48 protein-coding genes (1 of these 48 running past the window's edge) are annotated in these 57,671 nt (G+C 49.0%); 30 read left to right on the top strand and 18 right to left on the bottom strand.

All coding sequences use genetic code 11. The features are described from left to right. Nucleotides 1-340: the end of a helicase HerA-like C-terminal domain-containing protein gene (locus tag ACO0K3_RS19075; RefSeq protein ID WP_422987367.1), read on the top strand. The gene continues 1,319 nt to the left of window position 1, outside the view; the window shows 340 of its 1,659 coding nt (coding positions 1,320-1,659); its start codon lies off the left edge, out of view; it ends in the stop codon at nt 338-340. A 160-nt stretch (nt 341-500) separates the two neighbouring features. Here ACO0K3_RS19075 and fghA read toward each other — a convergent pair whose 3' ends face one another. The 3 genes from fghA to ACO0K3_RS19060 all read right to left on the bottom strand — a co-directional run bounded on the left by fghA (nt 501) and on the right by ACO0K3_RS19060 (nt 3,291). After that, nucleotides 501-1,361 (bottom strand): S-formylglutathione hydrolase, encoded by an 861-nt coding sequence (fghA, locus tag ACO0K3_RS19070; protein ID WP_422987365.1) that lies wholly within the window; start codon nt 1,359-1,361, stop codon nt 501-503. 37 nt (nt 1,362-1,398) lie between these two features. Then, nucleotides 1,399-2,505 (bottom strand): S-(hydroxymethyl)glutathione dehydrogenase/class III alcohol dehydrogenase, encoded by a 1,107-nt coding sequence (locus ACO0K3_RS19065; protein WP_422987363.1) that lies wholly within the window; start codon nt 2,503-2,505, stop codon nt 1,399-1,401. A gap of 72 nt (nt 2,506-2,577) precedes the next feature. Continuing rightward, on the bottom strand, nt 2,578-3,291 hold the full coding sequence (locus tag ACO0K3_RS19060) for a GAF domain-containing protein (protein WP_422987361.1): 714 nt from the start codon (nt 3,289-3,291) through the stop codon (nt 2,578-2,580). 278 nt (nt 3,292-3,569) lie between these two features. On the opposite strand from ACO0K3_RS19060, the gene ACO0K3_RS19055 reads away from it, so the two are divergent. From ACO0K3_RS19055 to ACO0K3_RS19040, 4 genes are all read left to right on the top strand, one after another. After that, nucleotides 3,570-4,487, top strand: a complete 918-nt coding sequence (locus ACO0K3_RS19055) for a DMT family transporter (RefSeq protein ID WP_422987359.1) — start codon at nt 3,570-3,572, stop codon at nt 4,485-4,487. A gap of 68 nt (nt 4,488-4,555) precedes the next feature. After that, nucleotides 4,556-5,530: a quinone oxidoreductase family protein gene (locus ACO0K3_RS19050; protein WP_422987404.1), complete on the top strand. Its 975-nt coding sequence runs from the start codon at nt 4,556-4,558 to the stop codon at nt 5,528-5,530. A gap of 72 nt (nt 5,531-5,602) precedes the next feature. Then, nucleotides 5,603-5,758: a hypothetical protein gene (locus ACO0K3_RS19045; RefSeq protein WP_422987357.1), complete on the top strand. Its 156-nt coding sequence runs from the start codon at nt 5,603-5,605 to the stop codon at nt 5,756-5,758. Nucleotides 5,759-5,851: 93 nt separating this feature from the next. Next, on the top strand, nt 5,852-8,008 hold the full coding sequence (locus tag ACO0K3_RS19040; protein ID WP_422987355.1) for a DUF1631 family protein: 2,157 nt from the start codon (nt 5,852-5,854) through the stop codon (nt 8,006-8,008). Nucleotides 8,009-8,061: 53 nt separating this feature from the next. Here the strand turns inward: ACO0K3_RS19040 and ACO0K3_RS19035 are convergent, their stop codons facing one another. Further along, nucleotides 8,062-8,718: a DUF4136 domain-containing protein gene (locus tag ACO0K3_RS19035; RefSeq protein WP_422987353.1), complete on the bottom strand. Its 657-nt coding sequence runs from the start codon at nt 8,716-8,718 to the stop codon at nt 8,062-8,064. A gap of 373 nt (nt 8,719-9,091) precedes the next feature. Between ACO0K3_RS19035 and pepN the strand changes: the two genes are divergently transcribed. The 3 genes from pepN (at nt 9,092) to ribA (ending at nt 13,797) form a co-directional block, all read left to right on the top strand. After that, the gene (gene pepN / locus ACO0K3_RS19030; protein ID WP_422987351.1) at nt 9,092-11,770 is read left to right on the top strand and encodes an aminopeptidase N; all 2,679 of its coding nucleotides are present in this window, start codon (nt 9,092-9,094) and stop codon (nt 11,768-11,770) included. Nucleotides 11,771-11,849: 79 nt separating this feature from the next. Then, a complete protein-coding gene (locus tag ACO0K3_RS19025; RefSeq protein WP_422987349.1) occupies nt 11,850-12,851 on the top strand; it encodes a class 1 fructose-bisphosphatase in 1,002 nt (333 codons plus the stop codon). A gap of 313 nt (nt 12,852-13,164) precedes the next feature. Further along, nucleotides 13,165-13,797 carry a GTP cyclohydrolase II gene (gene ribA / locus ACO0K3_RS19020; RefSeq protein ID WP_422987347.1) on the top strand — a complete coding sequence of 211 codons (633 nt, stop codon included), beginning with the start codon at nt 13,165-13,167 and terminating at the stop codon, nt 13,795-13,797. Nucleotides 13,798-13,930: 133 nt separating this feature from the next. Here ribA and ACO0K3_RS19015 read toward each other — a convergent pair whose 3' ends face one another. From ACO0K3_RS19015 to zwf, 4 genes are all read right to left on the bottom strand, one after another. Beyond that, the gene (locus ACO0K3_RS19015; RefSeq protein WP_422987345.1) at nt 13,931-14,872 is read right to left on the bottom strand and encodes a DedA family protein/thiosulfate sulfurtransferase GlpE; all 942 of its coding nucleotides are present in this window, start codon (nt 14,870-14,872) and stop codon (nt 13,931-13,933) included. 97 nt (nt 14,873-14,969) lie between these two features. Continuing rightward, nucleotides 14,970-15,866 carry an SIS domain-containing protein gene (locus ACO0K3_RS19010; protein WP_422987343.1) on the bottom strand — a complete coding sequence of 299 codons (897 nt, stop codon included), beginning with the start codon at nt 15,864-15,866 and terminating at the stop codon, nt 14,970-14,972. 211 nt (nt 15,867-16,077) lie between these two features. Further along, nucleotides 16,078-16,749, bottom strand: coding sequence for a 6-phosphogluconolactonase (pgl, locus tag ACO0K3_RS19005; RefSeq protein ID WP_422987341.1), 672 nt, complete (start codon nt 16,747-16,749; stop codon nt 16,078-16,080). Nucleotides 16,750-16,753: 4 nt separating this feature from the next. Further along, nucleotides 16,754-18,223: a glucose-6-phosphate dehydrogenase gene (zwf, locus tag ACO0K3_RS19000; RefSeq protein ID WP_422961450.1), complete on the bottom strand. Its 1,470-nt coding sequence runs from the start codon at nt 18,221-18,223 to the stop codon at nt 16,754-16,756. Nucleotides 18,224-18,629: 406 nt separating this feature from the next. Between zwf and edd the strand changes: the two genes are divergently transcribed. The 7 genes from edd to ACO0K3_RS18965 all read left to right on the top strand — a co-directional run bounded on the left by edd (nt 18,630) and on the right by ACO0K3_RS18965 (nt 27,740). Continuing rightward, entirely contained in the window at nt 18,630-20,492 is a 1,863-nt protein-coding gene (gene edd, locus ACO0K3_RS18995; RefSeq protein WP_422987339.1) for a phosphogluconate dehydratase, read from the top strand. A 68-nt stretch (nt 20,493-20,560) separates the two neighbouring features. Continuing rightward, nucleotides 20,561-21,199 carry a bifunctional 4-hydroxy-2-oxoglutarate aldolase/2-dehydro-3-deoxy-phosphogluconate aldolase gene (gene eda, locus ACO0K3_RS18990; RefSeq protein WP_422987337.1) on the top strand — a complete coding sequence of 213 codons (639 nt, stop codon included), beginning with the start codon at nt 20,561-20,563 and terminating at the stop codon, nt 21,197-21,199. A 177-nt stretch (nt 21,200-21,376) separates the two neighbouring features. Then, nucleotides 21,377-23,023, top strand: a complete 1,647-nt coding sequence (gene pgi, locus ACO0K3_RS18985) for a glucose-6-phosphate isomerase (RefSeq protein WP_422987335.1) — start codon at nt 21,377-21,379, stop codon at nt 23,021-23,023. 267 nt (nt 23,024-23,290) lie between these two features. Beyond that, nucleotides 23,291-26,071 carry a phosphoenolpyruvate carboxylase gene (ppc, locus tag ACO0K3_RS18980; protein ID WP_422987333.1) on the top strand — a complete coding sequence of 927 codons (2,781 nt, stop codon included), beginning with the start codon at nt 23,291-23,293 and terminating at the stop codon, nt 26,069-26,071. 145 nt (nt 26,072-26,216) lie between these two features. After that, nucleotides 26,217-26,771 (top strand): molybdopterin-guanine dinucleotide biosynthesis protein B, encoded by a 555-nt coding sequence (gene mobB, locus ACO0K3_RS18975; RefSeq protein ID WP_422987331.1) that lies wholly within the window; start codon nt 26,217-26,219, stop codon nt 26,769-26,771. 27 nt (nt 26,772-26,798) lie between these two features. Continuing rightward, a complete protein-coding gene (locus ACO0K3_RS18970; RefSeq protein ID WP_422961443.1) occupies nt 26,799-26,999 on the top strand; it encodes a YjfB family protein in 201 nt (66 codons plus the stop codon). 324 nt (nt 27,000-27,323) lie between these two features. Next, a complete protein-coding gene (locus ACO0K3_RS18965) occupies nt 27,324-27,740 on the top strand; it encodes a hemerythrin domain-containing protein (protein ID WP_422987329.1) in 417 nt (138 codons plus the stop codon). Between the two features lie 93 nt (nt 27,741-27,833). Here ACO0K3_RS18965 and ACO0K3_RS18960 read toward each other — a convergent pair whose 3' ends face one another. Continuing rightward, nucleotides 27,834-28,049, bottom strand: a complete 216-nt coding sequence (locus tag ACO0K3_RS18960) for an RNA-binding S4 domain-containing protein (protein WP_422987327.1) — start codon at nt 28,047-28,049, stop codon at nt 27,834-27,836. Between the two features lie 131 nt (nt 28,050-28,180). Continuing rightward, nucleotides 28,181-28,459 (bottom strand): hypothetical protein, encoded by a 279-nt coding sequence (locus tag ACO0K3_RS18955; RefSeq protein ID WP_422987325.1) that lies wholly within the window; start codon nt 28,457-28,459, stop codon nt 28,181-28,183. Nucleotides 28,460-28,713: 254 nt separating this feature from the next. Here ACO0K3_RS18955 and ACO0K3_RS18950 point away from each other — a divergent pair, with 254 nt between their 5' ends. The 8 genes from ACO0K3_RS18950 to ACO0K3_RS18915 all read left to right on the top strand — a co-directional run bounded on the left by ACO0K3_RS18950 (nt 28,714) and on the right by ACO0K3_RS18915 (nt 38,320). Further along, complete coding sequence (locus ACO0K3_RS18950) at nt 28,714-28,965, top strand: DUF2282 domain-containing protein (RefSeq protein ID WP_422987323.1); 252 nt, start codon at nt 28,714-28,716, stop codon at nt 28,963-28,965. 16 nt (nt 28,966-28,981) lie between these two features. Then, nucleotides 28,982-29,848 (top strand): DUF692 domain-containing protein, encoded by an 867-nt coding sequence (locus tag ACO0K3_RS18945; protein WP_422987321.1) that lies wholly within the window; start codon nt 28,982-28,984, stop codon nt 29,846-29,848. Further along, nucleotides 29,845-30,678 carry a putative DNA-binding domain-containing protein gene (locus tag ACO0K3_RS18940; RefSeq protein WP_422987319.1) on the top strand — a complete coding sequence of 278 codons (834 nt, stop codon included), beginning with the start codon at nt 29,845-29,847 and terminating at the stop codon, nt 30,676-30,678. The genes ACO0K3_RS18945 and ACO0K3_RS18940 overlap by 4 nt, the downstream gene beginning before the upstream one ends. Before the next feature lie 89 nt (nt 30,679-30,767). Further along, a complete protein-coding gene (locus ACO0K3_RS18935) occupies nt 30,768-31,232 on the top strand; it encodes a DoxX family protein (protein WP_422987317.1) in 465 nt (154 codons plus the stop codon). A 410-nt stretch (nt 31,233-31,642) separates the two neighbouring features. Beyond that, nucleotides 31,643-32,857, top strand: coding sequence for an efflux RND transporter periplasmic adaptor subunit (locus ACO0K3_RS18930; protein ID WP_422987315.1), 1,215 nt, complete (start codon nt 31,643-31,645; stop codon nt 32,855-32,857). A 3-nt stretch (nt 32,858-32,860) separates the two neighbouring features. Next, nucleotides 32,861-35,977, top strand: coding sequence for an efflux RND transporter permease subunit (locus ACO0K3_RS18925; RefSeq protein ID WP_422987313.1), 3,117 nt, complete (start codon nt 32,861-32,863; stop codon nt 35,975-35,977). Nucleotides 35,978-36,226: 249 nt separating this feature from the next. Further along, a complete protein-coding gene (locus ACO0K3_RS18920) occupies nt 36,227-37,474 on the top strand; it encodes an SGNH/GDSL hydrolase family protein (RefSeq protein ID WP_422987311.1) in 1,248 nt (415 codons plus the stop codon). Nucleotides 37,475-37,636: 162 nt separating this feature from the next. Beyond that, nucleotides 37,637-38,320, top strand: coding sequence for an OmpW/AlkL family protein (locus ACO0K3_RS18915; RefSeq protein WP_422987309.1), 684 nt, complete (start codon nt 37,637-37,639; stop codon nt 38,318-38,320). Between the two features lie 112 nt (nt 38,321-38,432). Here ACO0K3_RS18915 and ACO0K3_RS18910 read toward each other — a convergent pair whose 3' ends face one another. Genes ACO0K3_RS18910 through ACO0K3_RS18900 form a run of 3 tightly spaced genes read right to left on the bottom strand, consistent with a single transcriptional unit; the run spans nt 38,433 to nt 40,650 of the window. Next, a complete protein-coding gene (locus ACO0K3_RS18910; protein ID WP_422987307.1) occupies nt 38,433-39,431 on the bottom strand; it encodes a GGDEF domain-containing protein in 999 nt (332 codons plus the stop codon). A gap of 23 nt (nt 39,432-39,454) precedes the next feature. Further along, nucleotides 39,455-40,321, bottom strand: coding sequence for an HDOD domain-containing protein (locus ACO0K3_RS18905; RefSeq protein ID WP_422987305.1), 867 nt, complete (start codon nt 40,319-40,321; stop codon nt 39,455-39,457). Continuing rightward, nucleotides 40,318-40,650 (bottom strand): hypothetical protein, encoded by a 333-nt coding sequence (locus tag ACO0K3_RS18900; RefSeq protein WP_422987303.1) that lies wholly within the window; start codon nt 40,648-40,650, stop codon nt 40,318-40,320. Before ACO0K3_RS18900 ends, ACO0K3_RS18905 begins: the two co-directional genes overlap by 4 nt. Nucleotides 40,651-40,824: 174 nt before the next feature. Here ACO0K3_RS18900 and ACO0K3_RS18895 point away from each other — a divergent pair, with 174 nt between their 5' ends. Beyond that, on the top strand, nt 40,825-41,481 hold the full coding sequence (locus ACO0K3_RS18895; protein WP_422987301.1) for a DUF1345 domain-containing protein: 657 nt from the start codon (nt 40,825-40,827) through the stop codon (nt 41,479-41,481). Between the two features lie 50 nt (nt 41,482-41,531). On the opposite strand, the gene ACO0K3_RS18890 is transcribed toward ACO0K3_RS18895, so the two are convergent. Next, complete coding sequence (locus ACO0K3_RS18890) at nt 41,532-42,044, bottom strand: hypothetical protein (RefSeq protein ID WP_422987299.1); 513 nt, start codon at nt 42,042-42,044, stop codon at nt 41,532-41,534. Between the two features lie 451 nt (nt 42,045-42,495). Here ACO0K3_RS18890 and ACO0K3_RS18885 point away from each other — a divergent pair, with 451 nt between their 5' ends. Beyond that, nucleotides 42,496-42,927, top strand: coding sequence for a hypothetical protein (locus tag ACO0K3_RS18885; RefSeq protein ID WP_422987297.1), 432 nt, complete (start codon nt 42,496-42,498; stop codon nt 42,925-42,927). A 25-nt stretch (nt 42,928-42,952) separates the two neighbouring features. Here ACO0K3_RS18885 and ACO0K3_RS18880 read toward each other — a convergent pair whose 3' ends face one another. Together ACO0K3_RS18880 and ACO0K3_RS18875 are read right to left on the bottom strand one after the other, a co-directional pair. Next, entirely contained in the window at nt 42,953-44,779 is a 1,827-nt protein-coding gene (locus ACO0K3_RS18880; RefSeq protein ID WP_422987402.1) for a M14 family zinc carboxypeptidase, read from the bottom strand. A gap of 59 nt (nt 44,780-44,838) precedes the next feature. Beyond that, entirely contained in the window at nt 44,839-46,158 is a 1,320-nt protein-coding gene (locus ACO0K3_RS18875; protein WP_422987295.1) for a TRZ/ATZ family hydrolase, read from the bottom strand. A gap of 297 nt (nt 46,159-46,455) precedes the next feature. Between ACO0K3_RS18875 and ACO0K3_RS18870 the strand changes: the two genes are divergently transcribed. The 3 genes from ACO0K3_RS18870 to maiA all read left to right on the top strand — a co-directional run bounded on the left by ACO0K3_RS18870 (nt 46,456) and on the right by maiA (nt 50,436). Next, nucleotides 46,456-48,999 (top strand): DUF349 domain-containing protein, encoded by a 2,544-nt coding sequence (locus ACO0K3_RS18870; RefSeq protein WP_422987293.1) that lies wholly within the window; start codon nt 46,456-46,458, stop codon nt 48,997-48,999. A 68-nt stretch (nt 49,000-49,067) separates the two neighbouring features. After that, nucleotides 49,068-49,760, top strand: a complete 693-nt coding sequence (locus ACO0K3_RS18865) for a fumarylacetoacetate hydrolase family protein (RefSeq protein WP_422987291.1) — start codon at nt 49,068-49,070, stop codon at nt 49,758-49,760. A 19-nt stretch (nt 49,761-49,779) separates the two neighbouring features. Next, nucleotides 49,780-50,436 carry a maleylacetoacetate isomerase gene (maiA, locus tag ACO0K3_RS18860; protein WP_422987289.1) on the top strand — a complete coding sequence of 219 codons (657 nt, stop codon included), beginning with the start codon at nt 49,780-49,782 and terminating at the stop codon, nt 50,434-50,436. Nucleotides 50,437-50,521: 85 nt separating this feature from the next. Here the strand turns inward: maiA and ACO0K3_RS18855 are convergent, their stop codons facing one another. Then, nucleotides 50,522-51,181, bottom strand: coding sequence for a hypothetical protein (locus tag ACO0K3_RS18855; RefSeq protein WP_422987287.1), 660 nt, complete (start codon nt 51,179-51,181; stop codon nt 50,522-50,524). A gap of 211 nt (nt 51,182-51,392) precedes the next feature. Between ACO0K3_RS18855 and ACO0K3_RS18850 the strand changes: the two genes are divergently transcribed. Both ACO0K3_RS18850 and ACO0K3_RS18845 read left to right on the top strand, forming a co-directional pair. Further along, entirely contained in the window at nt 51,393-54,557 is a 3,165-nt protein-coding gene (locus tag ACO0K3_RS18850; protein ID WP_422987285.1) for a PAS domain-containing sensor histidine kinase, read from the top strand. 57 nt (nt 54,558-54,614) lie between these two features. Further along, nucleotides 54,615-56,369 carry a DUF885 domain-containing protein gene (locus ACO0K3_RS18845; protein WP_422987283.1) on the top strand — a complete coding sequence of 585 codons (1,755 nt, stop codon included), beginning with the start codon at nt 54,615-54,617 and terminating at the stop codon, nt 56,367-56,369. 10 nt (nt 56,370-56,379) lie between these two features. On the opposite strand, the gene ACO0K3_RS18840 is transcribed toward ACO0K3_RS18845, so the two are convergent. Further along, the gene (locus ACO0K3_RS18840; RefSeq protein ID WP_422987281.1) at nt 56,380-57,435 is read right to left on the bottom strand and encodes an acyltransferase family protein; all 1,056 of its coding nucleotides are present in this window, start codon (nt 57,433-57,435) and stop codon (nt 56,380-56,382) included. Nucleotides 57,436-57,671 lie beyond the last annotated feature (236 nt).

Genomic DNA, 57,671 nt, shown 5'->3' with positions numbered 1-57,671 from the left:
CGATCACTCTGGTGGTATCGGCGATGGCTGGGGTAATTCTGGCGGGACTACTGTATCAAGCCACACGCCCACGGAGTCAGTGCCAACGATCCCCTCGCAGCGACAAGCGCAAACGCAGGAGCAGTCTCAACAGCAATCTCAACAGCAATCTCAGGAAGAGGGCGGTATCAGCGATACGCTGAAAAGCGTATTCGGCAATTTGCTCGGTGGTAGCGGAGGCATACGTCGTCGCGATAACGTCGCAGAGACTATGGTTAAATCGGCAGTGCGAACCATCGGATCACAGGTTGGCCGTGAGATTATTCGCGGTGTGCTCGGGTCTATTTTGAAGAAAAAATAAAATGATTTCCAAGTGGCAGGATGTACCGCTATAAAATTTTCTGCACATTAATCCATGCAATCCGCAATGCTGACGCGCCTTCTGGACGTATTTGGTCCTAAAAGGCGCACCAGTATTGCGGATTCAATTTTAAAATCAAGAAAAAAACATGCCTTGGTTTTTATGCCGTATTCAAGATCGCCGCATGAAACCGTAAATGGTCCTCGATAAAACTTGTGATGAAGTAGTAGCCGTGATCGTAGCCCTCATGACGTCGCAAAGTTAGGGGCTGGTTGACTGTTGCACAGGCGACTTCGAATTCGTGAGGCAGTAATTGCTCAGCTAAAAATTTATCGCCGAGTCCCTGGTCAATCAAAATCCCGTGAGGAAAAGGCGTGCTGGTGTTTGCCATCAGGATCGATGCATCATAATCGAGCCAGGTGCTTTGATCAGCTCCCAGATAGCCGTTGAATGCCTTCTGTCCCCAGGGACATTTGGTCGGCGCTGCAATCGGTGCAAAGGCAGAGACTGAGCGGTAAATGTCCCGGTTGCGCAGTGCCAGTGTGAGGGCGCCATGGCCACCCATGGAGTGACCAAAGATCCCGATCTGGTCTGCCTGTGCCGAGAAATTTTTCAGGATTTTGTGGCGCAATTCATGCACCACATAGGAATACATGCGGTAATGTTTTTCCCATGGTGCTTGCGTCGCATCGAGATAAAAACCGGCAGCGACACCGAAATCCCAGCTATCGCTGTCGCCTGAGATACCCGCGCCGCGTGGGCTGGTATCTGGTGCGACTAACATGATGCCGAGTTCTGCCGCCAGTCTTTGCGCACCGGCTTTGATCATGAAGGTTTCTTCATTACAGGTGAGCCCCGCCAGATAGAACAAGACGGGGACTGCACGCTCTTTGGCTTGTGGTGGCTGGAACACCGAAAACCGCATCGGCAATCCGATCTCGCTAGACTCGTGACGATAAAAACCTTGCACGCCGCCGTAGCAGGCGTGCTCGCTGATTATTTCTAAAGCGGCGGCGGTCATCTTGGCTCCAGTTTTGGTTGACTTAAAATGAGTTAGCTTAGAATTCAACAACGGAGCGAATCGATTCTCCGCTCTTCATCAAGTCAAAGCCTTCGTTGATGCGTTCTAATGGCAGCTTGTGTGTAATCAGATCGTCGATGTTGAGTTTGCCTTCCATGTACCAGTCAACGATTTTTGGTACGTCAGTACGGCCGCGTGCACCGCCGAATGCAGAGCCTTTCCAGACACGACCGGTGACCAGCTGGAATGGGCGTGTACTAATTTCCTGTCCCGCTGCGGCGACTCCAATAATGATCGACTGGCCCCAGCCTTTGTGACTAGATTCCAGTGACTGACGCATCGTCGTAGTGTTGCCGATACATTCGAAGCTATAGTCTGAGCCGCCATCGGTCAGGCCGATAATCGCATCGACGACGTTACCGACTTCGGTCGGATTGACGAAGTGTGTCATACCGAATTTACGCGCCATGGCTTCACGAGCCGGATTGATATCGACACCGATAATTTTATTTGCGCCGACCATGCGCGCCGCCTGGATCACATTGAGTCCGATGCCGCCTAGACCAAATACGACCACGTTGGCACCGGCTTCGACTTTAGCCGTGAACAATACAGCGCCGACGCCGGTAGTGACGCCGCAACCGATGTAGCAGACTTTGTCGAAAGGGGCATCTTCGCGGATTTTTGCCAGAGCGATTTCTGGTACTACGATGTAATTAGAAAAGGTCGATGTCCCCATATAGTGATACAGCGGCTTGCCATCTAATGAGAAGCGGCTAGTCGCATCTGGCATCAGACCGCGACCTTGGGTGCTGCGGATTGCCTGACAGAGATTGGTTTTTTGTGAGAGGCAAAATTTGCATTCACGGCATTCCGGCGTATAGAGCGGGATCACATGATCATCTTTTTTCAAACTCTTAACACCGGGGCCGACATCGACCACGATGCCGGCACCTTCATGTCCTAGAATCGCCGGGAAAATACCTTCAGGATCAGCGCCAGACAAAGTGTAGTAATCGGTGTGGCAAATGCCGGTAGCCTTGATTTCGACTAGGACTTCACCTGCTCTTGGGCCACCTAATTCAACTTCTTCAATTGTTAGCGGTTTGCCAGCTTGCCATGCGACTGCTGCTTTGGTTTTCATGTCTGTCCTTTGTCGTGATAGGAGGTAGGGTGAACTGTAATAGGTTAGAACGGCTACAAGTTGGCTGTAATGTTAGCTGAGGATAGTAGACAAACTGGTAGCTACTGCAACGAGCAAGGCGAGCTCTGCGCCGGTAAAAATATTCTGTGTGAATGCTTCTGAATCGATAATCCCCAGCACGCGACCATCTGCTGCCAATATCGGCAAGCAAGCTTCTGCCTGCACTTTTGGATCGCAGGTGTAATACTCGCCGCCAGTCGCAAGATAGGCACTGACGTTATTGATAATCCTACCTTTGCCGCTGATGCCGACGGTGCTGTTATTACTGATGGCAGCAAATTCGGGCGTGAGCGGAAATTCGGCACGTGATGCGGCACCAAAGTAGGCCAGTTTCACCAACACAGCATTACCGTCTAACCCTGTATCTGTTTGGTCGATTTTTTGATCAATTTTTTTATAAACGCCAAACCACTGACTGCCACTATGTTGCTGATAAAACTTGACCAGCGCCGTCACCTGTTGCAGTAGTTGCAGATTGCCAGCCGTTGGTCCACCGAGGCGGGCTGCCAGGTCATACGGCGTTGCCGACAACTGATCGAACAAAGAGCATGATCCGCCTTCACCTAGTTCTGGCACCTGATATTGCCATTGGACTTGCGTGTCTTTTTCAGTTGATTCGATGAATTGCTGCAGTTGTTCTTGGTAGTTGGAAACTTGCGTCACAAAATCAGGCGGTAATTGTGCTTGATCGATGCCGCTGTGTGCCATAAAAAATGCGATTGACATTGGTCTGCCCGAGTATCTGAAGAGCACCCGAGTTTATCAGATGTCTCATATCAACGTGCTGGCAGGCTGACCGCTGAAAAATCAGAGACGCTAAAGCCCAGCATTTACCGGACGGGGTGCTGTTTGCTCAGCACAGCTTTGCGAAGGCGATATTCCCCAGCACATAGTGAGCGCGATCTTTTCTTACCTTGATTGAGTCTGCCACCAATTCATCGCTAGCTGGCAAGGCGCATTTGCCCTAAGTACGCGTAATCGCATATGCCTTTACAATATTTGGCATGACGACCTCGCTTACTCCCCAACGCAGTGCCCATGATCGACGCCAATATCTGATCGGCTTAACCATTGCCATCACTGGCGCCGTTTTATTTTCCACGAAGGCGATTGTCGCAAAACTGATCTATCGATATCACGTTGATGCGGTGACCTTGATTACATTTCGCATGCTGTTTTCATTGCCGGTATTTGCAGCAATTGCGGTCTGGCAGGCGCATAAGGGCGGCGCCCTGACGGTGGCAGATCGCTGGCGCTTAGTTGGCCTTGGTCTGATCGGCTATTACTTATCAAGCTTTCTGGATTTTTTAGGCTTGCAATACATTACGGCGGGGCTGGAGCGGCTAATTTTGTTTTTGACGCCGTCATTTGTTTTGCTCATCTCCGTATTTTTTTTAAAGCGGAAAGTCAGCCATATCGAGTGGGCGGCCCTAGGCGTATCGTATCTGGGAATCGTGCTGGTATTTTTACATGATCTGCAATTTGGCGGTGCTGATGTGATGCTGGGAGCGGCCCTGGTTCTTGGTGCGGCGATTTCTTATGCCTTATACCTGATACAGTCGGGCCAGCTAGTGGTGCGACTTGGGACTTTACGGTTGGTGTCGTATGCGATGTGTGTGTCTAGCGTTGCCTGCATCGGTCAGTTTTTTGTATTGCGTCCGGTTAGCATGCTGGTGCAGCCTTCTGCGGTATATTGGCTATCGCTGGTAAATGCGATTTTTTGTACCGTGTTACCGGTGTTTCTAACGATGATCGCAGTGCAGCGGATCGGCGCACCGACCGCGTCCCAAGCGGGCATGATAGGACCGGTATCTACCTTATTCCTCGGTGCGTTTTTTTTAAATGAACCGATCACTAGCTGGCAACTGGCGGGGACGGTATTAGTTATTGGCGGGATGTATCTGCTATCGATTAAAAAATAGCGTAAGCAGTCTATCCTTCATCCATTCTTCATTCATTTTAACCAGCGGAAGCGACCATGAGCACATCGATAAGCAAGGCAATCAGAATTCAGCAAACCGGCGGACCAGAGGTCATGGAATTTGTTGACGTGCCACTGGGCCAACCCGGTCCCGGCGAAGCACTGGTTCGACATGCCGCTTGTGGCCTGAACTTTATTGATGTGTACTTCCGTACAGGCTTGTATCCTCAGCCTCTGCCTGCCGGGTTGGGGATGGAGGCGTCGGGTGTTGTCGAGGCGGTCGGCGAGGGGGTGACTTATGTGAAGCCGGGCGACCGAGTGGCCTATGCAGGGCGTCCGAACGGCGCCTATGCCCAGGCGCGGATAATGCCGGCGGATAACCTGGTGCGACTGCCGGACAGTATCGACTTTGAGACTGCGGCAGGCATGATGTTGCAAGGCTTAACCGTGCAATACTTGTTCCACCGGACTTTTCCGCTCAAGGGCGGCGAGACGATTTTGTTCCATGCCGCGGCCGGCGGCGTCGGCCTGATTGCCAGTCAATGGGCGCGGGCGATCGGTGTCAACATGATTGGCACGGTCGGTTCCGATGAAAAGGCTGAGCTGGCAAAGGCGCACGGTTGTACGCATGTGATCAATTACAACAAAGAGAATTTTGTCGAGCGGGTCAAGGAAATCACTGAGGGCAAAGGTGTGCCGGTAGTATACGACTCCATCGGCAAAGATACATTTACCGGTTCGCTAGACTGTTTATCACCTCTGGGCATGATGGTGAGTTTTGGTAGCGCGTCCGGACCCGTTCCGGCATTTGGCTTACAAGAGCTGGCATCGCGGGGTTCCCTGTTCATTACACGCCCGAGTCTGATGAGCTACACCGCCAAACGCGCCGATCTGGAGCAAATGGCGGCGCATTTGTTCTCTATGGTAGAAAGCGGTAAAGTGAAAATTGACATACGGCAACGTTATGCCCTGAGCGATGCTGCACAGGCACATCGCGATCTGGAAGCGCGAAAAACAACAGGTTCGACTATCCTGATTCCATAACGCAATACTTCTCCACCATATTGATCCGTGTCTGTTAACATCCTGAATCTTAGATATTACTGACGAGATACGATGAGCACGCCAGAGCAACAGGAACAACATGAGCAAATCAGCAATGATTCCTCCGACGGTAGCCCGAAATTCGGGCGTTTATTGATTGTTCTTGTCTTGGCGGTCATGTTGATCGTCGTTATTACCTTTGCATCGGAAGCGATTTACTCTAATTAAAAAGACGTAAACGTATATTGCCTTCAGTCAATGATGGCTGACACGATGAAAAATCGTGGCAGTCATCATTGAAACTAGTAACGGACCCACGCGATGGACACCATTCCACTTCACAATACAACAAAAAAAAGTGAGTTCTCCAGCTCAAGCCGTTTATTAATTTTACAAAGTCTGGTGCCGGTCGCAACCAACCGAGTGTCATCCCAGCTGGAAGCATTTTCCACGCGACTAAGCGAAGCCTTGTTCAAAATCTCGGATCAGACCGTGCGCCCTGAAGAGGCGAGCACCAGCTTTCAGTCATATCAGTTACTGAAAAGAAATGGTACAAGCTTTTATCGTCTGGTCGCCGGTCAGATTAACGCGGCACTGGCAAAAGAAGTCAGTACCGTTAATACCCGCAAAAAAACGAAAAAAGATGACGAGAAGCAAGATTTTTCTCTCGTGACTTTTGAGGAAATGGAAAGTAAAGTCTTGATGCGCAATCTGTGTCAGGCTCTCGAAGTCAGTAATGCGGAGCAATTAGTTGCGCTGAATATCCGTATTGGCCATGTCCTGCGCCGCACGCCGATCAGCGTATCGCAGAATCCTTTTCGACCAGAAATATTTGTTCATGCGGTATATCAGGCGTGGATAGAATTCGATCCCACTCCCGAATCGCATCATCTGGTGTTACGCTTGATGCAACCGCAATTATTTTTACAATTGCAGCCAATTCTGACCGAAGTTAACGACGCATTGATTGCGCGGGGTATCTTGCCAGACATTACTGACTCATTCAAAAAAAATCAGCGAAAAAACGAATCTACACGTTCGGATGACATCGCTGATCGTGATCCGTATCTGCACAATAAGCTCAGGAATATATTCTCCGGTCAGCCTGTTAACGCCGAGGCGACGGGGAAGGATCATGCGCTGGCATGGACCGGCAACCAGAGCAATGCAGGTCATTACGGTGAAAAAGCCGATACCGTTACCATCGACAGGCAATTCTTTGATTACCTGACCAGCATTCAAAGGAACGACAACCTTGGATCGATTGCCGGCGGCATGAGCGCTTCGCCGCTGCGCCAGTTATCGCAGCAGGCGCCGACCGACAATCTCACCCACATTGATCAGAATACGATAGAGCTGCTGGCACGGATTTTTGATTTCGTATTCAATGATCCGAGCATTCCTGAGGATATCAAGGGTCTAATCGGTCAGCTGCAAATCCCGACGCTCAAAGTCGCCTTGATGGATAAGGATTTCTTTTTTAAAGATTCTCATCCGGCTCGTGTGTTGATTGATACGCTGGCAAAATCCAGTGTTTTGTTGAACACCGATAGCAGTAACGAAGATCCCTTATACCAGATGATCGAGGGTATTGTTGAGCGGGTTCAGCAAGAGTTTGATCAGCAAATTGATTTGTTTTCTGATGTTGTATCGGATTTGGAAAACTTCCTGAAGGAAGAAGAGCAAAAAACCGAAGAAGCGATTACCCAGCCGGTCGCAGAAGCGCTCAAACAAGAGAAGATGCGTCTGGCGCGGGAGTTCGCCGAGAATGATGTGTCTTTGCGGGTTGAGACGGGCGAAGTGGCCGGTTTTCTGGAAACCTTCCTGCAAGAACAGTGGATACGGATTCTGACGATTGCGCATAGCGTCAAGGATCAAAAGCCGAACGCCCTGGAAAACGCACTCAAAACTATGGACGACCTGATCTGGAGCCTGAAGCCGAAGAACAGCGCCGAAGAACGCAAAGAATTAGTCAGCAAATTACCCGCCATGCTGACCCTGCTGAATGCCTGGTTGAATGCGATTAAATGGGATGAGCCGGACCGGGTTATTTTCTTTTCTAAACTGGCTGAACGCCATGCCGCGATTGCACGTGCGCCATTAGAATTATCGCCGCGCCGGCAATTAGAAATCGCTGTGAACATCGCGCAACGTGCGAGCGAGCGTCGTCTTAATCGTCATGTGCAAGATCAGAACGAGCAACCGGCAGATGAATGGACGCTGATGCTGGAGACGATGGAGCGTGGTGTCTGGATTGATTTTACCCGTACCAATGGCTCTACTGCCCGCTTTAAACTCGCCTGGGTTAGTCCTAAGCGGACGCGTTATATTTTTACGAACCGTCAGGGACATGACTCGTTTTCAATTTCCAGCGAAGAGCTGGCGCATAAATTTCGTGATGGTGAAGCCGTACAGATTGTCGCGGATTCGGTGGTGGATAGGGCGTTGTTGGAGGCTTTACGGGACCCTCCGGACTAGTATGGTTAACAAAAAAGCGACTCAGATAAGTCGCTTTTTTTGCTTGAAATGTCTTATTTTTCTGCTGGCAATTCAACCTCAACCGTCGAGCCACTCACGCCCGGAAAGTGCAAGAACGCGCTATCCATCAGGTAATGCATGCTGGTATTGATCTCGGGATTCAATTGCTCCGTGCTGGCTTTGATTTCACTCAATTTTTTACCGCTCGCTTTATCCGTGATAGTCACTTCAAGCTGATGTAGATAATACCGGCGCACACTGATGTCCTGCATCAGCAGGCTATCGGTGTAATACCGTGGGTAAAAGAAAGGGCGCCGGTAAAAAACCACCCCTCGATTGAAATGCAGGCGCCAGAACGGATCATATAGCGCCAAATCCCAAGGAGAGGACAACTGGATCTCACTCAGGTTGCTGGCGTAATTCATCGTTACGGAGAGTGCTACACTGGTGGTACTGGCTGCATCTGCTGAATTTGCCTCGATCAGACCAATTTGTTTCAGCTTCTCACGTAGTAGTTGCTCATAAGCTTTAAATTCCGGGCTATTAGCTTGCTTCTCCGATTTATCAACGACGAAACTCTTATTCTTTAGTTCCGCAGGCCATTCGTGAAAAACGCTGACCCGGCTACTCACCGTCGTAGCACATCCCGTCGTGAAGAGAACGGCGCACAGGGATACAGCAGCCAGGCAGTAGTGACGTGTAATTTTCATCGCAAATCTCCTTTCGTTTTAATTTTAGATGATATAAGCCGCAGTAAGTTCGTCTCGTTACGTTTTGTCACTCGAGCTGGTCGCAAGCAAGATGAAAAAGAGAGTGACATACTTGGCAAATAGTCGAATTAGTCTGATTTTTTACCGAATTTTCTATGGTAATGCTTAAAGCAGATGAAGACTGACTGTACAGCTTGGTAAAATACTGGTCTTTGCGCTATGTTGACTACTTATGTGCATAAAACTGTTTTGACTTAGTTGTCTCTGCTTGCGGTACACCTGTATTGTCTTTGCAGGTACCTCTTGCCAGAATAATTTTGAGCTAGTCCAGCGCTCCCTTTTTCGCTTTTATTTTTACAAGGCATTCGAACTCATGCGTACAGACACTGCTGATACACCTGTCACTATCTTCCGCAAAGATTACATCGCCCCCGGTTATTGGGTTGATACTGTTGAAATGGGTTTTGATCTCGACCCGGACGCGACACATGTCGCCACCCGAATGGTCATGCGCCGTAATCACGATAGCAGCGAAAAAGATATTGTTCTGTTCGGTGAATCACTTAAATTGCTGCAATTGCGCTTGAACGGCGTCAATCTGAAAAAATCGGCCTACAAAATCGAGGGTGAGATACTACGTATCGCGAATGCGCCTGATGAAGTCACGCTGGAAATTGAAACACTGATCAAGCCGGTCAAGAACACCTCTTTGTCCGGACTGTACACATCGAATCACAATTTTATTACCCAATGCGAGGCAGAGGGTTTCCGCAAAATCACCTGGTTCCCGGATCGCCCTGACGTCATGGCGAAATACACCGTGATGCTGCGTGCAGATAAAAAGAAATATCCAGTCTTGCTGTCCAACGGCAATTTGATTGAAGAAGGTGATCTCGGCGATGGCCGTCATTATGCGAAATGGGAAGATCCTTTCAAAAAACCGTCCTATCTGTTCGCACTGGTTGCCGGAAAACTGGTTTGTCAGGAAGAAAAATTCAAGCTCAAATCCGGCCGGAAAGCTTTGTTACAAGTCTGGGTAGAGGACGGCAATCTGGATAAGACCCAGCATGCCATGGATTCTCTGAAAAACAGCATACGCTGGGACGAAGAACGCTTCGGCCTTGAGCTGGATCTCGATCGTTTTATGATTGTCGCGACTGGCGATTTCAATATGGGGGCGATGGAAAACAAGGGCTTGAATATTTTCAATACCAAGTTTGTCCTGGCGAATCCGCGCATTGCTACTGACGTTGATTACGCCGGTATTGAATCCGTAGTCGGTCACGAATATTTCCATAACTGGACCGGTAATCGCGTGACGTGCCGCGACTGGTTTCAGTTGTCCCTGAAAGAAGGATTAACCGTCTTCCGTGATCAGGAATTTTCTGCCGATCTGGTTGGCACCGCCACTGGCCGTGCTGTCAAGCGTATCGAAGATGTGCGTTTGCTGCGTCAGGTGCAATTCTCTGAAGATGCCGGCCCGATGGCACATCCGGTACGTCCTGATTCCTTTGTCGAAATCAATAATTTTTATACTGTCACGATTTATGAAAAAGGTGCAGAAGTTGTGCGCATGTATTACACCTTGCTGGGACATGACGGTTTCCGTAAAGGCATGGATTTATACTTCCAGCGGCATGATGGCCAAGCGGTGGAATGTGATGATTTTCGCGCTGCGATGGCCGATTCATCCGGCCGTGATCTGACACAATTTGAACGCTGGTATAGCCAGTCAGGTACGCCACGTGTGAAGGTCGAGACCCGATTTGATGCAGAAGCCAAGACCTATGACATCACGTTGACGCAATCGAGTTTGCCAGTGGCTGGTCAGACTAAAAAACTGCCTTTCCATATTCCGGTTGCGGTTGGTTTGCTGGATAAAGCAGGTAAGGATATACCGTTGCAGCTTGACGGTGTCAGTTCCGCTGACGCACCAGCTACCTTGGTATTAGAGTTGACTAAGGCGAGCCAGACTTTCCGTTTCACGGGAATTACAGAACAGCCGACGCCGTCGATCTTACGTAACTTCTCCGCGCCGGTGGTTCTGGAAATTAATTATAGTGACGAAGAGCTGGGTCATCTGCTCGCGCACGACAGCGACCCGTTCAACCGTTGGGAAGCAGGTCAGCGCCTTGCAACACGCCGTCTGGTAAAACTGACCAAGGCAGTCCAGCAAGCCGAAACGCTGGAGCTCGATACGATGTTCGTCGATGCGTTACGCAAAACATTGAACGACAAAACACTGGATCCTGCTTTCCGCGAACTGGTCCTGACCTTGCCTTCGGAAGCGATGATTGCCGAGGAGTTTAGCGTCGTCGATCCGCAAGCGATTCACGAAGCCAGAAAATTCATGCGCGCTAGTCTGACCCAGCATTTGAAAGCCGATTTCCTGACTGCCTATGAAGAAAATCTGACTCCGGGCAAATACAGCCCGGATGCAGTTTCTGCAGCGAAGCGCGGACTCAAAAATCTGTCTCTCTCTTATCTTCTGGAATGGCCGGATGATGCCACTTTTGATCTGGCTAAAACGCAATTTACAGAGGCAGAAAACATGACCGATCGCTTAGCAGCATTGACTGCGTTGACGAATTTTTCAGGCTCGGTAAAAAATACCAAGTCCGCTGCGCAAGCGTTGAATCAGTTTTATAAAGAATTTAAAAAAGAAGCATTGGTAATCGATAAATGGTTCATGCTGCAAGGTACGGCGCGTACGACGGATGTGGCAAAAGTCCGCGAATTGATGAAGCATCCGGCCTTCACCCTGAACAATCCTAATCGCGCGCGTAGTCTCGTGTTCAGCTTCTGCAATGCGAATCCATCACGGTTTCATGCGGCTGATGGCAGTGCCTATGCTTTGTGGGCGGAACTGGTGATCTCGCTCAATAAAATCAACCCCCAGGTTGCCGCCCGTCTGGCGCGCAGCATGGATCGATGGAAAAAATATCCAAAGAATTTGCAAGCCCATATGAAGGTCGCGCTGCAGAAAGTTGCAGATACCAAGAACCTGTCGAAAGATGTGCTGGAAGTCGTTAGCAAGGCTTTGGCTTCTTAACCGTGACGGCTAAATTATTGATGAATTTATTGACGAATCTATCCTGGGTAATGAACCGCCGGGATAACAAAGGAAACTCATGAAACGTGTCAGTCTCACGCAATATCTGGTTGAAGAACAACGCCTGAACAATTCTATTCCTGCTGAATTGCGCCTATTGATCGAAGTTGTTGCACGTGCCTGCAAGACCATCAGTCATGCTGTTGGTAAGGGCGCTTTAGGCGAGGTGCTGGGAACAGCAAGTACCGAAAATATTCAGGGCGAAGTGCAGAAGAAGCTCGACATCCTGTCGAATGAGATTTTGCTCGAAGCAAACGAATGGGGCGGTCATCTGGCGGCGATGGCATCGGAAGAGATGGAAAGCATTCATCCGATTCCAAATCGCTACCCGATGGGCGAATACATGCTGCTGTTCGACCCGCTGGATGGCTCCAGCAATATTGATGTGAATGTGTCCATCGGTACGATTTTCTCCGTACTGAAAGCACCTGAGGGCATGGCTGCACCGACTGAACAAGACTTTATGCAAGCGGGTAATAAGCAGGTCGCTGCCGGTTATGCTGTGTATGGTCCGCAAACAGTGCTGGTACTCACCACGGGCAATGGCGTGAATTGCTTTACGCTGGATCGTGAAATGGGTTCCTGGGTACTAACGCAACGCAATATGCAGATCCCGGCAGACACCAAGGAATATGCGATCAATGCGTCGAACACCCGTCACTGGCATCCGCCAGTCACGCGTTACGTGAACGAGATGCAGGCTGGTGTTACTGGTCCGCGTGGCAAAGATTTTAATATGCGCTGGATTGCATCAATGGTGGCGGACGTTCACCGTATTTTGAATCGCGGCGGTATCTTTATGTATCCTGCGGATGCACGTGAACCGGACAAGCCAGGCAAACTGCGTCTGATGTACGAAGCTAATCCTATGTCTTTCATCGTTGAGCAGGCAGGTGGCGCATCGACCGACGGCAAGCAGCGTATGCTGGATATCCAACCTGAAAAACTGCATCAGCGCGTGCCGGTTTTTCTCGGCTCAAAAAACGAAGTGGAACTGGTCACGCGTTACCATCAGGAATAAGGCAACTTCAAGAATTCAGTAAGAGCAAAAGTAAAAACAGATCTGCTCTCTTATTAAAACCCACGAAAACCGTGGGTTTTTTTATTGATGCCTGAGTACGCTTGGAAATTCCGGATGTGCCCATATATCTTGGAAGTAAGCAGATAAAGTCAGGTGATTTGGACGAACCGCTCTAGAGCTTGTGCGCCATCAGGGTGCAAAAGTCCGTGGTCGTTTATACTCTTGCCAATGCGGTTCATCGCCATCATTACAAAAATAGTAACAAAGCAAATCATTTTGCGTAAGTCCATTCAGAATAATCCGTGAGAAATTTATGTCTAGCATTGACACGCCTGTGAGTATTTCAGCTCAGGCATTAGAGTACGTAACGTCCTGCAATTTGCCGACGACCTGGGCAACTTTTCAGATGCATGCCTTTGTGGAGCCGGATACCGGTAAAGAGCATATCGCTTTAAGCTTGGGTGACGTTGCAGACGGCGAGCCAGTGCTGGCGCGTATACATTCCGAATGTCTGACTGGCGATGCTTTGTTTAGCTTGCGCTGTGATTGCGGACCTCAGCTAGAAATGGCATTACAAAAAATTGCGCAAGAGGGTCGTGGCGTGTTGCTGTATCTGCGTCAGGAGGGCCGTGGGATTGGTCTGCTGAACAAGGTACGCGCTTACCACTTGCAGGACCAGGGCGCCGATACCGTCGAGGCAAATCAGCAACTCGGTTTTGCCGCTGATCTGCGCAACTACAGCTTATGCGATCCTATGTTAAAACATCTGGGGATCAGTTCCCTCAAACTGATGACGAACAACCCTCGCAAAATTGCCGCGATGGAAGGTCTGAAAATTACAGTCAAAGAACACATCCCGCTGATCATCCGCCGTAATCCGCATAATGAGCGCTATCTCAGCACCAAGGCGACCAAATTAGGGCACCTGATACAGCCAGAACTGTGATGAGTGTTGGACGGTCTTGATTTGACAATGTATCAGGGGTCTTAGCTGAAACCAGCTAAGACCCCTGATACATTATGGCTGTAGATTATGCAGATCGTACAGCTACGCCCTCAGCTTATCTTCGGCTAAGCGGTCATGATGGATAGGTATGGATTTCGTGACCAGCTTCTACCCAGGCATCTAAGCCGCCAAGTAATGGCCGCGCCCGTTTATAGCCACGTCCCATCAACAGTTTTACCATCTGTGCTGCAGAGGCTTCGTTCGGACAATTGCAATACACCACAATATCGCTCTCTGGCCGGACATGCGGGATCAGTGTTTGCCACTCATTCAGCGCAATCATCTTTGCCCCCGGAATATGCCTTGCGTCGAGAGTACGCACCGATGGTGAGCGAATATCGACGATCACCGGTGTGTTACCAGAATCCATCATGTCGACCAGCTCATTGACGCTGATGCGGGCGATGGCCAGAATTTTCTGAAAGCGCCAGCGCTGCCACCATTTATAGCTGATGTACGCGAGCAAAGCGATGCCGGCGATCAGCAGCGCGCCATTACCCAGTCCCATAAACTGACGGCTGATCAGCTCAATATCCGGATGGAATAACCAGCCAAAGCCGATTGCCAGGCTTGCCCATAAAAATATTCCGATCGCATCAAAGAATAAAAATGCCAGTCGAGGCAAGCGCAACGCTCCCGCCATCGGCGCGACGATCAGAGACAGGCCAGGGATAAATTTCGCCACCAGCAGCGTGGTCAATCCCCAGCGTTCAAAACGCGTCTCTGTCTGGCGCACGCAGGAGTCCGGTGACAGCGACAGTCGGCATAAAAAAGTCATGACCCGCAAACCGTGACGCTGCCCAATCAGATACCACACCGTGTCACCGATCAGACTTGCCAATACCGTTACCGCCAGCAAGGCCGCCAGAGACACGTGACCATCGGCTGCCAGTGTGCCTGACACAATCAGCGTCGGCACCGTCGGAATCGGCAGCCCCAATTGCATCAGCAAGACATTGCTAAAGACAATGATCAGGCCGTATTGATGGGCGAGTTGTATCAGGGTTTGCATCATGGTGGGAAAGTGGCCTAGTCGCTAACATGGACATAATTCATCATTGTATGACGATCTGCCTTTTTGTGATGCGGTACTGCTTTATTCAGGACTTACTCTATTTTGAATCGAGCCGTTTTTCGCTGATGCTGGCCTTGGCACGCTCTAGCATATCAATTGCTGCCGGGCCTCGCTGCAGAGTGACCGCGACGGCGAGGGCGTCGATGTAGGTCAGGTGGGCGAGGCGCGAAGTCATCGGGGTGTAGATATCGGGATCTTCTTCGACGTCGACACTGAGGTGGACGTCAGCGAGTTCCGCCAGCGGGCCGCCACTGGCGCATAGCACCAGCACTTTGGCACCGGCACCTTTGGCGAGCTGCACGCTGCGTATCATGTCGCGGGTGCGACCGGTACGTGAGAAGGCGACGACCACACAATCACTGTTTAACAAGGATGCGGATTGCGCCTGTAAATGGGCATCGCAAAAGACAGTCGTAGGAATGCCGAACCGGAAAAATTTTAACTGCGCATCGATTGCCAGCGCACCTGAATAACCAAGACCATAACATTCAATCCGGCGCGCACGTGACAGCAGGTTGACTGCGGCTTCAAAGCTTGCAGTGTTGGCTGAATTACGAGCTTCCATCAATGCGGCAATGGTGCGGTCAAATACTTTTGGTAGCACATCACGTACCGAATCGGCCTGATTGACATCAAGATGCAAAAACGGAATGCCGGTCGCCAGACTCTTGGCAAATGCGAGCTTAAAAGTCTTGAAGCCATCAAATCCCATCGACTGTGAAAAGCGTGCAACCGTGGGCTCGCTGACATCACAAGCCTGCGCCAGAACGCGGATCGACATCTCTAGTGCATCATGCGGTTTCTGTAATAAAAACTCCGCAACCTGCCGCTCGGCACGACTCAGCGCCGTACTGGCAGTACGTATGCGCGCCAGCAAACCTTTTTCAGAGGGAATCGGCTTTGGATCGAGAAGACGGGATGCAGAATTTGGCATGGCTTTTTATAATCACTTATTGTTATCCGAGATTGTCCATCAGGCACACTCTCGGTGCTATTTGAGCGCTGACGGCGTATTTGCCAGTTGTGGTGCGGTTGATTCCTTGCTCATGTTAGCCATGAGCGCTGCAGTCAAATCAAAATCCACATCAAAACTTCCTCGGCAAATATCTCTGTCATCATCTCAACTCCTTATGAGCAATTTCGGATTATGGACACCAAAATACGTCAATATCGCAACGGGCTTCATGCAATAACGCGGCGACGGGTAAAGATGTTTCTGCTGCATTTTCCAGAACACGGCGCTTCTCTGCTCCAGTGATCACGAGCCAGATCCTGTCTGTATTCAGCAAGCGTGGCAGTGACAGAGACATGCGGCTTTGGCGGGTTTGCGGATGCAGTGCTGCCAGACAAGCCAGGTCATCATGCTGAGTTGGTGCGCCGGGAAATAGCGAGGCAATATGCCCATCCGCACCCATGCCGAGCAAGACCGCGCTGAACGCTTGCGGAATCTGTTCGTCCAGACGATGACTGATCGCTTCCGTCGCTACCTCTGGTGTACGCGCGGCATTTTTCAGCGAGATCAATTTCCATTGCTTGCCATACGATTGCGCCATGCTTTGTTTGAACAGGCCTTCATTACTTTGCGCATCCGCATCATCCACCCAACGCTCATCAGTCGCAACCAATTTCACGTTATTGCTGTCACGATGCGACAGCAATTGATCGAGTCGGCGATATAGAGGCGCAGGCGTGGAGCCGCCTGCAAGGGCAAAATAGGCTGGGAGCCGCGCCAATGCTGCGGTATCGATAATGCCTAACCATTCAGCAACCAGGGCTTCGCTGAGTTCCTCAAAGCTGGCAAAGCTATGTAGCACCATGCTCTCAGCCTTCAACATATTCTTCACCCCAGGCTGCACCGTTTTGCGCAAGCAAATAACTGGACGCCGATGGACCCCAGCTACCGGCGATATAGGATTTCAGTCCTTCGCTATCGTTCTGCCATGCAGTCATGATCGGGTCAATCCATGCCCATGCCGCACCGAGCTCATCATCACGCACGAACAGCGTCAGATCGCCATGCATCGCATCAAGTAACAGGCGTTCATAGGATTCAACCCGGCGTGAATTCGAGGCTTCAGCAAAATCCAGATTCAGGGCGACGTCGGATAAGCGTATGCCTTCACCTGGTTCTTTGGCTTTTAAAAACAGTTGTACGCTTTCTTCCGGTTGCAAAGAAATGACCAGGCGGTTCGAGCGTAAATTACTTTGTGAACTGCCAAAAATCGAATACGGAATCGGTTTGAAATTAATCGTGATCTCAGCGCTGCGACTCGCCATGCGCTTACCAGTGCGCAGATAAAATGGCACGCCAGCCCAGCGCCAGTTATCGATCTCTGCCTTGATTGCAACAAAGGTTTCCGTGCGCGACGCAGGTGGCACGCCAGGTTCCGCCTGATATGAAATCACTGGCTGACCATCAACCGCACCAGCGCGATACTGGCCGCGTACGGTTTTTTTGCTGATATCTTCCGGAGTAAATTTACGCAGGGCGCGCAGCACTTTAACTTTTTCATCACGGATCGCATCGGGATTGGCATTGACTGGCGGTTCCATTGCAACGATAGAGACGAGTTGCAGCAAATGATTTTGCACCATGTCGCGCAGAGCACCGGTACGATCGTAAAAGTCGCCGCGTGATTCAACACCGACTTGTTCTGAGATCGAAATTTGTACGTCCTGGATCGATTTGCGATTCCATAGCGGTTCGAGAAACGCATTGGCGAAACGCAAGGCCAGCAGATTTTGCACCATCTCTTTACCGAGGTAATGATCGATACGATAGATCTGGTTTTCGCGCAGATAGCTGCGTAATGAAGCATTAATTTCTTTGGCCGACTGAGCATCGCGGCCCAGCGGTTTTTCCAGCACGACACGGGCGTTACCTTCGACCAGGCCATGCTTGGAGAGTTGTTCTACGATAGGGACGAACAGATCGGGGCCGGTCGCCAGATAGAACAGCGTCGCATTGGTATCGCTGGTTTTGATTTGTTTTTTAAGCGCATCAAAGTCGCTGGCTTCGCGCGCATCGATTTTGGAGTAATGCGTCAGCGCCAGGAAGGCGGCTGTTTTTTCGCTGTGACCCGCATCTTTATCCTCGGTCTTGGCGCCATACGATTCTATGCTGGCCGCGACACGGCTGCGGAAGTCTTCATCGGACAAGGCCTCGCGTGCGGCACCGATAAATTGAAAATCAGCATCCAAACGACCATTGACAAAGGCGCTATACAGGGCAGGGATAATCTTGCGCTTGGCAAGATCGCCGGTGCCGCCAAACAATACAAATGTGGTCATGCTGACTCCAAGGTTGTTCTGAGTTGTAAATGATGATGTCGACAGAATAAACAGGCATTGCGATAGCACGGTGTAGGCGCTATGTTGCCCGGGCTTTTTAGCTGTATTCAGGGTACTCAGCCGCACCTGAGCATACTTTTTTACTTAATTTTTTGCTTAACTTATCCATACTTATTTTACTTATGCTGGTAAAGCCCACTGATGAAACGCATTTATATGCCTTACGCATTGCTTTTATTTTTCTTGATTATGCCAGAATCTAATCAAAAATGTAGTTTCATTACGATAAATTTGTCATTTTTACGTGAAATTCATGAAAATATTTGATTAACTGAAAGTTTGTTACAGAAATTTAGGTTTTATGCTATCTTTACAGTATCCGAAAAAAGCATGAGGCTAGTCTGCCATGACAACATCTACTTCCGCACTGATCACACCAGAAATTCATCCCGTCGTCGCCCGCGTTACGCAGCGTATTGCTGAGCGCAGCAAGACTTTGCGCAGCGCCTATCTGGCGCGGATTCAGAAAATGGCGGGACGTGGTCCGCGCCGCGCAAGTCTGTCTTGTGCCAATCAGGCGCACGCCAATGCCGCGATGGATAGCGGCACCAAGATCTGGCTGAATCAGGCGCAAAAACCGAATATCGGTATCGTCACTGCCTACAACGACATGTTGTCCGCACATCAGCCTTACGAATCCTATCCGCAACAAATCCGCCAGGCAGCCTTGCGCTTTGGCGGCACCGCGCAAGTCGCCGGTGCAGTGCCTGCGATGTGTGACGGCGTGACGCAAGGTCGTCCTGGCATGGAGTTGTCGCTGTTTTCGCGCGATGTGATTGCGCAGGCGACCGCGGTGGCTTTATCGCATGACGCTTTTGACGCTACTTTATGTCTGGGAATCTGCGACAAGATTGTGCCGGGCTTATTGATCGGTACGCTGGCATTCGGCCATTTGCCAACTATTTTTATTCCTGCAGGTCCGATGGGGTCTGGCCTGTCGAATAAAGAGAAAGCTGCCGTGCGTGAGCGCTATGCCCAAGGCAAGGCAACTAAAGAAGAACTGCTGGCGGCCGAGAGTGCGGCGTATCACAGTGCTGGTACATGTACTTTCTACGGAACCGCAAATAGTAATCAGATGCTGTTAGAGGCGATGGGCTTGCATCTGCCTGGTGCCGCTTTTGTCCATCCGAGCGATCCTTTGCGCCACGTACTGACCGACGCGGCGGTCGAGCGCATATTGCAATTGACCGAGCACAGCGGCAACTACACACCGATTGGCGAATTGGTGAATGAAAAAACTATCGTCAATGCCGTGATTTCTCTGCTGGCAACTGGTGGCTCTACTAATCATACGATTCACTGGATTGCGGTAGCGCGTGCTGCCGGTATTCTGATTGACTGGCAGGACTTTGATGAATTGTCGTCAGTGATCCCGTTGCTGACCCGTGTTTATCCGAACGGCACGGCAGATGTGAACGCGTTTGAAGATGCAGGCGGACCGACATTTGTCATTCGTGAATTGCTGTCTGCTGGCCTGATGCATGCAGATGTTAAAACGGTATATGGCGATCAAGGTCTGGCAGGGCATATCAATCGTCCGGCACTGGTCGAAGGTGCCGCTGGCAATCAAGTTCAGTGGCACGCTTCTCCGGCAGTTTCTACAAATAAAGACGTCGTGCGGAATGTGACGGAGCCGTTTGCTGCGACGGGCGGCTTACGTCTGTTGCAGGGCAATCTCGGTCGTGCGATTGTGAAAGCCTCTGCCGTGCCGGAAGACGCATGGATCGTGCGTGCGCCGGCAATTGTATTTGAGTCACAGGACGCATTAGTTGGTGCATATAAAGCAGGTCAGTTGAACAAGGATTTTGTCGCTGTCGTGATTTTTCAGGGGCCGCAGGCAAATGGAATGCCAGAGCTGCATCACTTCACGCCGGTGCTCGGCAGTCTGATGTCGGCGGGTTATAAGGTTGCGCTGGTGACGGATGGTCGTATGTCCGGTGCCAGCGGCAAAATTCCTGCGGCTTTGCATGTGAGTCCCGAGGTTGCACAGGGTGGACCGCTAGGCAAAGTGCGCGATGGCGACCTGATTGAAGTCAATGTTCATACGGGTGAGCTGCGTGCTCTGGTCGGTGAGGCGGAATGGGCAAGTCGTACAGTGCGCCAGCCATCTGCTACCGAGACTTTTGATTACGGCCGTGAGTTGTTTGCCGCGCAGCGCCGGGTCGTGACAGCGCCTGAACATGGCGCATCAACCTTGTTTATTGATTAAGCGATTAAGCGGCTAAGCGACTAAGCAATTAAAGCATCATTTACCTATACAGCGGGAGCGAGACCATCATGATTCACACCAAACAAAGCATCATTCAGCAATTAGAACAAATCCGCGTGTTGCCGATTCTGGTGACGGATGATGTGGATCAGGCGATTCGTTGTGTAACGACTCTGGCAGAAAACGGTTTGCCCGCGGTTGAGATCACACTGCGTACGCCGAATGCAATGACGGTATTGCGTGAAGTGGTGAAGGCTTGCCCGGATGTGACGGTCGGTGCCGGAACGATTTTGACCTATGCGCAACTGGATGCCGTGAAATACGCCGGTGCCGCATTCGGCATCAGTCCTGGCATCACGCCGGCACTGGCAAAGGCAGCGGCAGAGTCAGGCTTACCTTACTTCCCCGGTGTCGGTGGCGCGAGTGACCTGATGCTGGCGCTGGAGCATGGTTTTGATGTGGTTAAGTTGTTCCCCTCCGATATCGTCGGCAGTACCAAAATGGCCAAAGCTTTAGGCGGTCCTTTCCCTGATGTGCGTTTTTGCCTCACTGGTGGCGTTGCGGTTGAGGCGACGCCCGCGTTGCTGCAACAAAAAAATATCCTGTGTGTCGGCGGCTCTTGGATGTGTCCGGCCAATCTGATCAATGCGGGCGACTGGCAGGCTATCGGCAATTTGGCGGCACAGGCTGCCGCCGCGGGTAAGTAACCGGTCTAGTTACTACCTAAGTAATATACTGGTAGGGTGTATAGGATTATTTTTCTTAACGCACTAATGAATATGAGCGGATAAGAGGGTAATAATCAGATACTCCCTATAAAGCGATTCATTCGCTGGCTCTTTTTTCATTTTTTTGATCTCCTCGTCACTCTAAAGCAATCGATCATGGTTACCTCTGTTTCCCGTACTCCTCTTTGGTGTCTGCTGCAACAACGCGCGACCAATTTGCCTGGTCTGAAAGAATTATTCCGTGCCGATCCGCAGCGCTTCACGCATTTTTCTGCATCGGCTTGCGGCATTTTGCTGGACTATTCCAAACAGCGTATGGATACCACGGCGAAACTGAATTTACTGGCGCTGGCGAGGCAGCAAGATGTCGAGAGCCGTCGCGATGCGATGTTGCGCGGCGAAGCAATTAACCACACCGAAAATCGTGCGGTATTGCACACGGTATTACGCTTGCCCAAAGGTGAGTCGTTTTATCTGAACGGTGACAATATTGCCGCAGACGTACATCAGGTTCTGGCGCAGATGCGTACTTTTAGCGACGCCGTGCGCGAAGGTCGCTGGCTCGGTTATACCGGCAAAGCGATACGTACGATTGTCAACATCGGGATCGGTGGTTCTGATCTTGGTCCGCAAATGGCCTGCATTGCGCTGGCACCATGGTCACAAAAAAATCTATCCCTGCATTTTGTGTCGAATGTCGATGGTCGCCATGTGGCTGACGCGTTGAAGAACGCTGACCCTGAGACGACTTTATTCGTGGTGGCGTCGAAGACTTTCACGACAATGGAAACATTGACCAACGCCCGTACTGCACGTCAATGGATGTTGGCGCACGGTTGTCCTGCCGATCAGATCCGTCAGCATTTTGTCGCGCTGAGTACCAATGTGAAAGCCGCTGCAGAATTCGGTATCGCTGAAGAAAACGTATTTCCATTCTGGAATTGGGCTGGTGGCCGTTACTCGATGTGGAGTGCGATTGGCCTGTCGATTGCCCTGTACGTAGGGGCTGACCGGTTTGAAGAAATGCTGGCTGGCGCGCATGAGATGGATCTGCATTTTGCGCAAGCGCCGCTGGAGCACAATCTGCCGGTATTGATGGCATTGATCGGTGTCTGGAATATTAATTTCCTCGGTCTGCAAGCCTTGTCGATTGCACCGTATCATCAGCGGATGACGCGCTTGCCTGCGTATTTGCAGCAACTCGAAATGGAGAGTAACGGCAAGTCTGTGACCAGAGAAGGGCAGCGCGTCGATTACGCCACGTCACCGATTTTGTTCGGCGAAGCAGGCACCAATGGTCAGCATGCTTACTTTCAGTTGTTACATCAGGGCGCGACGATTATCCCGACGGATTTTATTGTGGTTGCTGATGATGATGCAGGGTTGCCAAGTCACAATAAAGCCTTACTCGCCAATTGCTTCGCGCAATCCAAAGCGATGGCGTGGGGCAAGGATATTAGCGAAGTGCGTGCCGAATTGGGTGATTTACCTGAAAAGGTACTGGCGCCGCGCGTCTTTGAAGGTAATCGTCCGACGTCGACCTTGTTGCTGGATTCATTGACGCCGCGTTCACTCGGCGCACTGATCGCTTTGTATGAACACAAGGTGTTTGTGCAATCCGTGATCTGGGATATCAATGCATTTGATCAGTGGGGTGTCGAACTGGGTAAATCGCTGGCGCAACAGCTGATCAGCCTGGATCCATCTTCTGTTAAAGAAGATGACGACAGCTCTACCCGTGGTTTGTTAAATGCCATCGGTAAGCGCGATAAGCTGACGATGCAACCGAGTAAAGCTGCATAGAAAGCGGCATAGCAGTCACGAAATACACATGCATCGAAACACAGAAATATCGACTATCTGTTTGGTCTGAACAGAGCGCTCTGAATCGTTGTAAGTTGTCCGTCATGTTATTGCGGTAGTCTGATCTTGGTATGTTTAATGCTCTACATATTGCAGTGGTGCTCGCTCCTTTGCTCGTGCTGTTGTGCCAGACTGGTGTAAGGCATGCAAAGATCGACAAAAATTTTTCATCTCCCGATTTCCTTTCGTCTCATAAAATCTGCCCGTATGAATGCACATCTCCATCCAAAAATCGATCTGACCGAAGACGACAAAGACCAAAGCCTGCGTGACGATATCCGCCGCCTTGGCCGCATACTGGGCGATACCGTGCGCAACCAGCACGGCGACCAGATTTTTGATCTGATCGAGACAGTACGGCAAAATTCGATCCGCTTTCGTCGTGATGCCGATGAGGCAGCGCGTGAGGCGCTGGAGTCGACACTCGATACGCTGACAAATGACCAGACTACGCAAGTGATTCGGGCGTTTAGTTATTTTTCGCATCTGGTCAATCTGGCAGAAGATCAGCATCACATCCGCCGCACCCGCAAGCATCTGATCGCTGGTTCGGCACCGCGTGCCGGTAGTCTGGCGCATACGATTGAGTCGCTGTACAACACAGGACATAGTACGCAGCAATTGCTTGATTTTTTTCAGACTGCGGAAGTCAGTCCAGTGCTGACGGCGCATCCGACCGAGGTGCAGCGTAAAAGTATTTTGAATTGTCAGATGGTGATTACACGTCTGCTCGATGAGCGTGACCGTATGCAATTGACGCCGGAAGAATCTGCTGCGAATGAAGAAGCACTCAACCGTGCTGTGCTGACCTTGTGGCAGACCCGTATGTTGCGTACCTCTAAATTGTCAGTGCTTGATGAGGTCGAAAACGGTCTGAGTTTTTATGACTATACATTCTTGCGCGAATTGCCAAGTCTGTATGCCGGACTGGAAGATCTGCTGAGCAGCAAAGAGGGCAATAAGCAGGCAGTTGATTTGCCAAGCTTCATGAAGATGGGCAGCTGGATAGGCGGTGACCGTGATGGCAATCCGTTTGTCACCGCCAGCGTATTAGAAAAAACACTGGCAATGCAATCGAACCGCGCGTTCACTTTTTATCTCGGTGAACTACATACGCTGGGTTCGCAACTGTCGATGGCAACTTTGCTGGTGAATGTTTCACCAGACTTATTGGCATTGGCGCAGCGTTCGCCTGACCACTCACCACACCGCTCAGATGAGCCCTATCGCCTGGCGGTCAGCGGTATCTATGCACGCCTGGCAAAGACCTATAAACAATTACTCGGTACGGAGCCGGCGATTCATGCATCGGGCGATGCGGAGGCGTATACAAGCGCAGAAGAATTGGTAGCCGATCTCGATGTCGTGCATCAATCCTTATTTGATAACGGCTCCGCCGCTTTAACGCGTGGTCGTTTGCGCCATCTGCGCCGTGCTGTGCGGGTATTTGGTTTTTATCTTGCGCCGATTGATTTGCGTCAAAATTCCGATGTACATGAGCGTGTTGTTGCGGAGTTGCTGGAGGCCGCCAATCCAGGTACCAATTATCTGCAACTGAACGAAGAACAGCGCATTGCTTTGCTGGCAGAAGAGATTGCATCAACCCGCCCATTGGCATCGCCGTATCTCGAGTATTCAGAAGAAACGCAGTCCGAACTAGCCATCTACCGTGGTGCGCGCACGGCGCAGCTGCGCTACGGCAAAGGTGCGGTACCCAATTGCATCATCTCCAAGACCGATGGCGTCTCCGATATGCTGGAGCTGGCGGTGCTATTGAAAGAAGCGGGCTTATTGCATCCGCTCGAAGGCAGCCTGGACGTCAATATCATTCCTTTGTTTGAGACGATTGGTGACTTGCAAAACAGTGCGCCTGCGATGGACCGATTATTAGCATTGCCTGCCTATGCGCGCCTGCTGGCAAGCCGGGGAAATGCGCAAGAAGTCATGCTCGGGTATTCGGACAGTAACAAGGACGGCGGTTTCCTGACTTCTGGCTGGGAGTTGTATAAGGCTGAGCTGGATCTGGTCACGATCTTTGCCAAACATCAAGTGCGCCTGCGCTTATTCCATGGTCGCGGTGGCTCGGTCGGTCGCGGTGGCGGACCTAGTTATCAGGCGATTCTGGCGCAGCCGGCGGGTGCGGTGCAAGGACAAATACGTTTGACTGAGCAAGGTGAAGTCATCACCGCGAAGTACGGTAATCCGGAAGTCGGCCGCCGTAATCTGGAGGTACTGGCAGCGGCGACGCTGGAAGCCAGTTTGCTGTCGCACTCAGAGCCAGAGCCGCCCGCAGAGTTTTTAAAAGTCATGGAAGAGTTGTCGGATCACGCCTTCCGCGCGTACCGGAATATGGTGTATGAGACTGAAGGGTTTGAGCAATATTTCTGGGAGTCTACCGTGATCTCTGAGATCGCCGGATTGAATATCGGCAGTCGTCCGGCATCACGTAAAAAATCGACCGCGATTGAAGATCTGCGCGCTATTCCCTGGGTATTTAGCTGGTCACAGTGTCGCCTGATGCTGCCTGGCTGGTTTGGTTTTGGTTCCGCGGTACAAAGTTACCTGAAGGCCCATCCGGAGAATGGTTTGCAGACCTTGCAGGCGATGTTTAAGACCTGGTCATTTTTCTCAACGGTGTTGTCGAATATGGAGATGGTGCTGGCCAAGAGCGATATCGGTATCGCCAGTCGTTACGCCCAGCTGGTGAAAGATGAGGCATTACGCGACCGGATTTTCTCGCGTCTGAAGGCTGAGCATGAGGCAGCGATTGCTGCGTTGACAGCAATCTCTGGCCAGTCCGAATTGTTGTCGGCAAATCCTTTGTTAAAACGCTCGATCAGTAACCGCTTTCCGTATCTCTCACCTTTGAATCACGTGCAGGTTGAATTGCTCGAGCGTTATCGTAACGGCGACCCGGATGAGCGCGTGCGTCGCGGTATTCACTTGTCCATTAACGGTATTGCGGCAGGTTTGCGAAATAGCGGCTGACCGGCGATTCTGATGGATACTTGTTGAGATTGCGTGAGGTACACCAGGTGCCTGAACAATAATTCAATGTAAAATCTGTGCGCTTGTTTGCTGAACCTGATTGAGCAAGCGTGTAAAAACGGACTACATTGATTTAGGAATCTGGATGTCAAACCATTTACTGGGTATCGTCGGCTGGTCCGGCAGCGGTAAAACGACTTTGCTGGAATATCTGATTGCTGCTCTTTGCGGCAGTGGTTTGAAGGTGAATGTGGTCAAACACAGCCACCATGACATTATTCTGGAACCCTCGCACAAAGACAGCGCCCGTTTTCGCCGTGCTGGGGCAAATGAAGTTTTGCTTGCATCGCCATTTCGCTACGCGATTACCAGCGAGTTGCGCGAACAGAATGAGCCGGGTTTGCTGGAATTACTGCCCAGACTTGCGCCTTCAGATTTGATTTTGATTGAGGGGTATAAGTGGGAAGCGATTGCTAAAATCGAAATCCACCGCCCCGGCCTAGGCAAGCCTGCCTTATATCCGGATGATCCACACATTGTCGCGGTAGCATCAGATATTCCCAGGCCAGAAGGTCTGAGGGCAGATCTGGTCTGGCTGGATTTAAATCTGCCTGAGCAAATACTTGCCTGGATTCAATCGTCTTTAGCAAAAAATTTATTCTTGCATGACCCTAAAGTAGAGATGGAAGTACGCCGATAACTGAATACCAAGTTATGGGAGATTGTCATGGATGTTACAGGAATTGCCAGTGTATCAACAACTTTGGCGGACGTGGGCATTAGCCAGGCAGTCAGTGTTGCCGTTTTGAAAAAAGCCTTGGATGTCAGCGCCGAAAGCGCGACCGCATTGATCGAAGCGATCCCGGATAATAAGGCGATATCGAATTTGCCACCAAATCTCGGAAGAAACATCAATACGACAGCCTAGATAATCTAGTTAATCATTCGTAGCAAAAAGCACAGCCTTCGCCGCTGTGCTTTTTTTATGATTGCGAGGAGACGGAAATTGATGAGGGTTTTTTATCCTGCCTCAAGCGAAAAAATCTTGGATCAGTGATAATCCTGAAAACGATAGTTGATCTCTCTTGATCACTCAGTATTGTCCGGAGAGTCAAGCGGGCATTGAGGTTCACGGTATTCTCAGTGGCACATTTTGATGCTGGGTGATTGCAGGATTGTCTGTTCAATACGGTTCAATCATCGTTGTCAGAATAATTTCACCGATATGTAGATCGAGTAAAAAAGGATAAGTATGAGCGATACCAACTGGGGCTGGTCAGACCGACTAAAGTTGCAGTATGAGCCAATGGACGAGACACATCAGGAGTTCGTGATGTTGTGCGCGGCATTGTCAGAGGATAACCCCGATACGTTTATTGCAAGACTAGATGCATTAATTGCGCACTCGGTAGAGCATTTTGAACAAGAAAATCAATGGATGAAGAGCAATGCATTTCCGCCTGCTGGTTGTCACATGACTGAGCATGATGCTGTCTTGCAAGTCATGCGTGAGGTCCGCCGCCGTATCGTCGAAGCAGGAGAGATGGACCTAGCAGCGAGGCTTGCCGAAGAATTGCCGCTATGGTTCGAACACCATGTCGATACGATGGACAATATGCTGGCGCGTTTTATGACAAGTGACGCGATCACGGCAGCTCAGCCAGCCTAGGTAAAGCTTACGGACATTTTTCGACGGCAGGTGAATCTACCTGCCGATGCGAAGATCAGTAGTTAAGCACTCCAGTAGTTAAGTACTCATTAATTAAGCACTGACTTTGATCCGGACGTCACCCAAGATCACGATTTGACCCGCACGGATTTTGGCCGTTTTACGTAACTCTTGTTTTCCGTCTACTTTCACTGAGCCGCTGGCGACGATGACCTTGCCAGCGCCGCCGCTGTCGCACAGGCCAACGAGTTTTAATAACTGGTTGAGTTCTACAAACTCACCTTCGAGGCTAAAGCTAAGATCTTGCATAATGTTCCTGATTGGTTAACATAGATTATGATCGTTGAGGAGTATAAAAGCTTTTTTGCAATGCCCGAATAAATCCCCTGCCGACTCATCTGCCGCACTCCGCACGTCTGGTGAGCGGCTGGCAGGATACACTAAATTGCCTTCGCCATCTGAATTTCAGCTTTGTCCAGCCATAGAGCAAGCTGAGCTAACAGCTCATGCTGACTGAATGAACAGCTCTCTTCGCTAAACAGGCTGCCTGATTCTAATCTACCCAATAAATTTTCCATCACCTCTGCATACCGTTGCGGTAGTTGCTGCGTCACAGCATGATCAACACGCCATTCCTGGCAGAATTGCATAACGGACAGATCTTGCTGTTGCAACAATTCTAGCGTCTCTCTTAAGCGCATCAGATTTCGAGTTGTCATTTAGGTGGACTAGTTTGATGGTGAAGTGATCGTAATAGTATCGTTCGCGGATTTTTTACCATTATAGTGAATCTGATCCTCAAAGCCTTGCGTAAAGATCAAAGCAAGGTATCGATAGCAGCTATGAGAAAAGTAGATGGCGACATTTTCTCAAAAAATGTGTAAGGTATCTTGGCTTTGCCCGACTATTGATCGTAAGTGATTTTTATTAGTCTTTTTTACGATTCTTTCTTTAAATTTTTCAGGAGATAAACATGAATAACAAGGCATTGATCGCAGTCGCATTAGCAAGTTTAGTGGGTTCTACAGTGGCGTTGGCAGCAGAGCCAGCAAAAACAGAAAAATGTTTTGGTATCGCTAAAGCTGGTCAAAACGATTGCGCAACCAAAACAGGTTCTCATTCCTGTGCAGGTCAGGGCAAGAAAGACATGGATCCAAATGAGTGGAAAAAAGTCCCTGCCGGTACTTGTGAAAAAATGGGCGGCAAGGTAGATAGCAAAGCTTAATTTAGCAAGATAGTAATTGAGCTTTATTTCCTGCTCAGTGCAGCAAGCCAATCCCGACCTCGGCGTCGGGATTGGCTTGCGTAGTCAGCACTATCGTGATTTTCTACATGCCTCTGTTGATATCGGCTGGCTAGAGGTTCATTCAGAAAATTATTTTGGTGATGGCGGTTATGATCTGCATGTATTGCAGACTCTACGTCAGGATTACCCTGTCAGCCTGCATGGTGTGGGTCTTGGTCTGGGCTCCGCGCAGGGGTTTAGTCAAACTCATCTGCATAAACTCAAAAAACTTGTACATCGAATCCAGCCTGCTCTAGTATCCGAACACTTATGCTGGGGTGCTATTGCGGGGCGTCATTTAAACGATTTGCTTCCCCTCCCATTAAGACAAGATGCTCTGGCATTGATGTGCGAACGTGTTGATCAGTTACAAAACTTGTTGCAAAGATCCGTCTTGATTGAAAACGTATCGACCTATCTGCGTTTTGCCGAAGACGAGATGTCTGAGGCTACGTTTCTGGTCGAACTTGCGCGTCGTACCGGCTGTGGCATTTTACTTGACGTGAATAATCTCTTCGTCAATCAGCATAATCACGGCGAGAGCGCCGATGCCGCGCTACTGGAATTGACCCATCTTCCAAAGGGTGTGATCGGAGAGATTCATCTCGCAGGACATTTGCGTAGTGACGATTGCCTTATCGATCATCACGGTTGCAGCGTTGCTCCTGAAGTCTGGGGGTTATATGAAAGAGCTTGCACACTGTTCAGTCCAGATATTCCGGTGTTGATTGAATGGGATACGGATATTCCTGCATTACCGGTGGTACTGGCGGAGGCCGCCAAAGCTGGCCTGTACCGCGCTAATGCCAAGGTGGTTGCATGACAGCGAACAATCCGCCCCTGCTTAATCCGGCGAATAGAGCTACACTGATTGAATTGCAATTACGATTTTCTGAGAGCTTGATTGCTACCATATCTGCTTCTAAACTGAATGCAGCGCCACACCCAGAGCTGAATATATTTAGCACCAAGCCCTCGCAGATCACATCGCGGCTTGCCACTTATCGGGGCAATCTGACGGCAATCTGGAGTCAGACTTTGAAAAATGTCTATCCCGTACTCCATCAATTAGTCGGTGACGAATTTTTTGGACAAATGGCCAGAGAATATGGTCGCCGCTATCCATCAACTTCGGGTGACCTGAACGAGTTCGGCGTTTCTCTGGCGACTTTTCTAGAAGATGAGGAATTCGGTGTGTCTGCGGACTATCCTTACTTTTCAGATGTCGCAAGAGTAGAGTGGCTATTGCATCAGGCCTATTATGCTGAGGACAAATCCACATTACATTTGTCAGAGCTAATCAGCCGCTTTGGCGCGCAATTCGCTGATGCATCGCTGGAACTGCATCCTTCGTATAAATTAATTGTATCGGACTGGGCTAGCGCTGACATCTGGCTTGCCCACCAAAATATCGGCAATGAGATGTTTCCCTCAGAGATACAGCGCAAAAATCACATCTTGATTCATCGTCAAAAGTGGACGCCTGCTCTCCACGTCATCGATACCGCGTCTTATATCGCTTTGCAAGCTTTGTCGCAGGGAAGAAATCTTGGAGAAGCCCTGGAACTTGCTGTTGAATGTGATGCGGAATTCCCAATTACTGAGCGCCTCCAGCAATGGTTTCAGTGGGAATTATTTGTACTGACGAGTTAAATTCCACGGATATATTGTAAGAACTCCTCTTCAACTCCGACTAATGATCTACAGGAATCCTGATATCAATCAATTAAACGGAGAAGAATATGAATCAATTTTTACGCCTGCACCAACTGACGACGCAATTCGATCATATGCTAAAAGAATGGGGTGGCGCTCTGCTGAATCTGGGATTGCGTGTTTTCGTAGGCTGGCAATTTCTAAAAGCAGGAATGATCAAAGTCCAAGACTGGGAGGGAACACTGTCTTTGTTCCGTGAAGAATACACCGTACCTTTACTACCCCCTGAGTTAGCAGCCATCATGGGCGCGGGTGGCGAGCTGTTTTTACCAATACTTCTGATCACAGGATTATTTTCACGTCCTGCTGCGCTCGGACTGTTTGTCGTGAACGCAATGGCAGTGATTTCGTATCCTCAACTCTGGAAATTTGAATGCCCTGCAGCGATCAATGATCATTTGTACTGGGGATTACTACTTCTGGTTTTATTGGTATTCGGCGCAGGAAAGTTCTCTTTGGATAGCCGTATTCAATCGTCGGCACAAACCTGATCTCGTTAATAGTCGGCAACTGGTGCTCAGGATGGGCATCGGTTGAGTAGCGTATGAATGATTTATTTATCCTGTACTTTTTATCTGTTACCTTAAGCGCTCCCACCATATTTCCACGTAGTTAGGCTTTAGCTTGAATGAGCGATGGTAACTTTCGTCCTGATTTAACTGGCTATTTTATTAAAGTCTCCCGTTTTTTTTCTGATCGATTGTATTATTGGTACGTATTCCTCTGTTGTAATACGCTTGACTTCAATGGCAGTAATCTTCGTCTTAGACAATGAGGATTTTGGCGAACTTATTTCTATAAGCTAGGTCTGAATAGTGCAAATTGCCATTATAAAAATAACGATGAGCGCATTGCAGCGAAGTAGTTACTCCACTTATAAAAAATAATACAAGAGCAGATCATGAAAATAGACACTCCCGTTTTGTCTTCACTATCACAACGTCGCTGGCGTTTGCCTGTAATGGGTTTGATTGCTGTGCTAATTGTCGGCGGTGGCTGGATCATCTACACCAAGACGATTGCAGCGCAGGCGAAAGACGGTGAAAAAGCGATGGCTAAGAAAGAGCCGGTTTATGAGCTGGCAGCTGTTGATGTGGTGAAAATCACAGCACGCGAATTAAGCCTGAACCTGCCTATATCCGGCTCACTGATGCCAGCAAGTCAGACTACTGTGCGGGCAAAGGTTGCTGCTGAGGTGCATGAAACTTTGGTGCAAGAGGGAATGCCAGTCCGGAAAGGGCAAGTGATCGCCCGTTTTGACAGCGCGGATTTACGTGCTCGTTTCAATATCCAAGACGCTGCTGTCGATGAAGCTCAGGCTCGCCTGGCATTGGCGCAAAAAAATCGTCATTCGAATGAGGCCTTGCTCAAGCAGAATTACATTTCTCAAAATGCGTTTGATACAACACAGAATAGTCTGGACCTGGCGCATGCCAGCCTGAAGTCTGCAACCTCACAGCGGGAGGTTGCACAGCTTGCTGTTGCCGATACGTTGGTGAAATCTCCCGTAGACGGTATCGTCAGTAAACGCAGCGTTCAGGCTGGTGACAAGGTTTCGCCAGACAGTCCCTTATTCAGTATCGTCAATCTCGCTCAGTTGATCCTTGAGGCACAAGTGCCGTCGAGCGAAATCCCCCGTGTCAAAATTGGCCAAAATGTCAAATTCTCTGTAGATGGTTTTGGCTCTCGTTCTTTTACCGGCAAAGTCGCCCGTATCAATCCGTCTGCTGAGGCCGGGTCTCGCTCAATGCTGGTCTATGTGAGCGTTGAGAATATGGATGGTGTATTGAAAGGCGGTATGTTTGCCAAAGGTAATCTAACATTAGAAAAAACCAATGCTTTACCTGTGATGCCCGTGACGGCGGTACGCCAGCATAATGGTAGTGATGTGGTCTATCGCATAGTCAATAATCAGATTCAGCAGCAGGTAGTCAAATTAGGCCTGCGCAATGAAGATGAGGGGGTGGTTCAGGTGACTCAGGGACTGGAGCCTGGTATGCAGATTATTTCGACCAGGCTTGATAGCATTAAGCCCGGCAGCAAAGTCAGTATGCCGAAAGCTGCTATTGCATCGGTCCCGGCAGCCGATGTGACTTCAGATAAAGTCAAAGGCTAAGCTATGTGGATCACCAAAGTCAGTATTCAGAATCCGGTTTTTGCCACCATGGTGATGGTAGCGCTGATGGTTTTGGGATTGTTTTCGTACAAAGGTTTGGGGCTGGAGCAAATGCCAAACGTGCAGTCTGTTGGCGTTTGGATGGAAGTGCAATATCCGGGAGCATCACCTGAAATTGTTGAAAACGATATTACCAAGCCGGTCGAGAATGTATTGAACACGATCAGCGGCGTAAAACGGATTATGGCAAGTTCTTACGAGGGGCGTGCAGGTATCTGGACTGAGTTTCAGTTGTCCGTAAATCCAGACAAAGTGCTGCAGGAAGTACGCGACAAAGTTGCTCAGATACGCCCGGGCTTTCCTAAAGACGTAAAAGATCCATTTATTGTCCGCGGTGGTAGCGACGGTAATGAGCGTCCTGTTGTGGAAATGTCGATCCGTTCTCAGGAAAGAAACTTGCGTGAATTATCTAACCTGACCGACCAGATCATCGCGAAAAAACTACAGAGTGTCGCCGGTGTTGGTCGTGTCGATGTACGGGGTGCGGTTGTCCGGCAGGTGCAAGTCAAATTGAATCCTGATCGCATGGCAGCTAATCACGTCGGTGTGAATGAAGTGCTGGCAGCAATCCAGTCAACGAACCAGAACATGCCGGCAGGATTGATCACTCAAGGGGCTAAAGATCAGTTGGTGCGTCTGGAAGCGAAAATAACAGATCCGCGCGGATTCAATAAAATTATCGTTGCCCGTCGTGCCAACGCTCCGGTTTACCTGGAGCAGGTTGCCGATATTCAGGACGGTGAACGTGAAGAGTTATCGGTTTCGCGTGTCAACGGTGTGCGGGCAATCGGCGTGTCAGTTACCAAGATTCAGGACGCCAATATTGTAGAGGTCGGCGATGGCATCATGGAGGCTATCGATGATCTGAAAAAGAGATTGCCTGCCGATGTGGTCATGAACGTCAACTACAACAACGCAGACAACGTAAAACAGTCATTAAGCGGCGTCAAGGAAACGATTCTTGAAGGCGCCGGATTAACGATCCTGATTGTATTTTTGTTCTTGCATTCCTGGCGTAGCACGATCATTACCGGCCTGACCTTGCCGATCTCGGTGATTGCCACTTTTATTGCATTGAAGGCATTTGGCTTTACCTTGAACTTCATGACTTTGATGGCGCTGTCTCTTTGTATTGGTCTTTTAATCGATGATGCGATTGTCGTCAGGGAAAATATTGTTCGCCATTTAGGGATGGGAAAAGGACATAAGCAAGCGGCTGAAGATGGCACCAATGAAATTGGGCTCGCGGTCATGGCAACGACGTTTGCGATTGTTGCGGTGTTTGTGCCGGTGGCCTTTATGAATGGCATGATTGGCCGCTACTTTTTACAATTTGGTATTACGGTCACTGTCGCGGTTCTGGTATCGCTGTTTGTAAGTTTTACCTTAGATCCTATGTTGTCTTCGGTTTGGCATGATCCGGCTGAAGGGCGATTTAGCCGTTTTCCATGGCTGGCGCGCATGATGGAGCGGATTGAGCACGGGATCGATCAACTTCATCACCTTTACGGGCGTATTCTTGAGCTGGTATTGCGACGCCGCAAAACAACGCTAATACTCACTTTCGCACTCTTTGTCGGCAGTTTCTTTTTGCTACCGTTTATTGGGACTGAATTCGCGCCGGAAACAGATGACAGTCAAATTTCACTTAATCTTAAAACGCCGGTTGGTTCTAGCCTGATCTACACCAACGAAAAGACCATGCAGGTTGAAGCGATTTTGAAAGAAATACCGGAAATAGTGACGATGAATACCAGTGTCGGTGTGGAAGGCGAACGCAATGCGGCGCAGATTAATCTGAAGCTGACCCAACCTCGCATCAGTCACCGCAAGCCACAAAAAGAAATTGAATCTGCTATCCGTCAACGCTTGAAATCAGTTCCCGGTATTGAACTTGGCGTCGGTTTTAATAAACCTATTTACGTGGCAATCCTGGGGCCTGACGCAGATAAGCTGCAAGGGGTTATCGATCAAGTCATGCTGAAGTTGAGCGCAATCAAGGGCATCGCAGATCTGGAAAGTAGTTTGACGGGAGCCAATCCGACAGTGCTGGTGAAGGTCAATAATGAACTGGCGAATGATCTGGGCTTGTCCGTACAGCAAATTGGCGCCGCCTTGCGACCATTTGTTGCCGGTGACACGATAGGTCAGTGGCTGGCACCAGACGGGCAGAATTACGAAATCAACGTACAGCTTCCTAAATCGGGTCGTCAGAAAATCTCTGACCTTGCAGATCTGTCTCTGGCAAGTAGCAAGCTTGACGCGACCGGCACGCCGGTAATGGTGCCCTTGCGTCAGGTAGTTCAATTCATTCCGGGAACCAGTCCGCGAGTTATCAAGCGCCAGGATTTGCAGCGTCGTGCGGCAATCTATGCCAACGTCGAAGGCCGTCCGGCAGGAGATGTCGGTAAAGAAGTTCAGGACCTGGTCAAAACCATTGAGCTGCCACCAGGGTATCGCTTCGATGTCGGGGGACAGACTAAGGAGATGCAGGAATCTTTTAACGCCGCATTGGCTGCGCTGGGTATTGCGGTGATCTTTATTTATCTGATCCTCGCGTCGCAATTCGGTAGTTTTTTGCAACCGCTGGCGATCATGACCTCGCTGCCTTTTTCTCTGATCGGCGTATTGCTGGCTTTATTAATTACCGGCAGTACCTTGAATATTTTTTCCATCATCGGTTTTATTATGCTGATGGGCTTGGTAACCAAGAATGCGATTTTGCTGGTCGATTTTATCAATCAATCTCAGAAACAAGGGATGTCACAACATGATGCGATCCTGGCGGCAGGTCAGGTCAGGCTGCGTCCGATTCTGATGACCACGCTGGCAATGATTTTTGGTATGTTACCGATGGCGATCGGTTTGAGTGAGGGAGCAGAATCGCAAGCTCCTATGGGACGTGCAGTGATAGGCGGGATTATTACTTCCACCTTGCTCACCTTATTAGTGGTTCCGATTGCCTATACTTACTTGGATAAGTGGGGACGTCAGGCGCAGGCTTATTTCACAAGACATAGCCGGATTGCCGATACGGCGCTGGACATCAATAAGACTTGAAAATAATAAGCTTTAAAAATAAAGGGACTTGAAAAATAAGCCTTGATTGCCTGTTGTTTATTTGCAATAATTGTGCATCTGGCAACGTGATTTTATTTTTGAGTAAAAGCACGTTGTTTTTAAAAGAATGTTTACTCTAGAATTGTAATTTTCTCTATTCAGGTAAAAATCCTGATGACATACTGAGCGCACGGTGACTAGCACGACCGTTCACTTAATTTTTAAAAAATATTCCCATTAGGAGACAAAATGCGTCAATCCAATTTTGCACTGGCATTGCTTGCAGCAGCTGTTCTAGCTGGTTGCGGCGGTGGCGGTGGCGGTGATCAAACTACCAAGGTTAAATTCAGTTCCCAAGTTTCGTTCGGCGATAGCCTGAGCGACGTCGGCACTTATGCAGTCGGTACTGTTGCAGCATTAAAAGGCGGCAAATACAGCATCAATGATGTAGACGCAAACGGTAAGAACAATGCTAAAAACTGGACAGAATTGATGGCAGCCCAGTTAGGCTTGGCAGCACCTTGCGCGGCACAAACAGGGTTGTTAGGTTTGGCATCACAAGGTTTTAGCGTCCCCGTTGTTAACCACGCAGGTTGCACATCCTATGCACAAGGTGGTGCGCGCGTAACGAATCCAGTTGGTCCTGGCAACAAACTGCTGGGCGGCTCCAATGCTGTTCTTGGCCAGTTGACCGTACCTGTTATTACACAAATCCAGAACCATCTGGCAATCAACGGCGGTGCCTTCAAAGGTGACGAAATCGTATTCGTCATGGCTGGCGGTAACGACGTATTCATCCAGCTGGCAACGTTCTCCGCCGGTGCTACCGCTGCAGCAACGGCGGCCGTCACTGCTGCTGTGCCAGGTCAGATTCAAAAAGATATCGCTGCTGGTACTTGCGTTCCTACTGATGCCCAGGCAACTAACTGCCAGGCAGCTGCTGTCGCTAAATTGACGCCGACTGTCGGTGCAGCCGCAGCAGGTGCATTCGTACAAACTAATGCACCACTGGTTGTCACTGCAATGGGTACAGCTGGTGCTGAATTGGCTGGCTATGTTAAAACGCTGATCGTCGGTAAGGGTGCTAAATACGTCACCGTCGTGAACTTGCCTGATATTAGTCAGACACCGTTTGGTTTGAGTACAGATGCTTCCACACAAACTTTGATTTTCAACATGGTGAATACATTCAATTCCCAGTTGAAAGCAGGTCTCGATGGCAATGCCAGCATTTTATATGTTGATGCTTACACCATTAATCGTGATCAATTCGCCAATCCTGCGATTTATGGTCTGACGAACGTGACGACACCAGCTTGTGATCTGACAGCAGCGAAAAATCCTTTGGGATCCTCACTTGTCTGCAATAAATCAAACACGATCTCCGGCTCAGTGGATAACTACCAGTATGCTGACTCCGTACATCCGACACCATACGGTTACTTGTTGCTGGCACGTTATGTATCTAAAGAAATGGTTGCAAAAGGCTGGCTGTAAGCCCACGGCCTGATTGCAAGGGTAGAGATGACCTTTGCGATTTTCCGCATCAACATCAACGGGTTTTATGTTGAAACGATGATGTTGATGAGGCAAGCAACTTTATCGAATTATGTAGATGACTAACTTAGGTGTCATCAGTCAAAAGGATCGGGAGACAATATGAATAAAAGTTTTAACACGGCGATGAAGCTGTTGGCAATCGCTGTTTCGATGACGGCGAGCGTTGCTGCTTCAGCACAATCAGCAGGTACGTGGTCAGCCAAATTTGGTATTAACCAAATCACTCCAAAAGTAACAAGTGGTGATTTGAGTGCGCCTGCTTTGCCAGGTACAAAGGCCGACGTCGGTAGCGATACTGAACCTGTTTTGGTCGGTAACTATATGTTCACTGACAATATCTCTGCGGAATTCGCGGTGGGTTTGCCATACAAACATAACCTGATCGGCGCGGGTGCTATCAATGGCACAGGCAAACTGGGTACTTCTGAAGTATTGCCACCAACTTTGTTTGCTCAATATCGCTTCTTCCAGGCGAAATCTGCTTTCCGTCCTTATGTCGGCGTCGGCTTGACCTATGCTTACTTCCAGAAGGAAACAGGTTCTGGACAATTGACCGCATTGACCAATACAGGCAGCTCCTCACCAACAACATTTAAACTTGATCATAAGTTTGGTGTAACTGGTCAGATCGGTGCCGCTTATGCCATCAATGAAAAATGGTATGTCGACGCAGCAGTCACGAAGACTTACCTGAAAACGACAGCGCATTTCTCTACTGGTCAGACGCAAGAAATTAAGCTGGATCCAGTCGCGATTGTAGTCGGTGTTGGCTATCACTTCTAAGCCTTAAGTTATTTTGACACGATGTAGCTCCAGTCAGAATAAATAAAAAAAGCCTGCGGATATCAACATATCTGCAGGCTTTTTTATTTGTCGCTCCTCGCTGTATTGTTTCTCAGGAGGCGACGCGATTACGCCCCTCATCTTTGGCACGGTATAAAGCGGCATCAGCTATTGCAATCAGTGCAGCAGTATTTTGTCCCGCTGATAAAGTCGCTACGCCAAAAGACCCGGTAATATGCGGTAAAGGTTTTTCGCGCTCTTCAAATACCCGGGTTTTACGTAGTCGGGTACACAACCGCTCTGCCACAGCAATCGCTGATTTCAGTGTCGTACCTGGCAAAATCACGATCATCTCTTCCCCGCCATAGCGGGCAGCAAAATCAGAGGGGCGCAGACCGGCATTCATGACTTTGGCCGCACTTTGCAACGCATCATCACCCACCAGATGACCATAATCGTCATTAAATCGCTTAAAGTGATCCAGGTCGACCATGATGATACTTAGCGGATTGCCGGTTGCATGAGCATGTTCTATCATTCCGGGGAGCTGGCTATTCAGCCAGGCACGATTGTGCAGGCCAGTCAGACCATCCACCATCGATAACTGGCGATAAAATTCTCCGACTTTCTGGCGATTCCGGATTTGTGCATTGGCGGCGCGGATACGAAACGATAGCAATTGCAGTAAATTTTTAGCGACACCGTTCGATTCGTCAATCAAGCGCCATAAGGTTTCCGCCTCGATGACCAGCAGCTCGCTATCCGCCAGTGCGCTGATTGTCGAAGAGTGAATCTCCTCATCCAGTACCGAGATTTCACCAACGCATTCTCCCGGCAAATACTGCGTAATCGCTGTCTCTAATTGATTGCTGCCGGCATCTTGTCTGGTAATGCCTAGTACGCCTTGCAGCACTACATACAATCTTGCACCGGAGCTGTGCGCATCGAGTACGATCTGGCCAGTACGGGCTTTAACGATAGCGCAGTGTTGAATGATATCTGCGATGAGATGAAGGTTTTCCTCAGAAATATCGCGGAATAAGTGAATGCGATCGATTTTATAATCAGCATTGCCGAAGCAGGTGAGCGGTTCCAAAAGGGTTTTTTCCAAATACATGAATTGCTGTCAAAAATTTATAAAATAATGCCGTTAATTGCCTCAAAGCGCATTTCGGTTTCGCGAAAAATCCGTAAATACTCCGCCTTGTCTAATCCTACGGTATTCCATGCGGTTTGGGATATCAGTGGTACGAGATCATCATCAATATGGCTCAGGTCGAGGCCGTGCACAATCGCATTCGCGATATGGACTATTGAGGCAACCGAATTGAGGCCTTCGATGTCGGGATCGTGGTGACCGCGAATGGCATCATGAATCGCTTCAGAAAACTGCCACTGATCAGCGAGTGTCAGGCCCGCGACTACATGATCAATGCCCATTACAGCCTGTTCTGCTTCTAGTAGATAGCAGTCCTCTTGCTGCCGGTACAAAATCGCCTGTTCGTATTGTGCAGGAAAGCGTGTGACCAGTACCAGCCGTCCTATATCGTGTAGCAAGCCTGCGGTAAACGCAAAATCATGTTTCATGTGCAGTGTTCTTGAGATCAGTTCTGCACATTCGGCAGTTGCAATGCTGTGACTCCAGAACGCCTGAAAATCAAAATTCCTGCACCGGGACGCCGGAAAGCTATTGCTGATTGCCGTCAGTCGTATCAGGTTTTTTACCTGACGCATGCCAAGCATGGAGACCGCTTGCTGAATGGTGACGACCTTGGAATTACTACCGTAAAAAGAAGAATTTGCCACGCGTAGCACGCCTGCTGCGAGTGATTGGTCATGAGAGACTTTTTCTGAAATGTCATCCAGACTGATATTGTCATCATCAAGATTAGAGAGCAATTCTCTTGCAACTTCCGGTAACGTCGGTAAGTCTTTGATGTGTCGAACGACATCGTTCAGCAGCAAGTGCTGGCTGCTTGGTGCAGGAATATCTGGAGTCATAGGTCGCCACTCCGGTAAGCACGCAAATAATCGAGCAATATGCTGGTCGGCATCTGATCATCAATATGGCGGAACAATATGTTCAGACGAGCTAATTGATGTTGTTTGAGCGCATTCACACTTGCCTCGTCCAGATCCTCATCTTGCTCACTCTCGGTAACAACAGATAACTGGCGTATATGATGATTAGCAACCGAGGCCAGCATGCTGTCAGTCAACATCACACCTGCAGGCAGTAACACATGCCCTTGTTTATCCAGCAAATCGTCGGCCAGTACCCGGCCTGCGGAAATTTCGGACAAGGATAAATATTGATGTCGCTTGCTCATAATCGAGATCTCATGATGCTTACAGTGTAATAAATTTTCACTCAATTGACATGATTTTGTTTCTCTTCAGCAGTGCAGGCTCTAATATACTACGGTAAGTATATTGCGTGACAATATCGATCAGTATGCGATCCGCATTGCAAAATTTCTCTCACCTCCACAGGCCGCTTTCTCATGCATCCGATAAAACAATTTGTTCATAGCAGACCACGCCTGGTTCTGACTTTTGCCTTGGGGCTGGTGACAGGCTGGCTGCTGCCGGATAGTCTGGACTGGATGACCCGCGCATTAGTCGGTTGGAATGTGGGCGTATGGACTTACCTTGTTTTGATTGGCTGGTTGATGAGTTGTGCCAGTCACGAGAGTATTAATGAAATTGCGATGCAGGAAGATGAGAGTGCGGTTGCAGTATTGGCAATCCTCTCTTTGTCTGCGACTGCCAGTTTGGTCGCGATAGTTTTTCAATTGGCCAATATGAAGGGGATGTCGGAAAATATCCGGTTACTGAAATATGCCTTCACAGGCATGACCGTATTCGGGTCCTGGAGTTTGCTGGCGATGGTGTTCACGTTTCACTATGCCTTGCTGTTTTACCGCTCGCCCAAGAATAAACGTGGATTGCGCTTTCCGGATGAAGAGCAAACTCCCGATTATTGGGATTTTTTATATTTTTCGTTCACCATTGCCATGGCGGTACAGACCTCGGATGTCTCGGTGATGTCGCGGGAAATGCGCAAGACAGTGCTTGCGCAGTCGGTGCTCAGTTTTTTATTTAACGTCGCGATTCTCGGTTTCTCGATCAATATTGCTGCCAGCCTGGTCGGCGCATAAGCCGGAGTATCCGCATTGCATAGTCTGGCTGCCATGTCAGATACGCCGACTTAGCGGCGATGATCGTCGCCGTGACGCCGATCGTCCCGGTCCTCACGATGCTCCCGGTTCCAGCGGTCGTCGCGGAACTCGCGATGCTCGCGGTTCTCATGATGTTCCCGATAGTCGCGTTGTTCATAGTAGCCGCGTGGATAATAGCGGTCACGCCACGGACGTCCGTATACTTGTTCCACGTAGACATGTTCAACATAGGGACGTTCGGAGCGCAGCACGACAGGTACGCCGCCAAATTGCAGATCAATATTGAAATAGCCGGGCAGGCGGTTGCCGAATTGCCAGCTAGCGCCGTTGGCCCAGTACCAGTAGCCGCTGTCGGGCGCGTAATAGACTTGCTGTGCCGGGTAGTACACATAGTTGTAATTACGTATGACTTCTCTGGTGTAATACGGCTGAGGGCGCCAGTCTCCTCTATCCCAATCATGCGCTGCAGCAGTGCCGCTGATGCCGGCACTGAGTAACAGAGTGCCGATTGCAAGGAATTTGATGGAAGTCGTAATACGCATGATGAAACCCGTTCAGAAAGTTGACTACATGCGTATAACGCTTCAGAGTGCGCTTGCGGTGACATGAGGCGAGATAAATCTGTGTTGTCACGCAACAGAAGTGCAACAGAAAGTTTCTTTCTGCGGACATCTCTGTATGGCAGATTTTGCCTATGAGATGTGCGAGGATTTCAATGCCGTAGTCTGCAATGTGGGTTACAACTGCTTGCAATTCAGGCAAAGTCTTGCGGTGAGCCTGGTAGTTTTTTTGGCGGCGACGATATCAGGATATCGCCATAATTTAATATACTGGTAGGTAGTATATTTTTAATACCTAATAAAGATGTGCGGTAATGGCAGTGTTTTTGATAAATAGGGGGGAGTATATGTTTTCACTCTTTCCGCTTCTAAGCAGTTAGCAATCAACAGCGAACCAACAACGAATCAACAATAAGTAATGAAGGGAAATAAGATGACGATCAGCGCCCTGAGTGGATTAGAGCAAGAGTGGCGTGTGCTACAAACGAATATCGAGGCACTGGAGCGCAATTGTCTCTGGATCAAATTGAGTGCTTTTACTTTGTTCGTCGTGACGGCGATGTTTAGCTTTACCGTGTGGATGATGCTCGGTCTGCTTGCAACATTATGCTTGCAAGAAGCGATTGTCAGGACATCGCAGGCACGGCTCACTAAGAGGATCTTGCGGATTGAATCCTGCTTGCAATCGGCGGAGTCGTGCGGCACAGCGTTTCAATTGCATACTGAGTGGCTGAATGACCGGCCCGGCGTAAGCGGCTTATTCGCCGAATATCTGACACAGGCGTTGCGTCCCACCGTTGCCTTTCCTTATGTCGTGCTCATGGTGTTCAGCTTTGCATTGACGTGGGGACAGCCACCTTATTGAGATGGCCGGTCCGGAGGAGGGCTGTTTATTCTGGTACCGTCGCGGTTCTTACTATGGGATATAAATTAAAACGATCATCCCAGGACGAATGGCGGCGGGCAAAAAAATCTAGTCTCGCTGAAGCGCTTTTGGCAAAAGCTGGATCAGTGGCGATGCGTCGATTGAATTCAGCACGCAATGCGGGGTCGGCAGCCAGTTGCTCACGTGCGACGTCCTCAGCAACATAGGCTTCCATATATTCCTTGCGCTCGAAGGCATTATTGAACCAGCCCCAGTTGACCAGTGCATCCGGTGCGCTTGGCTCCAGCATTGCGATGACTAGATTGGCTTTGGCTTGAGCGATGGGTACAAATAAACTGCCTCGCGGGAGATCGCGTACTTCGGTTTTCCAGTCACCATGCAGCTTTAGCATCTGACGTCCCTCAAAGGATTGCGGGCTGAAGTCGACTTTGCTGGCACGGTAACTTTCTACCGGCGTTTTTTGCAGTGGCGACTTGAGCGGACGGAACACGATGCCGTGCTGCGCCAGTTTTTTCGCAAGAAGGTCGGCATATCCTGCACTGACAATATAGCCAGCCTGCGGCGCGACGATGCTGAGTTGCGGAACGATTTCATTACGTAAAGTGACATTCCAGATTTGCGGTTTGCTCTCGTCGTAGCGCGTCATCAAAGCGCCAGAAATCTCGGAATGAGTTCGTGTATAGGCATAGCCACGAAAGGCAAGCGGCGTGGTCTTCTGTGTTGTCTGGTAGCTGACAGGAACCTCTTTGCCCGCCAGCGCCGCTGCTTGCAGATCAGCTGCGAGAGCCAGTTTTCGCCATTCTATACCATGTGCCGCCACCTGATTTAGTACCGAAATCACGGTGTTGCGGGTAATTCGTACCCGGGTTGCGTACTCTTTCCAGGAGTGTGTTTCTACCAGCATGCCGAAGCGATTGCGTAAGGCGAAATAACCGTGCGAGAAACGCGGTTGAGGAGCGGCATCAACAAAACCCGACATCGGATCATCTTCTTTTTCAAACGACATATAAAACGGCAGAGGCAAGGAGCCTTGCCTTGCAAGATCGGCGATCACTGCGTCACGGAATTGCTTGCCAGACTGGCGCAGTCCGGCATTGCCAGAGTTGACCGGCTCAACCTGGATAGAAATATCATGTTCAAACTTCGCCCCGTCCGTGACATGCAGATCAATGGTCGCCATTGGGTCCCAGTCATTGATCAGTTTCAGCATCGCCTGCATTTCGACAGAATCGGCCTTAACGTAATCACGGTTCAGGTTGGTATTCTGTGCAGTAGTCCGCCAGCCCATTTCTTCAGGACCGCGCTGATTCGGGCGATTCCAGCGACCAAAGCGCTCATGGCCATCGATGTTAAACACGGGAACGAAGAGCAGCACTTGTTTAGCCAGTGCGCCTTTGGCATTGGTGTCTTCCAGAGCTTCGCGCAGCGCTAAAAACCCGGCATCCTTGCCATCAATTTCTCCCGCATGAATACCGCCTTGTATCAAGGTCACCGGCACGCCTTGTTGTAGCGCCTGTGCTGCGCTCAATGCACCGCTACGTGACGCTACTAAGGCCAGCATAGGCCTACCTTCCGGTGTGCGGCCAAATTCCAGACAGCGCACAGCATCCGGATAGTTTTTTTCAAACTCAGCACAGAGAGCGATGACCTCATCATAGCGACCGGTTGTGATGAAACCGGATCGTTCGGATACGGTCGTCAATGTCGTTGTCAAGGAGGATGCCAATGCGGGTGTCAACGAGCTGGCAGCGTACGCTGCACCAGTGTTTGCCGCAATGCCGGTCAGTGTGGCAAAGGAGATCAGCAGGGACGATATACCGGATAAGTTCATCAAACGGGTTTCCTCAGAAATTGGTCAGGGCAGGTGGGTAGTTATTTCAGGTGAGAGATTCAGGCGGCAGATGTCGCGATTTTGCTTTGCCACCAGCGCGCTTTATCTTGTAATTGGTCCATCTGCAGGCCGCATAGCGTTCTCTCACGCATCAGACATGCGCCATTCACCCAGACGTGACTGATTTGTTCGCGTCCGGCGGCATAGACGATTTGTGAGATCGGATCGAATAGTGGTTGCGTTTCGATTGCCGATAAATCGATGGCAATGAGGTCCGCTTGCTTGCCAGCGATGAGGCTACCTATTTGCTGTTCCATGCCCAATGCTCTGGCACCGGCGATGGTTGCCATTTCGAGTGCGAGGCTGGCATTGAGGGCGGTGGGATTGCCAGATTCTGCTTTTGCCAGCAAGGCTGCCATGCGTAAGTCGCCAAGCAGATCGAGCTTATTATTACTCGCCGCACCATCGGTGCCAATGCCAACCTGGATACCCGCCATTTGCATTGCGTGAACACGTGCGAAACCTGAGGCAAGTTTTAGATTACTGGCAGGGTTGTGAGCGACATGCACACCTTGCCTGGCCAGCAGAGCGATTTCGGCATCATTGGCATGAACGACGTGAGCGGCGATCAGCGCTGGACTTAGCAAGCCCAGTTGATGCAGGCGCTGTAACGGCCGCATGCCATATTGCTTGAGACTGGTATCAATTTCGTCTTGCGTTTCGTGGATATGGCAATGGATGTCCATACCCATTTTTTCTGAGATGGCAATGATTTTACTAAAGGTTTCATCGGCGACCGTGTACGGAGCATGTGGTGCCAGACGAAACGAGATACCGTCCTGACCGATAAAACTCTGACGTGCTGCGAGTGCTTTATTGATGTATTCATCCGCATCATTCGCATAGACGGTCGGGAATTCCAGAATGCTACAACCGACGATCGTCCGCATACCAGAGTGAATGCCGGCGCGGGCTACCGCCTCATGGCAAAAATACATATCGTTGACCGTCGTGGTGCCGCCCCTGATCATTTCTGCCATCGCATGCACACTGCCGTCAAAGACGAATTCATCGGACACATGTTTTTTTTCTGCAGGCCAGATATGATGATTCAGCCAGTCCATCAGAGACAAATCGTCTGCCAGGCCGCGTAACAGGCTCATTGCCGAATGGGCGTGCAGGTTCACCAGACCAGGCAGCAGAGCATGCTTTGGCAAGACCGTATGGGTCGCCTCCGGGAATTGTTGCCTTGCCTGATCCGAAGGCAGGATGGCAGCGATTTTATCGTCTTGCATCACTAAGGCATGGTCCAGCAATACCGTCCCACGTGGCTCAACAGGAATCAAAAATTGCGGGTACAGGCAGCTTGTTGTTGTCATGACGATGTCACCTTAAAAAATTCTGGCAGAGAATGAAAACGATGTGGATAACACGATTATAGCGGCGCATCTGTGATCGGGGGTTATTAACAATACCGAGACAATTATTGCGATGAAATCGGTAGATACATTGATCCGGCGCATACGTTGATCGCTATCATTTCCCCCTATACGTTCGCCGCTTTCATCACCGATAACGACTAAGGCAGCTTGCCTGTCCTGAGCCAATATTGGTCGCGGTTGGCAGATATTGTTATGATGTGTGCTTTGCTCATTTACCTCTCTTTATCTATCCACATGTTTGAGTTCCTCTTTAAGCGCCGACCTGCATCTACTAACATCTCTCCGGCAGATGTGACTTCCTCAGCAGAGGGTAAACAAAAAGAGAGTGAACGTCAGAAAAATGCCGTAAAGATTGCGGGCAAACGTACCGAAGTCATGGAGCGCATACAAACCTTGACGAAGGATGAAAACGCCTTGGTCGAGATCATACTCAGTTGTGATTTTGCAGATGGACGTTTTAGCGCTGCGCAGCACGTGCATAGTCAGGAGGCTTTACGAAAAGTTGCGAACGCTTTGCGTAATATGGATAAACGCGTTGCGAAGTTAATGCAATCCAGGCTGGACGACATTGCGACACTGGATCGTCAACGACAACTGGCGATCCAATGCGTAGAACAGGCGCAGCGATTAGTTCATGACGAAAAACTGATTCCGCAACAGCTTATTGAGCTGGATAAATTGACCGCGAAGCTCAGCGTATTTCCTGATGATCTGAAACAAGAGTTCGGTCATCAGTATCAAGCATTGCAGGCAAGGATTGTGTCGCAGACGGTTTTGCAAAGAAAAATCATTGATCTATCTCATCTGCTAGAGGCATCAATGGGGATTGCTGATACAGCGCATCTAGTGCAGCTTGATCAATGGCAAAACGAATTTGATCAATTATTGTCCGAGCCAGAAGCTCCCAGCCTGCCTAGGAATCTGCTGTCCGACTTTACTGAAAAAATGCAAGCAGTACGTCAGCAATGGGCCTGGCTACAAACGCAAAAAAGCAGTTCTGAAGATGCGGCAGTCCGTTCAGATATGGTGCAGCAAATGCCGGTAGATGATGCTGAAAGCTATGCTCATCGATCATCGGATGTTGCCATAAGTGAGACTGACGAGAGTACGCCTATGGTTGTGCCGCCGGTAGCGAAAAGTAAGCCAGTCATACCAGCTACTCCAGCCTTATCAGCGGTGAGTACAGAGCAAATCATTAAAGCAATAGAGGCGATGGAACTTGCTCTGGAGCAGGGTAGTGCATTGCAGGCACAGAAAATTGAGCGTGATACCTTGCGTGGTGTTGATCTAAAACGTAGCAGCTTAGCCAGCGACCAAAAAGAACGTCTCTTTAAAGTTCAGTCAGAATTAGGACGTCTTTTGTCGTGGGCCAAATGGGGCGGTAGTATTTCGCGTGATGAATTAATCAGAGCCGCGGAGAATTTGCCAGCGCAAGAATTGGAGCCTAATGAGCTCGCAAAGAAAATTGGCGGTTTGAGAGAGCGCTGGAAATCCTTGGAAGCAAGCACTGGCGGCGCATCAAAAGACATCTGGGATAGATTTGATGCTGCTTGCAATCTTGCATACGCACCGGCTGCGGCATATTTCCAGCAACTTGCTCAGGTGCGGTCAGAGAATCTGGAAAAAGCAGAAGCGCTACTTACAGGCTGGCGCAACAAAGCCGATGCGTTGTTAGCAAGCTCGGACTGGAAGTCGGTAGCTCATTTTTTAAATGAACTGAAACAAGCCTGGCGCGAATCAGGCAATGTAGACCGTAAGCACAAACAGCGTCTTGATGCCATGTTTAATACGTTATATCAGTCCTTGTCGCAGCCACTGGATCTGCAAAGAAAAACCGAGATTGATCTGAGAGAGCAACTGATTCAACAAGTGACGGCAATTGATCCTGCACGTCGTGATGCAGTTGATCAGTTAAAGCAGCTGCAAACTCGCTGGCAAGAACGGGCGCTCGCTTTACCCTTGCGTCGTAAAGAGGAGCAACAGCTTTGGGAAAAATTCCGCGCTGTCTGTGATGCCTTATTTACCCAGAGGAAGGCGACTATTGGGCAGATTGACGAAGAGCGTAAATCGAATTTGGTAACTAAACTAGCAATTTGCGAGCGCGTCGAGCAAGTGATTGCATTAACGGAGCGGCAAGATCAGTCCCAGCTCCAACAATTGCTGCGAGAGGTCACGCAGTCATGGCGTGAGACTGGTGCGGTCCCACGTAATGAGGACGATGCGATTGAGAAAAAATTTCAGGCGATTTGTTCACAACTAAAACATCAGATTGAACAGGCAAGGGAAGGTGACGCTCAGGCAGCCAGACATCAATTACAGTCAAAATTTGATTTGTGTCAGCAAGTCGAACGTCAGCTGTCAGAGAGCCTTGAGCAGAGTAAATTGAGCTTGGCAAAATGGGTGGTTGACTGGAATCATTTGTCGCAGAAAAAAGCAGTATTGACCTTACTCGATCAGACATTAAATAGGCGCTTTGCCGCATGGATGCAAGCGGTTGAGTCGGGAGATGAGAACTATGCAGATCAGTTGTCCGCTAATGCAGAAATCGCAGGGAAAATCATTTTGCAGCTAGAGATATTGAATGGCATTGATAGTCCGGCGGAATTATCCAGGCTTCGTTTACAGATGCAGGTCGACGTGTTGCAGGAGACTCTCAAATCTGGCAATAAGCACAGCGCCAGTCTTGAGCAGTTGCAGCGACTATATTCTATCCCTGCAGTTCTTGAACCCTCTCAGCAGCAGCGCGTGGCACGTTTGCTGAAAGCGAGCAACATGTAACATTGCCTTTGCCGAAAAAATAAACGGAACTACAAGATACTAAAAGAGATTAAAAGAAAGGAAATGCCATGAGCTATGTATTCGATCCTAAAACACCCGCAGTGCCAGTAGCAAATTCAGGTCAGCTGTTTCCTGTTCACAGGATTTACTGCGTAGGGAGAAACTACGTGGAGCATGCAAAAGAGATGGGCTGGACCGGCCGTGAAGCACCTTTCTTTTTTATGAAGCCGGCAGACGCGGTATTGCCGGTGTTAGATGGACAAATCGGTGAAATGCCTTACCCAAGTATGACGAATAACTTGCACCATGAGGTTGAGCTGGTCGTGGCGATTGGTGTCGGCGGAAAAAATATCTCTGTGGGAACGGCGATGTCCCATGTGTGGGGATATGCAGTAGGTCTGGATATGACACGCAGAGATTTGCAACTGGAGTCTAAAGAACAAGGACGACCATGGTGTACAGCGAAGGGGTTCGATTTTTCAGCCCCGATTTCTCCCGTCTATCCAGTATCTCAGACGGGATGGATAGATCAGGGCAATATTCACCTGAATGTAAATCAAGTTCAGAGACAAGATAGCGATATTAATAAATTAATTTGGAATGTGGCGGAAGTGATCGCCACTTTATCCACCTTGTATGAATTGCAGCCTGGCGATTTGATATTTTCAGGCACGCCAGAGGGAGTTGCTGCGGTAAAGCCGGGTGACTTAATGGAGGCACGTATTGCAGGCGTCGGCGAATTAAAAGTCCGTATTTCTTAAGACTACCTAAATAAATTTTATGAAGCTCTATAGTTACTTCCGCAGTTCAGCTTCGTATCGCGTACGTATCGCCTTGAACCTGAAAGGCCTTGAGTATGAGGTCCTTCCTGTTCATCTGGTAAAAAATGGCGGCGAACAATTATCGGATACGTTTAAACAAGTTAATCCTGATGCACTGGTGCCGGCTTTGCTGGATCAATATCAAGGGCAAGAATTTTCGGTTAATCAATCGCTGGCTATAATGGAATATCTGGAGGAGGTGTATCCGGAGGTTCCACTATTGCCTAAGGATCCGGTTGTTCGCGCCAAAATTCGCGCGTTTGCACTGGGAATCGCTTGTGAAATCCATCCGGTGAATAATTTACGGGTATTGAAGTATTTGTCCAAAGATCTGGGACTAAGCGATGAGCAAAAAAATGCATGGTATCAACATTGGTGTATGTCAGGATTGCGGGTTTTAGAACAGCGTTTGGTTGAGGATCAGTGCGCTGGCCGTTTTTGTTTTGGTGATACGCCTAGTCTGGCGGATTGCTGTCTGATACCCCAGATTTTTAATGCTCAGCGCTTTAACTGTGATTTAAGTCAGGTGCCTACTCTGATGAGTATTAATCAGCATTGCATGCAGCTTCCGGCTTTTATTGACGCATCTCCAGCGAGACAGATAGACGCTGAGTAAGCTTGGCCGTCAGTCGTGAACATTAAAAAAGGATGTTAGTTTGTTTAACATCCTTTTTTATTTGCAATGACTTAACGGCAATCAGTTAGTTCGGTAAATTTTGTGCAGGAGGTGCTTCGGAGAGTGTGTCATTTAACACGGAGATTAAAATTGATCGTGTCAATTTGGACTTAGTCGTGTAGCCGTCAATCGCAAATTCATAATTGACCTGTTTTTCTGGTGCATAGCCAGGTTGACCAGTGCGTAATACGATACGTAAATTCTGACGACCCAACTCATTGCGAATGACACTGACGAGTTTCAATCCGGCATCGACGGTTTCCATGACAACGTCCAGCAAAATGAGAGCGATATCGGAATGGTCGACGACTAACTGGCGCGCCTCTTTTGCTGAGTAAGCATGTAGAAATTCAAGTGGGCGACCATGAATCTTCACGCCGCTTAATGCAAGCAGGGTCGTGTCGTGGACATTGCTGTCATCATCGGCAATCAGGATTTTCCAGGGGAGCATTGCCAGTTTGGGGTCTTGTGTTTCCAGCTCTTCTTCCAAGAAATCAATGAGATCGTCATCATCACTCTGACCAACGGAGCAACTGGAGATCACATCGTCGGACAGGCGCGCAATCATGCCTGTTTGCTTAAATCCACGGAGATGAATGCCAGATGCCATTAAATGACGAGGCGTCTGACTATCGCTGTTGTGGAGGTTTAACAAGCCGGGCATCTTACTGTTCTGAAGCTTCATCAGTTTTCTCCCTGTTGCTTGGATTAAATTTTTTCTCTGTTTTAATCTTATGTGAAGCGCCTATGATAATCAAGAGGTCGAACCACTATTTTTAACAAATGACAACTAATTAGCATATTTTCTATTTCAAATTACGCCAGTGCAAATACCCGGTGGTAATATTCACTATCGTAGTATTTGGTAGTCCTACACTCGTCTGAGCACAGTCTCTATGCCGTCTTTTTTTCTACCCGTTGCAATCGCTTGGGCAATTGGCATCAGCTCGATTACCATGCTTGTTCTGATGTATTTGCAGCGCATCAAAGTCAGTGCCAGCGCCACCCGATTCTGGGCGATTGCGTATGCCTGCATCGCTCTTCGTCAATTCTGCGCCTTATTAGAGGTTTATCGATTTCCGTTATCTGCAATGGGAGTTGATTTTTTTACGGTAGGGCTCGCATGTTCCTTTTGGTACGGTACGCGCATTTTTTTACATAAATCTGTTGCGACTCCCCGTATTATTTTATGCTTCTTCTTGCTGGTGCTCTGGAGTTTTGTCTCGCATCTGACCGGAATTGATCGCCTTTTCCGTGAATTTCCCGTGTATTTATTTGCTGGCCTCATGCTGATTGCATCGGCGGTCAGTTTTTGGCGTGTCCCGCAGACTGATCGCAATGGTGGGTATAAGACACTATCGCTATTGATTGCATTGAGAGGCATGCATCTTCTTGATTTTCCTTTTGTTCGCGGTAACAGTGATTTGCTGCCATGGGGTTTCATGTTGTCCAGTTTATTGGACTTAAGTACAGGCATGCTTTTATTGGTAGTCGCTATTCTGGAGCAGAGAAAGCAGAGCGAGATATTGTCAGCCTCAATTCAAGATGAAATGAGCGTACGTAAGCAAGCTGAGGGGGTATTGAGAGAGCGAGAGGCTTTGTTTGAAAAAGTCTTTCAATTTGTACCGGATGTACTCGTCATATGCAAAGAAAAGGATGGCCGCTATGTCGAAGTGAACAGGCACTGGGAAGCGGTGACTGGTTATAGCCGTGAAGAATCTCTGGGTAAATATTCATTGGAGTTGCAGCTTTGGGTCAATACCAGCCAGCGCGATGAATTGCTTGAGGCTATACGGACTACTGGTGAGGTGCATGACCTTCAGGCAATCTACCGGCATAAACTGGGGCACCATTATTTTGTGAGTATTTCTGGTGTGCGTTTTGAGGTTGGGGGAGAGTCTTTTGTGATGTATCTGGTCGAGGACCGGACTGAATTTCATAAAATTGAAAATCAGCGCAAAGAGGCTTTGATTCAGCTTCGTGAACGTGAAAAGAGATTTGTCAAAATATTTGATCTTGTTCCGGAGGCGATCAGTATTATCCGTATGGATAACGGCATATTGGTGGATGTCAATACGCACTGGTTATCTATGTTTGGTTTGCAGCGCGACCAGGCGATTGGCAAGCATCCAGAGCAGGACTTAAGTCTCTGGCAGGATACTCAGCGTAGAGCACAATTCGTCAAAAGGTTATTGAGCTTAGGTCAAGGGGATAGCATACGCGGTGAAGAGATCAGGTTCAGAGGTAAGGGAGAAGCATCAATCCTGGCGGAAGCTTTTTGTACAATCTTTGAATCCGATGGACAGAGATACTTGCTGACGGCAATGCGCGACATTACCGAAATCCGTGAAAGTGAACATGCAAGAAAGCGAGCCGAAGTTAATTTGCGGGAAAGAGAAGCTGTTCTGGCAACGGTCTTCCAACTGGTTCCGGATACGCTGACGATTACCCGCATGGCTGATGGTCACTATATTGATGTGAATAGAAACTGGGAACCTTTGTCGGGTTATACGCGCGAAGAGGCGATCGGACGCACGTCGGGAGATCTGGATCTTTGGGCATCCGCAGATCAGCGTCAGGAGATGATTGAACTGATCAAGCAAGATGGAGAGGTGAGGGGGATGCAAATCGCCTTTCGCCATAAGGCAGGACATATTTTTCAATGCCGTGTTTCTGGCTCTAAATTTGTCGCCGGTGATGAAACGTATCTTTTGTTAGCTTCTCATAATATTGATCAGGAAATTGCCACCGAGTTGGCAAGAGCAAAAGCTGAAATGCTTTTGCGTGAGAACGAATATAAATACTCAACGATCTTCCAGTTATCCCCAATTGCCTTAGGGCTTGTTAGTGTTAACTCGTCCTTATTCATTGAGGTCAACGACGTGTGGTTGGCTCTGTTCGGTTATTTACGTGACGATGTAGTGGGAAGAACCGCACTCGAATTGCAATTTTGGGAAAAACTTGAGCAGCGCGATGCCATGATGCAGTTGCTATTTAACGAAGGGCGTGTCGATCGTTTTGAAATACATCATCGTCACCAGAATGGGCAAGTGCTCATTTGTTTATTGTCGGCGCGTCTGTTCGCCATGAACGGCGAAAAAGTGTTTATTTTTGGCTTGCATGATGTCACTCGACAATACCAGATTGAGCAGGAAATTCGCGAGATGACGGTGCAGCTGGAGGCCAGAGTCAGACTAAGAACGATCAAGCTTGAGCAGGCGAATATAGAACTCGCTGAAGCAATGGAGTCGCTGAAGAGAACGCAGGATGAATTGATTCGCTCCGAAAAAATGGCGGCGCTGGGTTCTCTTGTGGCAGGCGTTGCGCATGAACTAAATACGCCTATCGGCAATAGTGTCACCGTTGCCAGTACATTGCAGGATAAAACCAGAGAATTGCTACAAGATATTGAGGAGGGCAAATTGCGTCGCTCGACCTTGGATAGCTATTTACAGAGCGCTGGAACTGGCACGGCGCTTTTGATGAGGACCTTAGGTATTGCACGTGAACTGGTCAGGAGCTTTAAGCAAGTTGCTGTGGATCAGTCTAGCAATCAGCGACGGCAGTTCGATTTAAAGGCGGCTTTAGAGGAGGTTATTGCGACATTGATGCCTATGTTTCATAAAGGCGCTTTTGTTTTGAAAACTGATTTAATTCAAGACGTGGCCATGGATAGTTTTCCAGGTCCTCTTGGACAAATTATTACCAATTTTATGACAAATGCATTGAATCACGCCTTTGATGGCAAAGAGAGCGGCGAGATGCGGATATCAAGCCGTCTTCGTGATACCGGACATGTGGAGATTGTGTTTGCGGATGATGGCAACGGCATCGCAGATGCGGACCAAAAGCGCGTCTTCGATCCATTTTTTACGACAAAACTGGGACAGGGCGGTTCTGGACTGGGGATGCATATCGTGTATAACCTGGTCACCGGTGTATTGGGCGGCTCAGTTGATCTGGAAAGTCATATCGGTAAAGGCACTCGCTTCACGATGGTATTGCCGCTGGTTGCTCCAGAGATTTCTCCTGAAGTTGATCCTTATCGTGCCGATAAGTAATTTTTTGTGTAAGTCATGATGTTGATTTTAGATAGACATCAATATTGATAACTATTCATGAGAACAACACTTACTAAATTTACCTGTTGCATCATCTTGTTGTCGACTGCCCAGTGTTATGCCGAAAGTGATACTGCCAGCAATCGATTTAAAGATATTTACATCAAAGAATGGGCTTGGCGGCAAACCGAGACCGGGGAGGTGGATGAGGAGACTGAGCAAAAAGTATCTGCCAGTTTGCCAAGAGTCGGTTATTTAGTACAGGAGTCTAAGCGTCGTTATTGGACTGGCGTTGTCGATCAGCTAAATAAAATTAATACTGCTGAATTGTCTGCTTCTGAGCAAGTTGATTTTGCTGTCTATAAGATGCAGATCACCAGCTTGCTGCATAGCCAGGAATTTCGTGACTACGAAAAGCCTCTCAATGCCGATTCTGCTTTTTGGTCTGATCTGACTTACATCGCTAAAGTCCCAATGTCACGTAGTCTGGATTTCGAGTGTTATCTTGCGCAGTTAAATGATATGCCGCGCTATTTTTCTGAGCAAATCGAAAATATGCGGTCGGGTTTGCAGCGTGGCTTCACTCCACCGCGCGTGACTTTGCTGGGGCGTGACGCATCTGTTGAGTCGGTTATCAATGCGCCAAATATAGAGGGTAATATTTACTTCGCTCCTTTTATTAAGATGCCTGATTCTGTACCAATAACAGAACAAGTTCGTTTACGGGAGGCAGCTATCAAGGCGGTACGAGAATTCGTACTTCCTTCGCACAAACTATTATTGCAATTTTTGCGAGCTGAATATTTTCCGCAATCCAGGCAAGACCTAAGCGCAGAAAGTCTCCCAGATGGTAAGGCTTACTACCAGTCAAAAATAGAAGAATTTACGACCTTAACACTATCTCCAGACGATATTCATGAGATCGGTCTGATTGAAATTGCGAAAATACGGCGAGAGATGGGTGACGTGGTTCGTCAAGCCGGTTTTAAAGGAGATATTCCAGCTTTTTTACAATTTCTCAGGTCTGATATTCAGTTTTATGCAAAGACGCCTGAAGAATTATTGATGAGAGCCGCGTTTATTGCGAAGAAATTTGATGGTAAGGCCGCCGCTTATTTTGGCTATTTGCCACGCAGACGCTTTGCCATTAAGCCGGTTCCTGATGATCAGGCACCGTTTTACACATCAGGTCGTGGCGGGCCTGGAATCTACTTAGTCAATACATATGACTTGCCATCGCGAGGCTTATATAGTTTGCCTGCATTGACTTTGCATGAGTCGGCACCGGGACATGCATTTCAGATGCCCGTTGCGATGGAACAAAAGGGGCGGCCCGAGTTTCGGCAGGCTTATCTATCGGCTTACGGAGAAGGCTGGGCTTTATATGCTGAGCGACTTGGTGTTGAAATGGGTATGTATGACTCGCCCTATGAATTATTTGGAATGCTGAGTTATCAGGCCTGGCGGGCGGCTCGCCTGGTCGTTGATACCGGTATTCATACTAAGGGGTGGAGCCGGGAGCAGGCGCAGAAGTATTTGAGAGAAAACACAGCGCTTTCCATGCATGAAGTTGAAACGGAGGTGGACCGATATATCTCCTGGCCGGCTCAGGCTCTTTCATACTATTTAGGTGAGATGACTATCTGGAAGGTTCGTCGCAAAGCAGAAGCTGCATTGAAAGAAAAATTCGATATCCGGAATTTTCACGATACAGTTTTGGAGTTGGGCTCTGTCCCACTATCGGTACTAGAGCAACGTATCGATCGTTTTATTTCTGAGGGCGGTAAAAGCCCATATCCCGAAATGAAATGAGCACGTGAGCTCAATATTTCAATAGTTGCGTTAGTTTTTTTCGGATTGGCTGGTCATAGACGCGATCGAGCCACCAGATGATGAGCACCAAAGTAAGCAGCAAGATAATTCCTGAGATTGGCGCATAGGCGGCAAATTCTTTGCGGAGTAATTTTTTGCAGGCAATGTCAATTAAAAGAGCCGCAGGAACATGCAGTACATAGAGCCCATAGCTAATAGAACCTAATGTGGCATAACTGGTTTTAATCCATTTTTTGTCTGATTCTGATCTACTTCCGATCAATACCAATATCGGGAACAGAAATAAAATCGTAGCGAGATCATATAAAGGCCGTAAATTTGCTGTTGGGCTTATGCATAACAAACTTATGCAAAGCGCTAGAACACACCAGCTGGGTAGTCTCAAGCACGGAGATTGGTCCCTGTATGCTGCAATGAGCAGACCCATACAAAAAGAATACGTCACTCTGGGAATGCCGCCGACGGCACTAGACCATTGGTACCCGAGGTCCAGATGTCCGAATTTGACTGCACAAATACTTAATCCAATTGCGGCTAAACATGTGATGAGGATTAATTTCTTGATGCTAAGCAACCGATAAAACATCGCATAAAGCGCATTGGCAAGTAGTTCAAATAGTAGCGACCAGGATGGTGCGTTGATCGCGTAGAGCTGAGGCGTCAACGGGGATGGCAGGACGAGCATTGCCAATATGCTAGTGAGCAATAAGGTCGTAATACTCCAATTGGCGACATTGCTTCCAGCGATAACACTCGCTATTGCCAAGATAATTCCCAGCAAAGTTCCCATTGCATAAAGTGGATAAAGCCTGATCAAACGTATGCGTATAAAAGAGTAAGTCGATACTCCCTCGTCAAGGCGTTGTGTATATGCTTTTGCTATGACGAATCCGCTAAGAACAAAAAACAAATCAACAGCAAGGTAACTCTCAGGAAAAAATAGCCCCGCAAAATAATTGGATGTGTGAAACAAAACTATCAATAGCGCAGCTATTCCGCGCATGCCATCTAGCGTGTGGTACTGATGTCTTTGGACGTTTGTCATTGATATGTGATTGGCCGATCGTGTTTTGGATAGTAACAAAGCGGGTTTTAATATTGACTATTTCTAATGAAGAATATTTTTAGACATAGCTCTTGCAAGGCTGAGTGGTATTTGCTATAGTTCGGCTCCCGTCGAGAGGCGGGGAAGGCAAGAAAAGAAAGTGAAGCAGTTAATGCAGGTTTTAGAAGTGAAGAGTTAAGTGCGCGTAGTAAGCGTGTTTAGCGAAAGCGGCTAAA

It is taken from the genome of Undibacterium sp. Rencai35W, assembly GCF_049340185.1.
In the GTDB taxonomy this organism is placed as follows: domain Bacteria; phylum Pseudomonadota; class Gammaproteobacteria; order Burkholderiales; family Burkholderiaceae_D; genus Undibacterium.
Note: the sequence above shows the minus strand (reverse complement) of the source record. Positions and strands in the feature narration are given on the sequence as shown.

Coding starts and splice junctions, on each gene's coding strand:
- ACO0K3_RS18870 (WP_422987293.1), top strand. CDS start 46,456: ATGTTTGAGTTCCTCTTTAAGCGCCGACCTGCATCTACTAACATCTCT.
- ribA (WP_422987347.1), top strand. CDS start 13,165: ATGTCTAGCATTGACACGCCTGTGAGTATTTCAGCTCAGGCATTAGAG.
- pgi (WP_422987335.1), top strand. CDS start 21,377: ATGGTTACCTCTGTTTCCCGTACTCCTCTTTGGTGTCTGCTGCAACAA.
- ACO0K3_RS18890 (WP_422987299.1), bottom strand. CDS start 42,044: ATGCGTATTACGACTTCCATCAAATTCCTTGCAATCGGCACTCTGTTA.
- ACO0K3_RS18900 (WP_422987303.1), bottom strand. CDS start 40,650: ATGAGCAAGCGACATCAATATTTATCCTTGTCCGAAATTTCCGCAGGC.
- edd (WP_422987339.1), top strand. CDS start 18,630: ATGACAACATCTACTTCCGCACTGATCACACCAGAAATTCATCCCGTC.
- ACO0K3_RS18920 (WP_422987311.1), top strand. CDS start 36,227: ATGCGTCAATCCAATTTTGCACTGGCATTGCTTGCAGCAGCTGTTCTA.
- zwf (WP_422961450.1), bottom strand. CDS start 18,223: ATGACCACATTTGTATTGTTTGGCGGCACCGGCGATCTTGCCAAGCGC.
- ACO0K3_RS18940 (WP_422987319.1), top strand. CDS start 29,845: ATGACAGCGAACAATCCGCCCCTGCTTAATCCGGCGAATAGAGCTACA.
- ACO0K3_RS18840 (WP_422987281.1), bottom strand. CDS start 57,435: ATGACAAACGTCCAAAGACATCAGTACCACACGCTAGATGGCATGCGC.
- ACO0K3_RS19015 (WP_422987345.1), bottom strand. CDS start 14,872: ATGATGCAAACCCTGATACAACTCGCCCATCAATACGGCCTGATCATT.
- ACO0K3_RS18970 (WP_422961443.1), top strand. CDS start 26,799: ATGGATGTTACAGGAATTGCCAGTGTATCAACAACTTTGGCGGACGTG.
- ACO0K3_RS18880 (WP_422987402.1), bottom strand. CDS start 44,779: ATGAACTTATCCGGTATATCGTCCCTGCTGATCTCCTTTGCCACACTG.
- ACO0K3_RS18885 (WP_422987297.1), top strand. CDS start 42,496: ATGACGATCAGCGCCCTGAGTGGATTAGAGCAAGAGTGGCGTGTGCTA.
- ACO0K3_RS18850 (WP_422987285.1), top strand. CDS start 51,393: ATGCCGTCTTTTTTTCTACCCGTTGCAATCGCTTGGGCAATTGGCATC.
- ACO0K3_RS18965 (WP_422987329.1), top strand. CDS start 27,324: ATGAGCGATACCAACTGGGGCTGGTCAGACCGACTAAAGTTGCAGTAT.
- ACO0K3_RS18905 (WP_422987305.1), bottom strand. CDS start 40,321: ATGACTCCAGATATTCCTGCACCAAGCAGCCAGCACTTGCTGCTGAAC.
- ACO0K3_RS19025 (WP_422987349.1), top strand. CDS start 11,850: ATGAAACGTGTCAGTCTCACGCAATATCTGGTTGAAGAACAACGCCTG.
- ACO0K3_RS18935 (WP_422987317.1), top strand. CDS start 30,768: ATGAATCAATTTTTACGCCTGCACCAACTGACGACGCAATTCGATCAT.
- ACO0K3_RS18960 (WP_422987327.1), bottom strand. CDS start 28,049: ATGCAAGATCTTAGCTTTAGCCTCGAAGGTGAGTTTGTAGAACTCAAC.
- ppc (WP_422987333.1), top strand. CDS start 23,291: ATGAATGCACATCTCCATCCAAAAATCGATCTGACCGAAGACGACAAA.
- mobB (WP_422987331.1), top strand. CDS start 26,217: ATGTCAAACCATTTACTGGGTATCGTCGGCTGGTCCGGCAGCGGTAAA.
- ACO0K3_RS18855 (WP_422987287.1), bottom strand. CDS start 51,181: ATGAAGCTTCAGAACAGTAAGATGCCCGGCTTGTTAAACCTCCACAAC.
- ACO0K3_RS19065 (WP_422987363.1), bottom strand. CDS start 2,505: ATGAAAACCAAAGCAGCAGTCGCATGGCAAGCTGGCAAACCGCTAACA.
- ACO0K3_RS18845 (WP_422987283.1), top strand. CDS start 54,615: ATGAGAACAACACTTACTAAATTTACCTGTTGCATCATCTTGTTGTCG.
- ACO0K3_RS18875 (WP_422987295.1), bottom strand. CDS start 46,158: ATGACAACAACAAGCTGCCTGTACCCGCAATTTTTGATTCCTGTTGAG.
- ACO0K3_RS18865 (WP_422987291.1), top strand. CDS start 49,068: ATGAGCTATGTATTCGATCCTAAAACACCCGCAGTGCCAGTAGCAAAT.
- ACO0K3_RS19060 (WP_422987361.1), bottom strand. CDS start 3,291: ATGTCAATCGCATTTTTTATGGCACACAGCGGCATCGATCAAGCACAA.
- maiA (WP_422987289.1), top strand. CDS start 49,780: ATGAAGCTCTATAGTTACTTCCGCAGTTCAGCTTCGTATCGCGTACGT.
- ACO0K3_RS18930 (WP_422987315.1), top strand. CDS start 31,643: ATGAAAATAGACACTCCCGTTTTGTCTTCACTATCACAACGTCGCTGG.
- ACO0K3_RS19040 (WP_422987355.1), top strand. CDS start 5,852: ATGGACACCATTCCACTTCACAATACAACAAAAAAAAGTGAGTTCTCC.
- ACO0K3_RS18915 (WP_422987309.1), top strand. CDS start 37,637: ATGAATAAAAGTTTTAACACGGCGATGAAGCTGTTGGCAATCGCTGTT.
- ACO0K3_RS19055 (WP_422987359.1), top strand. CDS start 3,570: ATGACGACCTCGCTTACTCCCCAACGCAGTGCCCATGATCGACGCCAA.
- ACO0K3_RS18955 (WP_422987325.1), bottom strand. CDS start 28,459: ATGACAACTCGAAATCTGATGCGCTTAAGAGAGACGCTAGAATTGTTG.
- fghA (WP_422987365.1), bottom strand. CDS start 1,361: ATGACCGCCGCCGCTTTAGAAATAATCAGCGAGCACGCCTGCTACGGC.
- eda (WP_422987337.1), top strand. CDS start 20,561: ATGATTCACACCAAACAAAGCATCATTCAGCAATTAGAACAAATCCGC.
- ACO0K3_RS19010 (WP_422987343.1), bottom strand. CDS start 15,866: ATGCCAAATTCTGCATCCCGTCTTCTCGATCCAAAGCCGATTCCCTCT.
- ACO0K3_RS18895 (WP_422987301.1), top strand. CDS start 40,825: ATGCATCCGATAAAACAATTTGTTCATAGCAGACCACGCCTGGTTCTG.
- pepN (WP_422987351.1), top strand. CDS start 9,092: ATGCGTACAGACACTGCTGATACACCTGTCACTATCTTCCGCAAAGAT.
- ACO0K3_RS18950 (WP_422987323.1), top strand. CDS start 28,714: ATGAATAACAAGGCATTGATCGCAGTCGCATTAGCAAGTTTAGTGGGT.
- ACO0K3_RS19035 (WP_422987353.1), bottom strand. CDS start 8,718: ATGAAAATTACACGTCACTACTGCCTGGCTGCTGTATCCCTGTGCGCC.
- pgl (WP_422987341.1), bottom strand. CDS start 16,749: ATGGTGCTACATAGCTTTGCCAGCTTTGAGGAACTCAGCGAAGCCCTG.
- ACO0K3_RS19045 (WP_422987357.1), top strand. CDS start 5,603: ATGAGCACGCCAGAGCAACAGGAACAACATGAGCAAATCAGCAATGAT.
- ACO0K3_RS18925 (WP_422987313.1), top strand. CDS start 32,861: ATGTGGATCACCAAAGTCAGTATTCAGAATCCGGTTTTTGCCACCATG.